Annotated in this window: 56 protein-coding genes and 1 pseudogene (1 of these 57 cut by a window edge); 37 read left to right on the forward strand and 20 right to left on the reverse strand. The window is 66.6% G+C overall.

Translation table 11 applies throughout. The annotated features are described in order from the left end of the window. Positions 1-137: 137 nt before the first annotated feature. From G369_RS36410 to G369_RS0127225, 10 genes are all read left to right on the forward strand, one after another. Positions 138-809 carry a MarR family winged helix-turn-helix transcriptional regulator gene (locus G369_RS36410; protein ID WP_019657220.1) on the forward strand — a complete coding sequence of 224 codons (672 nt, stop codon included), beginning with the start codon at positions 138-140 and terminating at the stop codon, positions 807-809. A 288-nt stretch (positions 810-1,097) separates the two neighbouring features. Then, positions 1,098-2,243, forward strand: coding sequence for a transporter substrate-binding domain-containing protein (locus tag G369_RS0127185; RefSeq protein WP_026346673.1), 1,146 nt, complete (start codon positions 1,098-1,100; stop codon positions 2,241-2,243). A gap of 15 nt (positions 2,244-2,258) precedes the next feature. Further along, positions 2,259-2,858, forward strand: a complete 600-nt coding sequence (locus G369_RS0127190) for an ANTAR domain-containing response regulator (protein WP_019657222.1) — start codon at positions 2,259-2,261, stop codon at positions 2,856-2,858. 257 nt (positions 2,859-3,115) lie between these two features. After that, positions 3,116-4,363: a transporter substrate-binding domain-containing protein gene (locus G369_RS0127195; RefSeq protein WP_020723290.1), complete on the forward strand. Its 1,248-nt coding sequence runs from the start codon at positions 3,116-3,118 to the stop codon at positions 4,361-4,363. Positions 4,364-4,424: 61 nt separating this feature from the next. Then, on the forward strand, positions 4,425-5,318 hold the full coding sequence (gene urtB / locus G369_RS0127200) for an urea ABC transporter permease subunit UrtB (protein WP_019657224.1): 894 nt from the start codon (positions 4,425-4,427) through the stop codon (positions 5,316-5,318). A 5-nt stretch (positions 5,319-5,323) separates the two neighbouring features. Beyond that, complete coding sequence (urtC, locus tag G369_RS0127205) at positions 5,324-6,448, forward strand: urea ABC transporter permease subunit UrtC (RefSeq protein WP_038115976.1); 1,125 nt, start codon at positions 5,324-5,326, stop codon at positions 6,446-6,448. Then, a complete protein-coding gene (gene urtD / locus G369_RS0127210; protein ID WP_019657226.1) occupies positions 6,445-7,197 on the forward strand; it encodes an urea ABC transporter ATP-binding protein UrtD in 753 nt (250 codons plus the stop codon). Before urtC ends, urtD begins: the two co-directional genes overlap by 4 nt. After that, positions 7,191-7,883, forward strand: coding sequence for an ATP-binding cassette domain-containing protein (locus G369_RS0127215; protein ID WP_019657227.1), 693 nt, complete (start codon positions 7,191-7,193; stop codon positions 7,881-7,883). Before urtD ends, G369_RS0127215 begins: the two co-directional genes overlap by 7 nt. A 66-nt stretch (positions 7,884-7,949) precedes the next feature. After that, a complete protein-coding gene (locus tag G369_RS0127220) occupies positions 7,950-9,491 on the forward strand; it encodes an amidase (RefSeq protein ID WP_019657228.1) in 1,542 nt (513 codons plus the stop codon). Between the two features lie 250 nt (positions 9,492-9,741). After that, complete coding sequence (locus tag G369_RS0127225) at positions 9,742-9,981, forward strand: hypothetical protein (RefSeq protein ID WP_019657229.1); 240 nt, start codon at positions 9,742-9,744, stop codon at positions 9,979-9,981. A gap of 197 nt (positions 9,982-10,178) precedes the next feature. Here G369_RS0127225 and G369_RS0127230 read toward each other — a convergent pair whose 3' ends face one another. Further along, on the reverse strand, positions 10,179-11,057 hold the full coding sequence (locus G369_RS0127230) for a helix-turn-helix transcriptional regulator (RefSeq protein ID WP_208604406.1): 879 nt from the start codon (positions 11,055-11,057) through the stop codon (positions 10,179-10,181). Between G369_RS0127230 and G369_RS0127235 the strand changes: the two genes are divergently transcribed. Continuing rightward, positions 11,056-11,880, forward strand: a complete 825-nt coding sequence (locus G369_RS0127235; protein WP_026346674.1) for an NAD-dependent epimerase/dehydratase family protein — start codon at positions 11,056-11,058, stop codon at positions 11,878-11,880. The genes G369_RS0127230 and G369_RS0127235 overlap by 2 nt on opposite strands. Positions 11,881-12,009: 129 nt before the next feature. Here the strand turns inward: G369_RS0127235 and G369_RS0127240 are convergent, their stop codons facing one another. From G369_RS0127240 to G369_RS0127275, 8 genes and pseudogenes are all read right to left on the reverse strand, one after another. After that, entirely contained in the window at positions 12,010-15,114 is a 3,105-nt protein-coding gene (locus tag G369_RS0127240) for a bifunctional diguanylate cyclase/phosphodiesterase (RefSeq protein ID WP_019657232.1), read from the reverse strand. Further along, complete coding sequence (locus G369_RS0127245) at positions 15,111-16,130, reverse strand: TRAP transporter substrate-binding protein (protein ID WP_019657233.1); 1,020 nt, start codon at positions 16,128-16,130, stop codon at positions 15,111-15,113. The genes G369_RS0127240 and G369_RS0127245 overlap by 4 nt, the downstream gene beginning before the upstream one ends. Positions 16,131-16,552: 422 nt before the next feature. Next, positions 16,553-16,870 (reverse strand): CcdB family protein, encoded by a 318-nt coding sequence (locus tag G369_RS0127250; RefSeq protein ID WP_019657234.1) that lies wholly within the window; start codon positions 16,868-16,870, stop codon positions 16,553-16,555. 7 nt (positions 16,871-16,877) lie between these two features. Further along, entirely contained in the window at positions 16,878-17,147 is a 270-nt protein-coding gene (locus G369_RS0127255) for a type II toxin-antitoxin system prevent-host-death family antitoxin (protein WP_019657235.1), read from the reverse strand. 201 nt (positions 17,148-17,348) lie between these two features. Next, positions 17,349-18,602: a serine hydrolase domain-containing protein gene (locus G369_RS0127260; RefSeq protein WP_208604408.1), complete on the reverse strand. Its 1,254-nt coding sequence runs from the start codon at positions 18,600-18,602 to the stop codon at positions 17,349-17,351. A 349-nt stretch (positions 18,603-18,951) separates the two neighbouring features. Further along, positions 18,952-19,224 (reverse strand): annotated as a pseudogene (gene rbp / locus G369_RS0127265) (RNA-binding regulator); the annotation flags it as partial. Positions 19,225-19,289: 65 nt separating this feature from the next. Next, positions 19,290-19,556, reverse strand: a complete 267-nt coding sequence (gene infA / locus G369_RS0127270; protein ID WP_019657238.1) for a translation initiation factor IF-1 — start codon at positions 19,554-19,556, stop codon at positions 19,290-19,292. A 28-nt stretch (positions 19,557-19,584) separates the two neighbouring features. Further along, a complete protein-coding gene (locus G369_RS0127275; RefSeq protein ID WP_347876447.1) occupies positions 19,585-19,872 on the reverse strand; it encodes a hypothetical protein in 288 nt (95 codons plus the stop codon). A gap of 304 nt (positions 19,873-20,176) precedes the next feature. On the opposite strand from G369_RS0127275, the gene G369_RS0127280 reads away from it, so the two are divergent. The 5 genes from G369_RS0127280 to G369_RS0127305 all read left to right on the forward strand — a co-directional run bounded on the left by G369_RS0127280 (position 20,177) and on the right by G369_RS0127305 (position 23,129). Further along, positions 20,177-20,389, forward strand: a complete 213-nt coding sequence (locus G369_RS0127280; RefSeq protein ID WP_019657240.1) for a hypothetical protein — start codon at positions 20,177-20,179, stop codon at positions 20,387-20,389. A 393-nt stretch (positions 20,390-20,782) separates the two neighbouring features. Further along, positions 20,783-21,358, forward strand: a complete 576-nt coding sequence (locus G369_RS0127290; RefSeq protein WP_019657242.1) for a Dps family protein — start codon at positions 20,783-20,785, stop codon at positions 21,356-21,358. A gap of 121 nt (positions 21,359-21,479) precedes the next feature. Further along, positions 21,480-22,124 (forward strand): hypothetical protein, encoded by a 645-nt coding sequence (locus G369_RS0127295; RefSeq protein WP_019657243.1) that lies wholly within the window; start codon positions 21,480-21,482, stop codon positions 22,122-22,124. Positions 22,125-22,152: 28 nt separating this feature from the next. Continuing rightward, on the forward strand, positions 22,153-22,491 hold the full coding sequence (locus tag G369_RS0127300) for a GNAT family N-acetyltransferase (RefSeq protein WP_019657244.1): 339 nt from the start codon (positions 22,153-22,155) through the stop codon (positions 22,489-22,491). A gap of 23 nt (positions 22,492-22,514) precedes the next feature. Next, a complete protein-coding gene (locus tag G369_RS0127305; protein ID WP_019657245.1) occupies positions 22,515-23,129 on the forward strand; it encodes an antibiotic biosynthesis monooxygenase in 615 nt (204 codons plus the stop codon). Between the two features lie 29 nt (positions 23,130-23,158). On the opposite strand, the gene G369_RS0127310 is transcribed toward G369_RS0127305, so the two are convergent. Beyond that, entirely contained in the window at positions 23,159-23,851 is a 693-nt protein-coding gene (locus tag G369_RS0127310; protein ID WP_019657246.1) for a YoaK family protein, read from the reverse strand. Positions 23,852-24,060: 209 nt separating this feature from the next. Here G369_RS0127310 and G369_RS0127315 point away from each other — a divergent pair, with 209 nt between their 5' ends. Continuing rightward, positions 24,061-25,503, forward strand: a complete 1,443-nt coding sequence (locus G369_RS0127315; protein WP_026346678.1) for a catalase — start codon at positions 24,061-24,063, stop codon at positions 25,501-25,503. Positions 25,504-25,654: 151 nt separating this feature from the next. On the opposite strand, the gene G369_RS0127320 is transcribed toward G369_RS0127315, so the two are convergent. After that, positions 25,655-26,602 carry a helix-turn-helix transcriptional regulator gene (locus tag G369_RS0127320; RefSeq protein ID WP_080647916.1) on the reverse strand — a complete coding sequence of 316 codons (948 nt, stop codon included), beginning with the start codon at positions 26,600-26,602 and terminating at the stop codon, positions 25,655-25,657. 511 nt (positions 26,603-27,113) lie between these two features. Between G369_RS0127320 and G369_RS39735 the strand changes: the two genes are divergently transcribed. Together G369_RS39735 and G369_RS0127330 are read left to right on the forward strand one after the other, a co-directional pair. Next, on the forward strand, positions 27,114-27,245 hold the full coding sequence (locus G369_RS39735; protein ID WP_020723295.1) for a hypothetical protein: 132 nt from the start codon (positions 27,114-27,116) through the stop codon (positions 27,243-27,245). Positions 27,246-27,424: 179 nt separating this feature from the next. Then, the gene (locus G369_RS0127330) at positions 27,425-28,261 is read left to right on the forward strand and encodes an alpha/beta fold hydrolase (protein WP_019657251.1); all 837 of its coding nucleotides are present in this window, start codon (positions 27,425-27,427) and stop codon (positions 28,259-28,261) included. Positions 28,262-28,309: 48 nt separating this feature from the next. Here the strand turns inward: G369_RS0127330 and G369_RS0127335 are convergent, their stop codons facing one another. Further along, on the reverse strand, positions 28,310-29,284 hold the full coding sequence (locus tag G369_RS0127335; protein ID WP_019657252.1) for an alkaline phosphatase D family protein: 975 nt from the start codon (positions 29,282-29,284) through the stop codon (positions 28,310-28,312). Between the two features lie 222 nt (positions 29,285-29,506). Here G369_RS0127335 and G369_RS0127340 point away from each other — a divergent pair, with 222 nt between their 5' ends. Continuing rightward, complete coding sequence (locus G369_RS0127340) at positions 29,507-30,076, forward strand: DUF2272 domain-containing protein (RefSeq protein ID WP_019657253.1); 570 nt, start codon at positions 29,507-29,509, stop codon at positions 30,074-30,076. Between the two features lie 287 nt (positions 30,077-30,363). Here G369_RS0127340 and G369_RS0127345 read toward each other — a convergent pair whose 3' ends face one another. From G369_RS0127345 to G369_RS0127370, 6 genes are all read right to left on the reverse strand, one after another. Next, complete coding sequence (locus tag G369_RS0127345; protein WP_020723296.1) at positions 30,364-31,386, reverse strand: porin; 1,023 nt, start codon at positions 31,384-31,386, stop codon at positions 30,364-30,366. 34 nt (positions 31,387-31,420) lie between these two features. Then, positions 31,421-32,407, reverse strand: coding sequence for a Bug family tripartite tricarboxylate transporter substrate binding protein (locus G369_RS0127350; RefSeq protein WP_026346680.1), 987 nt, complete (start codon positions 32,405-32,407; stop codon positions 31,421-31,423). A gap of 86 nt (positions 32,408-32,493) precedes the next feature. Next, on the reverse strand, positions 32,494-33,483 hold the full coding sequence (locus G369_RS0127355) for a quinone oxidoreductase family protein (protein WP_019657256.1): 990 nt from the start codon (positions 33,481-33,483) through the stop codon (positions 32,494-32,496). A 48-nt stretch (positions 33,484-33,531) separates the two neighbouring features. Further along, a complete protein-coding gene (locus G369_RS0127360) occupies positions 33,532-34,452 on the reverse strand; it encodes a dioxygenase family protein (RefSeq protein ID WP_051127654.1) in 921 nt (306 codons plus the stop codon). Positions 34,453-34,541: 89 nt separating this feature from the next. Then, a complete protein-coding gene (locus G369_RS0127365) occupies positions 34,542-35,576 on the reverse strand; it encodes a tripartite tricarboxylate transporter substrate binding protein (protein WP_020723298.1) in 1,035 nt (344 codons plus the stop codon). Positions 35,577-35,633: 57 nt separating this feature from the next. Beyond that, positions 35,634-36,170, reverse strand: a complete 537-nt coding sequence (locus G369_RS0127370; RefSeq protein ID WP_020723299.1) for a cupin domain-containing protein — start codon at positions 36,168-36,170, stop codon at positions 35,634-35,636. 187 nt (positions 36,171-36,357) lie between these two features. Here G369_RS0127370 and G369_RS0127375 point away from each other — a divergent pair, with 187 nt between their 5' ends. The 8 genes from G369_RS0127375 to G369_RS0127410 all read left to right on the forward strand — a co-directional run bounded on the left by G369_RS0127375 (position 36,358) and on the right by G369_RS0127410 (position 44,731). Continuing rightward, positions 36,358-37,287: a LysR family transcriptional regulator gene (locus G369_RS0127375; protein WP_019657260.1), complete on the forward strand. Its 930-nt coding sequence runs from the start codon at positions 36,358-36,360 to the stop codon at positions 37,285-37,287. Between the two features lie 532 nt (positions 37,288-37,819). Continuing rightward, positions 37,820-39,175, forward strand: coding sequence for a cytochrome c (locus G369_RS0127380; protein WP_020723300.1), 1,356 nt, complete (start codon positions 37,820-37,822; stop codon positions 39,173-39,175). 32 nt (positions 39,176-39,207) lie between these two features. Next, the gene (locus G369_RS0127385) at positions 39,208-39,948 is read left to right on the forward strand and encodes a gluconate 2-dehydrogenase subunit 3 family protein (RefSeq protein WP_019657262.1); all 741 of its coding nucleotides are present in this window, start codon (positions 39,208-39,210) and stop codon (positions 39,946-39,948) included. 1 nt (position 39,949) lies between these two features. Further along, on the forward strand, positions 39,950-41,725 hold the full coding sequence (locus tag G369_RS0127390) for a GMC family oxidoreductase (protein WP_019657263.1): 1,776 nt from the start codon (positions 39,950-39,952) through the stop codon (positions 41,723-41,725). A gap of 343 nt (positions 41,726-42,068) precedes the next feature. After that, the gene (locus G369_RS39585) at positions 42,069-43,088 is read left to right on the forward strand and encodes an acyl-CoA dehydrogenase family protein (protein WP_019657264.1); all 1,020 of its coding nucleotides are present in this window, start codon (positions 42,069-42,071) and stop codon (positions 43,086-43,088) included. Beyond that, positions 43,076-43,843, forward strand: a complete 768-nt coding sequence (locus tag G369_RS39270) for a PIG-L deacetylase family protein (protein ID WP_019657265.1) — start codon at positions 43,076-43,078, stop codon at positions 43,841-43,843. Before G369_RS39585 ends, G369_RS39270 begins: the two co-directional genes overlap by 13 nt. Beyond that, positions 43,840-44,445, forward strand: coding sequence for a class I SAM-dependent DNA methyltransferase (locus G369_RS0127405; RefSeq protein WP_026346682.1), 606 nt, complete (start codon positions 43,840-43,842; stop codon positions 44,443-44,445). The genes G369_RS39270 and G369_RS0127405 overlap by 4 nt, the downstream gene beginning before the upstream one ends. Before the next feature lie 46 nt (positions 44,446-44,491). Beyond that, positions 44,492-44,731 carry a hypothetical protein gene (locus G369_RS0127410; RefSeq protein ID WP_019657267.1) on the forward strand — a complete coding sequence of 80 codons (240 nt, stop codon included), beginning with the start codon at positions 44,492-44,494 and terminating at the stop codon, positions 44,729-44,731. Positions 44,732-44,869: 138 nt separating this feature from the next. On the opposite strand, the gene G369_RS0127415 is transcribed toward G369_RS0127410, so the two are convergent. Continuing rightward, positions 44,870-45,169, reverse strand: a complete 300-nt coding sequence (locus G369_RS0127415; RefSeq protein WP_080647920.1) for a DUF2934 domain-containing protein — start codon at positions 45,167-45,169, stop codon at positions 44,870-44,872. Between the two features lie 22 nt (positions 45,170-45,191). Beyond that, a complete protein-coding gene (locus G369_RS0127420; protein WP_019657269.1) occupies positions 45,192-45,911 on the reverse strand; it encodes a glycosyltransferase family 2 protein in 720 nt (239 codons plus the stop codon). Between the two features lie 304 nt (positions 45,912-46,215). On the opposite strand from G369_RS0127420, the gene G369_RS0127425 reads away from it, so the two are divergent. From G369_RS0127425 to G369_RS0127465, 9 genes are all read left to right on the forward strand, one after another. Then, on the forward strand, positions 46,216-48,681 hold the full coding sequence (locus G369_RS0127425; RefSeq protein ID WP_019657270.1) for a catalase: 2,466 nt from the start codon (positions 46,216-46,218) through the stop codon (positions 48,679-48,681). Between the two features lie 19 nt (positions 48,682-48,700). Continuing rightward, complete coding sequence (locus G369_RS36415) at positions 48,701-49,396, forward strand: alpha/beta fold hydrolase (RefSeq protein WP_208604407.1); 696 nt, start codon at positions 48,701-48,703, stop codon at positions 49,394-49,396. A gap of 457 nt (positions 49,397-49,853) precedes the next feature. Further along, positions 49,854-50,345, forward strand: coding sequence for a helix-turn-helix domain-containing protein (locus G369_RS0127435; protein WP_026346683.1), 492 nt, complete (start codon positions 49,854-49,856; stop codon positions 50,343-50,345). Next, complete coding sequence (locus tag G369_RS0127440) at positions 50,342-50,998, forward strand: nucleotidyl transferase AbiEii/AbiGii toxin family protein (RefSeq protein WP_019657271.1); 657 nt, start codon at positions 50,342-50,344, stop codon at positions 50,996-50,998. The genes G369_RS0127435 and G369_RS0127440 overlap by 4 nt, the downstream gene beginning before the upstream one ends. A 781-nt stretch (positions 50,999-51,779) precedes the next feature. Next, positions 51,780-52,649 carry a prephenate dehydratase gene (locus G369_RS0127445; protein ID WP_038115919.1) on the forward strand — a complete coding sequence of 290 codons (870 nt, stop codon included), beginning with the start codon at positions 51,780-51,782 and terminating at the stop codon, positions 52,647-52,649. Between the two features lie 376 nt (positions 52,650-53,025). Then, the gene (locus G369_RS0127450) at positions 53,026-53,928 is read left to right on the forward strand and encodes a LysR family transcriptional regulator (protein WP_019657273.1); all 903 of its coding nucleotides are present in this window, start codon (positions 53,026-53,028) and stop codon (positions 53,926-53,928) included. A 168-nt stretch (positions 53,929-54,096) separates the two neighbouring features. After that, positions 54,097-55,038, forward strand: coding sequence for a Bug family tripartite tricarboxylate transporter substrate binding protein (locus tag G369_RS0127455; RefSeq protein ID WP_080647922.1), 942 nt, complete (start codon positions 54,097-54,099; stop codon positions 55,036-55,038). 102 nt (positions 55,039-55,140) lie between these two features. Then, positions 55,141-55,827, forward strand: coding sequence for an RraA family protein (locus G369_RS0127460; protein WP_019657275.1), 687 nt, complete (start codon positions 55,141-55,143; stop codon positions 55,825-55,827). After that, positions 55,824-56,035: the 5' portion of a hydroxyacid dehydrogenase gene (locus tag G369_RS0127465; RefSeq protein WP_019657276.1), read on the forward strand. Its footprint extends 715 nt past the window's final position; the window shows 212 of its 927 coding nt (coding positions 1-212); its start codon is at positions 55,824-55,826; its stop codon lies beyond the right edge, outside the window. The genes G369_RS0127460 and G369_RS0127465 overlap by 4 nt, the downstream gene beginning before the upstream one ends.

Genomic DNA, 56,035 nt, shown 5'->3' on the forward strand with positions numbered 1-56,035 from the left:
GACCTGATGGCCGCGTCGGAATTCACTTTATCTTTCGCGAAAGATAAATGCAAGGCATTTAAGATAGGTGCCAACCCGAGCCGTTTCGCTGCACCAGAATGGCGGTGCGATGGCATCAACCAGGAGAGAAAGACGTCATGCCGCACAAGAAGGAAGCATCGATCCGACGTTCGCCCCAAGCCGATGCGCGGCACCAGCGCGGTGCCGTGGGAGCTGCCGAAACTGCCTTCGTGGACCAGGAGTCACAGGCAAATGCAGATGCCGACCTGGTGGAGCGGGGCATACGGCAATGGCAACGCGAGCGTCCTGACATCGACAGCAGCGGCAAGGCCGTGGTTGGCCGCCTGCTCAGGCTGGAGGAAGTGGTGCTGCGCACGCTGAACCAGGTGCTGGAGCCCTTCGGCCTGAAATACCAGGAGTACGCCGTGCTCGCGACGTTGCGCGTTGCCGGTGCCCCCTACAAGCTCTCGCCCTCCCGCTTGCAAAGCACGCTGCTGTTCACTTCGGGCGGCTTGTCGAACCTGCTGAAGCGGCTCGAGAAGGAAGGATGGATCAAGCGCTCCATCGATCCGAACGATGGGCGGGGCGTATTGGTCAAGCTCACGGCCAAGGGAATTCGCTTGGCCGACGAAGCGATGCCACGACATGCGGCCGCAGAATTGCATCTCCTGCGAATGTTCGACGCGTCTCAGCGCGACGCGCTGGCAACCCTGCTGAGCCGGATGATGACCGAGAATGCGCCGGAGACGGGGCCGATCCTCGGAGGGGGCAACCCGGCCGTTTCGACTGGCGGCCTGTTGCGCGACTGAGGCGATTGCACGGAGAAGAGACGAGGCGTTGTTCGATGCCGCCGATCGCGGACCTTCGTCCTTTTCAGCTCCCTGAGCCCGGCCGTGTTGGGTCTCGTGACCGCGTTCCCGCCGATGATCTCCAGGGCAGGAACTGCTTTTCGATTTGTCCGCGGCCCTTCGTGGTTTTCCCACGAGGCTGCTACAGTAGCGCGGACGAGGCCGCGAAGCCTCGACATTGACATGGAGCAGTGAAGCTCCCGGCGGCCGCGATGGCTGCTGGGAGCTTTTTTCTTTTGGAGTTCGGAAATGACCAGATCCACAGCGCAGCCTTGGCGTGTCGGAGTGCTCTTCTCTTCCACGGGCGTCACCGCGGCGGTGGAGCGAACCCAGCAGGCCGCCACCCTGCTGGCGATCGAGGAAGTGAACGCGGCGGGCGGGGTCCTCGGCAGGCCGGTCGAGCCGCTGGTCCACGATCCGGCCTCACGCCCTCCGCGATACCGCGAGCTGGCCAAGCAGCTGTGCGACGAAGCGGGCGTGCCGGTGATATTCGGCTGCTACATGTCGAGCACACGAAAGGCGGTGCTTCCCGTGGTCGAGGCTCACCGCGCGCTGCTGTTCTACCCGACGCTGTATGAAGGCTTCGAGTACTCGCCGAACTGCGTCTACACCGGCGCTGCACCGAATCAGAACTCGGTCCAGCTGGTGCGCTACATGGCTAGCCACTTCGGCAAGAGACTGTTCCTGATCGGTTCGGACTACGTGTATCCCTACGAGTCCAACCGGATCATCGCGGACTTGTTCAGGCAAGCCGGCGGTGAGGTGCTCGACGAGATGTACATCCCGCTGCGGGTGGCGGACATCGATATGGCCAAGGTCATCCGGCGGATCGAGGCTGCGAAGCCCGACGTCGTCTATTCGACGGTCGTGGGCGATGGCATTGCGCGCTTCTACGAGGCCTACCGTGCTGCGGGCTTCGACCCGAATACGCATCCGATCGCCAGTCAGTCGACCCAGGAGGCGGAGATCGCCCAGATGTCGCCACGGGCTGCCGCGGGCAGCATCACGGCGGCGCCGTATTTCTCGACACTGCAGACACCGGAGAACCTTAAGTTCGTCGCGGCCTGGCGCAAGCGCTTTGGCACAGGTTTGCCGATCACCGCGTGCGCCGAGTCGGCCTACTTCCAGGTGATGCTCTACGCGCAGACCCTGGAGCGCGCGGGCAGTGATCGGCTTGAAGCGATGCTGCCCCACCTGCACGAACATGAATTTGATGCGCCTCAGGGGAAGGTGCGGATCGACCAGGAAAACCACCATACCTATCTGTGGCCGCGCGTCGCGCGCGTGGATGCACAAGGGGTGTTCCAGGTCGTTGACGACCCCGGTCTGCGGGTCAAACCCGACCCGTACATGTACGAGAGTCGCTTCGACCCGCTGGCGGGGCGCCCGGCGTGAAGGAGGCAGGGCGCCATGACCATATCGCTGCTGAGAGAGCTGCCCGAACTCAAGATCGTCGTCGTCCATCCGCCTGACGAGGAGGGGGACGCACTGGTAAGCCACTTGCGGCGCGTCGGCTGCATGGTCACCACGGCCTGGCCGATGCCCGCCAGCGTGCCGCCCAATGTCGATGTCCTCTTCCTGCTGGTGGAGGGGGAGGCGCGCCACGCGACCGAGGCGTTGCTCAAGACGCTGCCCCGACCCGAGCCGACGGTGATCGCCATCGTGAACTACGAGGATCCCACGACCTTGCAGCTGGTGCTCGAGAGCGCCGCATTTGCAGTGGTGCAAAAACCCATCAAGCCATTCGGTCTGCTGGCGCACCTCGTGACGGCGCGAAGCCTATGGGCCGAGCGTCAGGCCATGCTCAAGGAAAACCGCAAGCTGCGCCGTAAGATCACCAGCGACCAGGCCATGAGTCGCGCCAAGACGATCCTCATGGCCTCCAAGGGAATCAGCGAGGTGGACGCCTACCAGGCGATCCGGGCACAGGCGATGGCCAAGCGCTTGTCGATGGAACAGATTGCGAGTTCGATCATCAACATGGAAACCCTGTTGCAACCGCCGCCCTAACTCGTTAGCATGAACGCATCGAGTCGGCATGCCGATTCGGTGGTTGCATCCCCTTGATATTCAGGCGCCGATGCGACCGGCTCCGGGAACCATGTGTGTTCTCCGGGCCACCTGGCAATGAAGCCCACACCGCGGTGCAAACCGCGTTGTGGGTTTTTTTTCGCCTGAAACCGACAGTGTTGTCGGCTGGTCCTGTTAGTCGAGCTCATCAACCATCGGCAGCGCATGGTTCGCTGCGTCACGTCCTGAGGTCCCCTATGTTGAAAACCAACCGTCGCCACTTCCTTCTTTCCTCGGCTGCTTCTGCGACCGCGCTCGCATCGCCGGTCCTCATGCGGCCCGCGTACGCAGCCGACGCCATCAGGGTCGGCGCGCTCTATTCGCAGACCGGCGGACTCTCGATCGTCGAGAAGATGCTCGCCAACGGCGTGCGCATGGCCGTCGCCGAGATCAATGCCGCAGGCGGTGTCATGGGGCGCAAGGTCGAAGTGGTGCTCGAGGACGGCGCTTCTGACCCGAAGACTTTCAACGAGAAGGCCTCCAAGCTGATCACGCGTGATCGCATCGAGACCGTGTTCGGCTGCCACACCTCGGCGAGCCGCAAGGCGGTATTGCCCGTCTTCGAGCGGCGCAACGCGATGCTGTTCTATCAGACCCACTACGAAGGCTTCGAGTGCTCGAAGAATGTCGTCTACAGCGGCGCGGTCGCCAACCAGCAGCTGGCCAACTACATTCCCTGGATCGTCGAGAAGCTGGGCAAGAAGAAGTTCTTCATCGTCGGCTCGAACTACGTCTATCCGCGAGAGATGTCCAAGGTCAGCAAGAAGCTGATCGAGCAGGCCGGTGCCAAGTGGGTGGCGGACGAGTACCTCGAGCTCGGTCATTCCGAATGGGCCTCGGTGGTGCGCAAGATCAAGGAGTCGGGCGCCGACGTGGTGCTCTCGCATGTGGTCGGTGACTCGCTGGTGGCCTTCTACCGGGAATACAAGAACCAGGGGATGTCCCAGGCTGCGGTGCCGATCTGCGCCACGGTGATCAGCGAGATCGAGATTGCAGCAATGGGGGGCGAATACGCGGCCGGCAGCTACACCTCGGTGCCCTACTTCATGTCCATCGACACGCCGGCCAACAAGTCCTTCATCGAGCGCTACCGCAAGTTTGTCAACGACCCGAAGGCGGTGACCTATCACTCGCTCGAAGCTGCTTACTTTCAAGTCTTCCTCTGGAAGCAGGCGGTGGAGGCGGGCAAGGCCACGACGGCCGATGCGATCCGCGCCAACATCGGTGGTCAGAGCTACGACGCACCCGGCGGCAAGGTTCGCATCGATCCGGAGAGCCTGCATGCATGGGTCACGCCGCGTATCGGCCAGTGGCAGGCCGACGGCCAGAGCAAGGTGGTCGATGCCAGTCCCCAGCCCGTTCGCCCGCTGCCTTACTTCGCCTACGGCGAGACCGATGCCAACCTGATCTGCAAGCGCACGGGCGCCGCTCCGGTCAAGGCCTGAGACGCCCAAGACCTGCAAGGCGCGCCTTGCAGGTCGAGCCTCTTCGAGAGAAAGACTTCCGATGCTGGATGTAATACTGATCGGGCTCAGCATGGGCTCGATACTTCTGCTGGCCGCGCTGGGGCTGGTCATCATCTATGGCGCGATGGGCGTGGTGAACATGGCCCATGGCGAGATGATCATGGTTGGTGCCTATGCCGCCGTGATGGCGCAGATATGGCTGGGCCTTGGCCTGTTCGCTGCGATCCCGATCGCGTTCGTCGTCTCGGGCGCACTGGGCCTGCTGATTGAGCGATGTGTGGTGAGGCGCCTTTACGGCCGGCTTGGCGACACACTGCTTGCGACCTGGGGGGTTGCCATCCTGATCCAGCAGGCGGTGCGGCTCGAAGGTGGCCTGGCCTTCTTCGGCATCCATATCGAGGGGCTGGGGCCGGGGCTGCAGAACATGCCCATTCCGCAGATGCTGCAAGGCGCGGTGATGATCGGCCAGACGCCGATCAATGCCTATCGCGCGTTCATCGTGGCCAGCACCGTGGTGCTCACCTTCGCGACCTGGCTGCTCCTGTATCGCACGCGCATCGGCATGCAGGTGCGCGCCATCATTCGAAATCCACGCATGGCCGCGGCCTGCGGCATCGATGTGCAACGGGTCAATGCATGGACCTTTGCCTTTGGTGCCGGCCTGGCCGGCATCACCGGCGTGCTCGTGGCGGGCTTCAAGACGGTATCCCCCGACATGGGAACGGCCCTGGTCGTCGACAGCTTCCTGGTGGTGGTGTCGGGCGGTGTCGGCAGCCTGCTTGGCGCGATCGTCACCTCGATCGGGCTCGGAGAAGTCACCGGCGTGGTGGCGGCATTCAGCAACGACATCCTCGCGCGTGCGGTGGTGTTCGGCCTGGTGATTCTTCTGATCATCGTGCGCCCGCAGGGGCTCTTCTCGTTCAAGGGGCGGTGATGGCCATGGGAACCTCTCTGGACAAGCGTCTGACCGTGGCTGCGTATGCACTGTTCCTGGGGCTGATCTTTCTGGCTCCGCTCGTGCTCGACGGCTTCGGACTCAATCGGCTCGCCAAGTATCTGGTGTTCGGTATGCTCGGCATTGCCGTTGCCATGTGCTGGGGCTACGCAGGCATCCTCAACCTCGGGCAAGGCCTTTTCTTCGGCTTGGGCGCCTACATGCTCGCCATGTCGCTGAAGATGGCGAGCCCCACCAGCCTGCAGCATGGGGGCGCGAATCCCGTGCCCGATTTCATGCTGTCCAACGCCGAGCCCGGCGCGACAGTGGATCTGTGCTGCATCAACCAGGGCTCGTTCCTCTGGCTGCCTTTCCAATCCCAGGGCTTCGGCATCTTCATGGGCGTGGTGTTGCCGGTGCTGGTAGCCTTCGTTTTGGGGGGCGTGTTGTTCCGAAAGCGCATCGCGGGGGTGTTCGTCTCGATCGTCACGCTCGCGCTGGTGTTGCTGGTGCGCCTCCTGCTGGTGGACGCGCAGCCGCTGACCAACGGGTTCAACGGGCTGTCCGACCTCGCATGGCTGCGCGTTGGCGCGCACGAGTTCGACCCTTACGGCACATCGACGTACTACCTGGTCGCGCTCACGCTCGCATTCGTGCTGATCGGCGCGCGAGTCTTGCTCGCCACGCGCGCCGGCGTGATCCTGCGCGCGACTTCGGGCGATCCGCAGCGCGCGCGCTACCTGGGATTCGACGTGGCGCACTATCAGACCTTCTTCTTCGCGTTGTCCGCGGCCATCGCCGCCGTGGCCGGCATGCTCTATGTGGTGGTGGCCGAGTTCGCTTCGCCCACTTTCATGGACCTGAGCTTCTCGATCACGATGGTGGTCTGGGCTGCGGTGGGTGGCCGGGGCTCGCTGCTGGGTGCGTGCATCGGCGCGATCCTGATCAACATTCTGGAGGCGACCGCGAGCGAGACGCAGTCGCTGGTCGAAGCCTGGCGTGTCATCGTGGGCTTGACCTTCGTGCTGGTGGTGCTCTACCTGCCCAAAGGCATCGGTGGCTGGGCCCACGACCTGATCGCGCGCTTCGACCACCGCACGCGCGCCCGCGCGGCCGGGGGGAGGTCATGACCGCGCTCGAACTCCAGTCGCTGGGCGTGAGTTTTGGCGGCTTCAAGGCCGTGGATGGCGTCTCGCTGCGCGTGGCCGACGGCGAGTTGCGCGTGCTGCTGGGTGCCAATGGGGCAGGGAAGACCACCTTGATGGATCTGATCTCGGGCAAGACGGCGAGTACGACGGGCCGTGTCCTGCTTTACGGACGCGACCTGACGAATCGGCCCGAATACCGGATCGCCCGCGCGGGCATCGGCCGCAAGTTCCAGATCCCCAGTGTTTTCCGCGAACTCTCGGTGCGACACAACCTGTGCGTGGCTGCGAGCCGGGAGCCTTCCATCCTGCGCAATCTGCGCTGGGGCTTCGGGCACGGGATCGATGCTCGGGTGGATGAGATCCTGAACCTCATCGGCCTGGAAGCCGAGCAGCACCGACTTGGCGGTGACCTCAGCCACGGGCAGACGCAGTGGCTGGAACTGGGGCTGCTGATCGCGCAGGACCCCAAGGTGATCCTGCTCGACGAACCCACCGCCGGCATGACGGCCGCCGAAACGCGCAAGACCGCCCAGATTCTCAAGAGCCTGCGCGGACGCCACACCATCCTGGTGGTCGAGCACGACATGGCCTTCGTACGCGACATTGCCGAGCGCATCACCGTGCTGCATCTGGGGCGCGTGCTGGCCGAAGGCAACGTCGCCGAGATCGAGCGGGATCCCCGCGTGCGGCAGGCCTATCTCGGATCCCACGGAATCGCATCGCCATGTTGACACTCACGAATCTCGACAGCTACTACGGCCGCAGCCATGCGCTGCACGACGTCAGCCTGGTCATTCCCCGAGGAAAGATCACTGCCATTCTCGGGCGCAACGGCATGGGCAAGACGACGCTGCTGCGCGCGCTGATGGGCACCATGGTGAACTCGACCGGCCGCATCGAGCTCGATGGGCAGCGCGTCGACGCGCTGCCCACGCACCTGCGCGCTCGTGCGGGCATTGCCTATGTACCGCAGGGGCGCGAGATCATTCCCGACTTCAGCGTCCGTCAGAACATTCTGATGGGCGCCTTCGCCGGGCGGGGTCCGCGCACGATCCCCGCACTGGCGCTCGAACTGTTTCCGTATCTTGCAGCGAATCTGGAGCGCCCAGGCGGTGTGCTGTCCGGTGGCCAGCAGCAGCAGCTCGCCCTGGCGCGCGCCTTGGCGATCCATCCGAGCGTGATGCTGCTCGACGAGCCCAACGAGGGCATCCAGCCATCGGTCGTGCAGGAGATCGAGGCTGCGATCTCGCGCATGAATCGCGAACTGGGGCTCACGATGGTGCTGGTGGAGCAGAACATCGATTTCGTGCGCCGTGTCGCCAGCAGCTTCGCGATGCTCGAGAAGGGATCGTTCGTCGCGAGCGGTCCCATCGAGATGCTGAGCGACGAGATCGTCGATCTCCACATGACCTTCTGAACGGGGCGCCGCCCCGCCTTTACTTCCATCCATCTTCTTCACGAGATCCAAGCGAGCTTCAACGCCATGAACCAGATCACCCCTGACATCGACCTCACGACCCTGACCATCGACAGCGTCCAGGAGGGTTTCCGAAGCGGCCGTTTCAATGCAGAGTCGCTTGCACGAGCCTGCCTTGCTCAGATCGAGACCTGGAACGCGCGCTACAACGCCGTCATCTTCCTCAACGACGAAGCCGTCGACGACGCGCGTGCCATTGATCGTCGACGCCAGGCCGGCGAAGCGCTGGGCCCGCTCGCAGGCGTGCCCGTCGTGGTCAAGGATCCGATGGACATGGTCGGCTTTCCGACGACCGCCGGCTGGGCGCTGTTGCACAGCAAGACCGGCGGCGTCGACCTGATGCCTGCGACCGATGCTCCTGTCGTGGCGCGCATGCGCGCCGCCGGTGCCATCATCCTCGGCAAGACCAACGTGCCGATCCTGAGCCACACCGGAACGCACGCGGACGACAGCTGGGCGGGTCCCACGCTCAACGTTGTCGTGCCGGATCGCGTGCCTGGAGGAAGCAGCGCCGGTACGGCAACGGCGGTGGGCGCCAGCATGGCGGTATTGGGACTCGCTGAGGAAACGGGAGGCTCCATCCAGAATCCGGCTTCGGCTCAGGATCTGGTGGGCATCAAGCCGACCATCGGCCTGGTGCCCAACGCCGGCGTCATGCCGCTGTCTGGCAACCGGGACGTCGTCGGACCGATCGCACGTACCGTGAAGGATGCGGCGCTCTGCCTGGACGTGCTGGCGGGCTACTCCGCAGAAGACCCGAAGACGCTGGCCGGCGTCGGCAAGAAGCCGGTGGGGGGCTACACCTCGAAGTTCGGCAGCCGCACCCTGGAAGGGGCACGCATCGGCTTGTATGGGCCCGGCTGGCGCACACAGCCGCTCTCTGGCGAGGCGAACGCGCTCTATCTGCGTGCGGCTGATGAACTAAAGGCGCGAGGTGCCGTGCTGATCGATGACCCGTTTGCAGGCACCGGCTTCGCAGACCTGCGCCAGCCGACGCCGCCACTGGCGAACTTCGATGCCCGCGGGATGGAATCCGTACCCTATGACCTGCAGAAGTACCTCGAGCGCCTGGGCCCCGATGCGGCGCTCACGTCCTTCGCCGAGTTCGCCGCAGCGACCCAGAGCGAGTCCGCCTTCGGACCGAAGGGGGTGTTGAGCTATCTGCACAATCTGCCGCAGTTCGCAGCCGCCCTGAAGTCGCCCACCGTGCCACCGGACCTTTCGGATTTCATCGCACTGAAGGAAGCCTATCTGCGAATCGTGGACGAGGTGTTCGGGCGCGAGCGACTCGATGCACTGGTGTTTCCTCAGATGCGCGAGGAGTTGCCTGCCGTGAAGACCGGCACCATTCAGGAAACCACGGTGGGCGAACTCAACATCGCGGGCCTTCCGGCGGTGACCGTGCCGGCAGGCTACTACGCGTCGGGTGCGCCCTTTGGTCTGCTGTTCGTCGGTCCGCTGTGGAGCGAAGCGGTGCTGCTCGCGCTGGCGCACGACTACGAGCAGGCAACCCAGCATCGCAAGCCACCCCGTCTCCGCGGCGCCTGAGCCGGTCTGGAGCCTGTCAATACGCGCCGGGGCACACCGGAACGGGGGGATCAGCGCAACGACGCGACAGAGCGGGTTGCTGCTCGTGACGCACGGGAGATGCACACGACGCCGGAACTCGCCCGAGTGAACCCACCGCTGCCCATGTTTTTGTGTTCCACTGCAGTGCTGTTTTGCAGCGGCTCCTTCATCGGCATCGCGGTCCGGCAGTACCCCGGCGGCAGCGCCTCATGACTTCACGGAGCTCGACATGGAAAAGACGGACGTTCTGGCGGCGACGATCGAGATGGCGCGCGCCGGCCTGGGCTTCACGCCTGCAGCAGGGCTGGACTGCATCTGCGATCTGATTGATGAGGAAGACCCTCAGGACGTGAATCACGACCGGAACGTGGAACGGCTGCTTCGACTCGCTGCCTGTATCTGGAGCCTGAGACATACCCTGCTTGCGCCGGCCTCCGTCGCAGCCCTGCATCCGCAGCCACTCAAGTAACGCGGGGATTGTTCAGCCTGCGGCTCGACGCCGTCGACGGTGGATCGATGTTGGGGCAGGGTCATCACCGCCGCGTTGGGTCCGTCCGACCGGGGCAGTCCGCCGGCGTTGGGTGAGCACCGCGACGAGGTGCCGCCCCAATTCGGCTTCGATGGCCTTGTCCGTTTCGCTGCGTGCGCCTGCGCGGTGGCCCGACTTCAGTCGATCCCCGGCCCCGCACGAAGTTCGTCGACGAGTGCGCGCGGCGTCACGCCGGCAATCGCGCGGAACTCGGCGATGAGGTGCGCCTGGTCGTAGTAACCCGCGGCAGCGGCGATGCCGGCCCAGCCCATGCGGCTGTCATGGCGGGCGTCGCGCAACGCGCGATGGAAGCGCGTGAGCCTGGCGAATGCCTTGGGGCTGATGCCCAGGGCCTCGCGAAACACACGGCGCAGGTGCCGGGCGCTCACGCCAAGGTCTGCGGCGACAACGTCCACGCTCGCGCTCTCCAGCCTCCTGGCGGCTTCGAGCGCGAAACGCGGCTGGACACCGCCTCCCTGCGCGGTGCCGAGGCGCTCGGAGATGGCGCCTTCCAGCGCCGCGGCCGCCTCGGTCATGCTGCGCGCGCCGGCGAGCCGATCGAACAGCTGCGCGCTGTCGTCCCACAGATCCTCGAGTGCGACAGTGTGCCCGGCGATGGCGGAAGCGGGCGCGCCGAGAACCGCTTCGTGCACGCCCAGGCGAAGACGCGCCACCACGATCCGCTGGCCGCCGCGAACCAGCTTGCGATGCACCTGCTGACGCGCCCCGAGCACATGTGCATCGAGTCCGTCCCGTGCCATCGATCCGAAGCGAACGACGATCTGGGTTTCCAGGCGGGGCACCAGGGTGCCCCGCGCATCGCGGTCGATCATGTGCAGGGAGAGAGCGGCCACGGAGGACGCGGCCGAAGTTCCCTGCGCCAGGTGACCTTGGTGAATGTGGTGCGCGCGCATGGCCCCATTATTTAACCGCTTGGCGAGCTCATGGGATTCCGCCCCCTTCATGTCCGTTTCTTCCAATTCGCGTCGCGGGCGCGCCGCTACGCTGCAGGTCATGAAAATCCTGATCACTGGAGCGACCGGAAAGGTCGGAAGCCGACTCGCCAAGCGACTTGCCCTGCGGGGTGACCACGTGCGAGCCCTTGTGCGCGATCCAGCGCGCGCTGCCCCTTTGCAAGACGCGGGTGTCGAGATCATCCAGGGCGACCTGCAGGACGCGGACTCGCTGGCCGCTGCAGTGCACGGCATCGAGGCCGTGGTCCACTGTGCCGCCTTCTTCCGCGGTGCGACGCCCGAGCAGGCGCGCGCGGTCAATGATCTCGGTACGCAGCGCCTGGCGCACGCCGCGCGCGACGCCTCGGTGCGGCGTTTCCTCTTCACCAGTACCGGTCTTGTCTACGGCGCCAACGGTGGACAGCTCGCTCGGGAGGACGACCCCTGTGCGCCGACGGTGGCCTATCCGGTGAGCAAGCTGGCGGCCGAGCGTTTTCTCCTGGAACTCCAGGGCCTGGACGTGCGTGTGCTTCGCCTGCCGTTCGTATACGGTGACGGCGATCCGCACATCGAGGAGGTGGTTCCGGTGATGCGCGGCTTCCCCGCGGCGCAACGCATGTCGATCGCCCACCACGTCGACGTCGCGCAGGCCGTCACTCTGCTGCTCGATGCCCCGTCGCCTGCGCACCGCATCTACAACGTGGTCGGCGACGAAGCCCCCACCCTTGGCGCGCTCTTCGCATCGGTGGGCGCTCCGCCGCCCGATGGCTCCAACGCCGAGTTCGCACGTGCCTTCGATGCGCTCATGGACGGCCGCCGCATCCGCGAGGAACTGGGCTTCATGCCGAGATTCCCAGGCCTCGAAACGGCGAGCGCGCGCGAATGAGCGGGGGGTGACTCCAGCGGGAGTGGCGCTGCAGCTGTCATTGCGAAGGTTGAATGCCGCGCGCCTCGACCACCTCGGCCCAGGTCTGCGGTCTCGGCCCTGTCGCCCTTCATCGTGGAACGTGTGCGCCTATTGCGGCACGAAGGCGAGATTCGAGGCAGGAAGCTCTCCGTCGAGCTCGCGTTCGTAGATTTCCAGCGGCTGCGGCACGCCGAAAAGGTAGCCCTGGCACAGTTCGCAGCCATGGCGCAGCAGGAACTCGCGCTGCGCAGGCGTCTCCACGCCTTCGGCCACGAGTTCCAGTTCCATGCTGCGCGCCATGCCGATGATGGCCTGGATGATCGACTCCACCTTCGGGTCCAGCCCGATGCGGTGCACGAAGAACTTGTCGATCTTCACCTGGCTCAGCGGCAACTGCGTCATGTAGGACAGCGAAGAGAAGCCGGTGCCGAAATCGTCCATGGAGAACTGGATGCCCAGCGCGGCGAGTGCCTCCATCTTGCCGATCGCGTCGGCCACCTTCTCGTGCAGCAGGCTCTCGGTGAGCTCCAGTTCGAGCTTGCCCGGATCGGCACCGGTGCGCGTCAGCACGCGGCTCACCTGATCGACGAAGTCACCCTCGCGGAACTGCCGGGCACTGACGTTGACCGACAGCTTGAGGTGTCGCCGGCGCGGGTCGCCTTGCCACGCCGTGAGCTGCCTGCAGGCCGTCTCCAGCACCCACAGGCCCATCGGGATGATGAGCCCGGTGTCCTCCGCCACATCGATGAACTGGCCCGGCAGCAGCAGCCCGCGCACCGGATGGTGCCAGCGCACCAGCACCTCCGCGCCCACCACGCGGTTTTCGCTGGTCACCTGGCTCTGGTAGTGCAGCACGAACTGCTGTGCCGCGATGGCGGCATGCAGCTCGTTCTCCAGTGCGGCACGCGCGGTGATGCGGGTCTGCATGTCCGACTCGAAGAAGCGCAGCGCGTTGCCGCCGTCCGTCTTGGCGCGGTACATGGCGATGTCGGCCTGCTTGAGGACTTCCTCGATCGAGGCGGTACGGGCATCGAACAGCGAGGCGCCGATGCTGCAGGTGCTGTGATGGTGCTGCGTGCCCAGCGTATAGGGCTGGTTCAGGTGCGCGAGGATGGCTGCGCCGACAGTCTCGGTCTGCGAGACTGCGACCGCGATCTCGTCGTCCAGGTCGTCCAGGATCACCACGAACTCGTCGCCGCCCAGGCGTGCCACGGTGTCGCCGTCGCGCAGGCAGCTCTTGAGCCGTTGCGCCACCTGCTGGAGGAGCACGTCGCCCACGTCGTGGCCGAGCGCGTCGTTCAGCGTCTTGAAGTTGTCCAGATCGAGAAAGAGCAGCGCGCACAGCCCCGGGCGCTGCGCGGCGCTGCCGAGGGTCTGGTGCAGGCGGTCGAGCAGCCGCCGCCGGTTGGGCAGGCCCGTGAGCGTGTCGTAGAAGGCGAGGTGTTCGATCTCGCGCGCGGCGCGCTTGCTCTGCGTGATGTCGCGCAGGATCACGATGAAGCGCGCGCCAGGCGCATCGGTCCTGCTGGCGTCGTCGTCGATCGGTCCATGGACCGTCTCATCGACCGCCTCGTCAACCGCCTTGCGCGACGCCGAGATCTCGAACCAGGTGCGTTCGCCCTTGTCGCGCCGCTCGAACTGGCGCCCCGCCGAGTAGCCGCTGGCGTGGGCCTCGCGCAGCGCCGCCATCACCTGCGAGGCAGCATCGGACGGTAGCAGTTCCTGCAGGGTACGCCCCACGGGGCTTTCGAATCCTGCGACGTGAAATGGCACGCGCGGCGCGTGATGGCCATGACAGCGGCCATCGAGCCCGACCTCGAGCAACAGGTCGGGCAGGGCGTCGAGCGTCGCCTGCAGCTGCGCCTTGCTCTCGATGATGGCGGCGGTGTGGCGACGCTTCTCGGTGATGTCGTGGTAGACGCAGACCAGGCCGCCGTCCGGCGTCCGGCTGCGCGTCGCGCGGATCACCTGGCCGTTCTGCAGCAGCGCCTCCTGTTCGGAGTGCGCCTGTGCGAGCTGCGGCGCATTCAGGGCCGACCAGCCGGCGGGTCCTCGCCCGTGCACCACGTGCTTTGCGGTTTCGTCCATGATGCGCTGAAAGGGCAGCTGTGGCGCGATCATCGATGCCGTCCACGGGAACATCGCGACGAAGCTGTGGTTCCAGTTGAGCACGCGGTGCTCGGCGTCCAGGAGGATGAAGCCCTCGGCCATGGATTCCAGCGCCTGGTCCAGCGTGGCCTTGGAACGCACCAGCTCCATGCGGGAGTGCCATTGACGGCGCAGCTGGACGTGCGCGAAGCGCGCCACGGCCACGCTCATCAGCGCGATGAGCGCACCGGTCCATGCGACCATGTCCCGTTCGCGGCGCCAGTCCTGCAGCGCCGCGCTCAACGGCAAGCTCGCCACGATCAGCAGATTGCGGTGCAGCGTGGGACGAGCCACCACGATGGCCGGTTCGCCGCTCAGGCGCGCGGCCATGCGCTTCGGCTTGCCGTCGCTGGTCTGCTCGTGCATGGCCGGCTCGATGGGCCGGCCGCCGAGGTCGTCGCGCGGCGGCAGGCTCGCCAAGAGCGGACCGGCGTCATGTTCCAGCGTGACCTCCAGACCGCGCAGGCCGGCGCCCTGCGTCATGATCGTCGCGAGCAGCGACAGCTGCACCTCCGCCACAGACAGCATGCGCGAGCCGTCCGCCAGCGTCACGGCACGGGCGAGGTACAGCACCTTCTGCGAGGTCACCATGCTCACGGCCGGCACGCTGATCGCCAGCGTGGACACGGGCTTGGCCAGCACGCTGTCCACGAAGCCTGCGGGCAGGGCGAGCGGCAGGCTGTCGCCGCGGCGGTCCGAGGACGCCACCACCGTGCCGCGCGCATCGACGAAGGCGATGTGGCGCACGAGCAGGTTCTGCCGCACCAGGTTCTCGAGCAGCTGGTGCGGGCCTGGGCTGCTCGCTTCCCCCGCGGCGCTGGCGGCTGTCGAGCCGCGCAGAATCTCGTTGGCGCCTGCGAGCAGCATGTCGACGCTCAGCAGCGCGCGATTGAGTGCCGCTTCGGAACCGGCCACGAAGCGGATCGTCTGGTTCTCGTGATCGACGATGGCCTTCTGCCTGGCCTCCCAGACGATGACGGCGGCCACCGTTCCCGCGGTGGCGAGCAAGGACAGCGCCACGCCATAGATGACGGCGGTGATGCGACGGGGAAATCGCGGCGTCACTGTGTCGTTGTCCTGGCCTGGATGCCGACCACCGGCGCGATCGTCTGGTTCCACACCGTGGCGCACACCGGCCCGCAGCGCTGCACCCAGCCGGGCAGCACGCGGTTCGCGAAGATCTCGCGCCGGCGGGCCTCGTCCTGCGGGGAGGGCCGTACGGCCGTCATGCGTCCCCTGGCCGGCTTGCTGCAACCTGCCGCACCGGTGTTGCAGGCGATGCCTTCCTCGGTCTCGCGCTCCGACTGGGCCCATACCGCGGCTTCCAGCCGCGGCAGCTCCTTGCGCAGCAGCGCCTGCAGATCGGGCGGCAGTGCCTGGAAGCTCTCGCGGTTGGCGGCGAAGACCGCCACCCCCCAGTTCAAGGGCATGGCATAGAGCGCGCTGGTCACCTGGTGCAGGCCGAGTGTGTATCCGGGCATGGTGCCGGTGATGGCGCACTCGGTGTTGCCCGATTTCATGTTCGCCATGATCTGCGAGAACTCGGTGTAAACGGGCGTGCCGCCCAGCGCCGAGACGAAGTCGGCCTGCATGGAGCTGGAGACGCGGGTACGCCGGCCGACGAGGTCGCCGAGCTGTTGCATGGGCTTGTTGCAGAACACCACCTGCGCTGGATAGATGTAGACCGCCAGCAGTTCCACGTCATAGCGCTCGCGCAAGGTCTGCGAAAGATAGGGACGGAATGCGCCGACCACGCGCCGCAGCGTGGCAACGTCCGGGTTCAGCCCGGCCATGTCGGCCGCGCTGAACTCGGGGAACTGGATGGAAATCTGGCTCAGCAGCGCCGTCCCGAAGGGCACGACACCCAGCTGCATCAAGTTCAGCATCTCCTGGCCCGGCACGCCCGCGCGGTCGAAGGGCACGATGCTGGCGGTGTAGCGCCCTCCGGACAGCGCCGCGAGGTCGCGCGTCCAGAACTGCTCCTCCTGCCCCGTGAACTGCGTGACCCCGGCGAGTCCTCCGACGATGCGCAGGCGCTGCACTGGCGCCGTCTGCGCATGGCACAGCGATGCGACGAACATCAGAAGTGCGACAAGGTAGGCCAAGGTGAAGCGGTGCTACAGGGGGCGGGGTCAGCGCCCGAGTATGGGGAGTGGATTTGTTAACTTCATCATGGCACAGGAACGCAGGATGGCGGCATGCCGGCGGTGCCGCGTGTTGCGCGTCGGGGACGCTCGTCAGCCGGGTCTGGACGGCCGTCAAATTGGCACACAGGGTCTTCAAAAGCTGTGTGTGGGTGGGCAGATCCGTTTCCCGCCCGAGCTGGAAGCTTGCTTCTTGCCCTGCAGACGCCTCCGGACTGCGCATCCGTATGGGTCGAGCGTTCACTACCGCAGCCGCGGCGGGCCCAACGCATCGCACATGCCATCTGCGAGGGATTGTTGGATACCTTCGTTCTTTGCAGCCACACCGCCGGTAGGGCGCAACGTACTGAACGCTCGATTCAGATTCCGCTGATCACTGCATCTAGCGCGGCCACGAAATCGCTGGCCTGAGATCGGAGGTTGCCCTGGACAGCCCCCAGATCCTTGACACGAAAGGGTGCGGCCAGATGCGGTAAAGCCACCAGCGTCGCTCCGTTCCAGCCGATGGTCGGACAGAGCGACCGCGGCATGGCCGCCGGCATGTTGGCACGCAGCGCCAATGGCATCACGAGACGAGTCGGGAGCTTATCGAGAATCTCGCTCTGGATGTCCACCATCCAGGGAATCTCGCCGCGCTGGGTCTTGGACGGGTTGGCGTAGACGTCGAACTGGGCCATCCTGCGATCACCAGGGACGGTAGTCCTCGCCGAAAACACCCACGCGCTCGACAAGCCCGTTCTGGGCAGCAATCCACTCTGCATAGGTCTCGTTGAATTCGCGCTTGCGCTGGCCGAGCGTCTTTGTCCGTTCGAGCGCCTCGAGTTCGGCGTAACGGGCAGCCGAGACCATCACGACCGCGACGCGGTCGTTCTTCATGACCTGCACGGGCTCGCGCTCAGCCTGACTTAGGTAGTAGCCGAAGCGGTTCTTGGCATCGGTGGCACTGACTTGCATGACTGGACTCAAGGAAGAGTGATTAGCCATTTTAGCCATTCTTCAGCAAAACGCCCTGGAGTTCTGAGAGAAAGCCCACGCCACGCCATGGTCTGAACGGTGAAAACCCCGAGCAATAGCCCAACGGGTTCTCGGACCAAAAGGACCGGGCCCCGTTGTCACGCTCCACTGATTCCCTTCTGCCGAGTGAGCGGCAGCGAATCACCGCGGTGGAGCCGCGAGGTGGCGCGCCAGCGCGTCGAATGCGGGGAGCGTGGTCGGATCGTTCGACGCGTTGCTCGCCACGGGGTGCGATGCATAGCGCGCAATCACCACGCCCGCGCCGGGATTCACATAGAGCCGCTGGCCGTGCACGCCGCGCGCCATGAACGCGCCATCGGCACCATGCGTGACCCACCACATATTGCGGTAGCTCCAGCCCTGCAGCAGCGTGTAGTCGGCACGAGCAAAGGCCTCGCGGTCGCCGCCGCGGCGAATGTCGTCCACTACCGCGCGGGGCACGATCTGCTGGCCGTTGTGGCGGCCGCCGTTGCGCAGCATCTCCCCGAAGCGAGCGAGGTCACGCAGGCCCGTGTTGAGCCCGCCGCCCGCGAACGGCGTGCCGGTAGAGTCCACCGTCATGTAGGCGTCCTGCTCGGCGCCCAGGCGGCTCCAGATGCGCTCGGACAGCAACGCGGCGACAGAGCGCCCCGTGACCCGCGCGATGATCCAGCCCAGCGCGTCGGAGTTCACGGTCTTGTAGGCGAACGCACCGCCGTGCCGGCCTTCCGGCTGCACGGTCTGCAGGTATTCGTAGTAGCTGCGCGGGCCGGCATAGTCTTGGGGTTTGGGCAGCGGACTGCCCGCCTGGGCATGGGCCCAGACCTCCGCATTGGGATCGGCGTAATCCTCGCTGAACCGCAGGCCCGTGGTCATGTCGAGCACCTGGCGCACGGTCGCGCTGCCGAAGGCCGACGCCGCAAGCTCCGGCACGTAGTCGGCCACGCGCCTGGAGGGGTCGAGCGTGCCCTCGGCCACCAGCATGGCGCCCAGGGTGCCGGTGAACGACTTGGTGATCGACATGGCGCCGTGCTGGCCCTGCTCCGTCAGGGCCCCGAAGTAGCGCTCGTACACCACGCGCCCCCGGTGCAGCACCACGATGCCGTCGGTGTAATTGGCGGCCAGCGATTCGGCCCAGCTCATCGACTCCTTGGCACCCAGCGGCGTGAAGCGCAGATCGTCAATGTCGGCGCGCAGCGCGCGCGGCAGCGGCGCGGGTGCACCCAGGCCGCGCGAGACATTGGCGGTGGGCATGAGTTCGCGGAAATGCGCAACGCTCCAGCGCAAGGCCGGAAAGCGGAAATAGCTGCCGTCGTCGAAGCGCAGACGACGCTCGGGCGGCGGGGGCGTCCCCACCATCCAGCCGAGCCGGGCGGGATCGCTCGCAGCCGCGTCGAGCGGCGGATCGGCCGCCATCGCGCAGGCCGAGAAACTCAGGGCCAGGGCGGCGCACACCTGCTTGGAGAAATGGGGCATGGGAAGCATGGCGATCACTCCTTTGCCCACAGTGTGCACGCTGGCGCGCTTCCGCCGCCTGCAGCCGCCTCACGCTCGCGCTGCAGATGCAGGCTTGGCTCCATGGCAAGGTCGGCCGATACCCTTCGGGAGCAGGGCCAACTCGGGCCTGACGATGGCCAGCGGAAAGATCGCGTGCTCGATGCGCCGGAGCAATGCAACATGCGCAACTGCCGCGGCGTTGTCTGCCCCCGCCGCATGCCGAGCGGAAGAGGGCATCACGATCGATGATGGTTCAGTAGCTGCGGTTGCCGCCGAAGCCACCGGTGCGCGGCTCCATCGGACGCGCGAGGTTGACGGTCAGGGCCCGGCCATCGATCTCCTTGCCGTGGAGCCCCTTGATGGCGGCCTGCGCTTCCGCAGGCGAGCCCATCTCGACGAAACCGAAGCCCTTGGAGCGGCCGGAATCGCGCTCCGTCATGACCTTCGCCGAGGCGACGTGACCAAATGGCGCGAACTGTTGTTGAAGCGCGTCCTCGCGAGTCGTGTATGAGAGATTGCCGACGTAGAGCTTGTTGTCCATGATTGCTTTCTTGAGTGGTCGAAAAACGGGGTTGAGTCCGATGCAGGACGCATCGGCAGGCGAGCCTATCGGGCAGGGCGCCGCACGGGTGGAGAGCCGCTCTGGGAGCGGGGTTCGAGATGGCGGAAAGTGATGCGTCCCTTGTTGAGGTCGTAGGGCGACATCTCCAGCGAGACCTTGTCGCCTGCCAGCACCCGGATGCGGTGCTTGCGCATCTTGCCGCCCGAGTAGCAGATCAGGCTGTGTCCGTTGTCCAGGGTGACGCGAAAACGCGAATCGGGCAGTACTTCCTGTACTCGACCCTGCATTTCAATCAGTTCTTCCTTACCCACGAAGCTCCTTCAATGATCGGCCGGATGCTCAGGCCAGTTGGTTGTTCAGCACGAAGTGGCGGCCCTGCGCCAATGCGTAGTGCGCCGCACGGGCGGCGCTCTCGAAGCGCGGGATGAGCCGGAAGACCCGGTCATGCATGCCGCGGCGGACGGAGACCGAGGCGGCGTACTGCCCGCTCTCGGTGAGCTTGGTCATGGGGGTGACGATGTATCTGCCCACCTCGTGGGCCTGTGGAATCTGCATGTGATGAAGCGGGCGGTTGCCTTCGAGGCGCGCGCCGAGCATGCGTGCCAGCACTGGGCTGGTCAGGCACACGAAGTTGATCTGAGGGGGAAACGGGAGCGGTCCGCAGAATGCGTTGAACGGACCGACGATGGAACTCGCTGAGGAGAATGACGCTCCGAAAGGGCCGACGGGAATGGGTCAGCTTGTCGGGGAGGTGAGGCCTTGGCGGTCAGCGGTTGCCGCGAGGTGTCAATCAAGGACTGAGGCAACGAGCAAGCCGCAGTCGATGCGTCTAGTGTAGGTGGTTTCAGCGCGGTGTGGTTTTTCTTTTCATGTGCGCAGGCGGCCTTCGGGTGTTAGGCTGGTTCGCATGCATCTGCATGAAGGACCTCGCATGACTCCAGCGTTTCTCTCCCTTTCTCGGCGGGAAGCGCTTCGCGCCGATCTGCCCCACGTGGCTGACTTGCTGCATCGCCGGCGTGCAGGCGAGATCGACGAGGCGGTGATCGACGATCTGGTCTCATTGGCTTGGCTCGAATGGCTGGGCGGATCGCTCCAGCTGACGACCGTAGGAACGAACATCTGTCGTCAGCAGCAGCCGAAGTAGGAAGGTGCCTGTGCCATGAACCAGACGGACGTGGCGATATCCGAACCGCGCCATGGAGAGCTTTACTTCCGTGCTGTACGGCGCGCTTCAGCACGAGGAGTCGATGAGCACGGGCTCGATGATCTGGCCGGCGGTGTGCAGATGATGAGCGCCGGCACGTCGCGCGCCACTGCAAGTTCGATTTCGTTGGTCACCCGCGAACGAACGAATTGCCCGCGCCCTGGGCACCGCGACGGCAAATATCCAAACGGCCTCATTAATCGACAAGACGCGCACCTTCGTTGCCACGAGGATGCGCTCCAAGGACCGATCCCCGCTTTTTCGTCTTTGCCATCTGTCTCGCTGACGGCAGACGGCATTTCGCCAACCCACGGCACTTTCCAAGGAAGACCCATGGCCACATCCAAGTCCACCAAGCCTGCAAAGACCGCAAACACCGCCAAAGCCGTCAAGGCCCTGGCCGACAGAACCAAGGCGCGCCGCGTGGCGTCGCTGCACACGCCGAGCGACCTGGGCGCCGACGCCACGCGCGACATTTCCGCCGCACTGAACGTGCTGCTGGCCGACGTGTTCGCGCTGTACTTCAAGACGAAGAACTTCCATTGGCACATGTCGGGTCCGTCGTTTCGCGACTACCACCTGCTGCTGGACGAGCAGGCCGACCAGATCTTCGCCACGGTCGACCCCATTGCCGAGCGCGTACGCAAGGTGGGCGGCACCACGCTGCGTTCCACCGGCCATGCCGTGCGCCTGCAGCGCCTGTCCGACAACGACGCCGACTTCGTGACCCCCATCGGCATGCTGGCCGAACTGCGCGAGGACAACCAGCGCCTGGCCGGCTTCATGCGAGCCGCGCACGCGGTGTGCGACGAGTACGGCGACGTGGCCACGGCCAGCGTGCTGGAGAACTGGATCGATGAGGCCGAGCGCCGCACGTGGTTCCTGTTCGAGTCGGTGCGCCAGGGCTGAGCCCCCCCCCCGTTTTTGCCCCCGCTGGGGCCACTCTTGCCTTGCGTGATGGCAGTGAGCGTTCCTGCAAGGAACGGGACTCGGTGGTGAATGCCGGTCCGCCGGCGTTCACCAAGGGCCGATGCTTTCCGTGACGCGCGAAGGCGCCTACGGCGACCTGCTGGGCCGGTACTTCGAGTTGCCATCCGCGCCCTCGCTCGTCATGCTGCCGGCGCCCAACGCGCCGGCAGCTGGCGCGGAGTCCTTGATGGCGCCCTTCGTCGTCACGCGCATCACCTGCCTGCCCGACCAGTTGGGCATGAAGCGGGAGATCCCTCCCGAAGATGCCTTCCTTGTCACGCTGCACCTGCTCGGCATGCGCCATCACGAAACCTGGGTGCGCGGGCGGCCCTCGGTGGTGCGCGGCTATGAGCCGGGTGCCCTCGGCATCGTCGATCTGCGCGACGAGGTCGCGAGCTACCTGGGCAACCCGCTGGATGCGTTGCAGTTCTACGTGCCGCACGCGCTGGTGCGCGCCGTGGCGCGCGCGTCGGGCATGGTGCATGTGAGCAGCCTGGTGTGTGCCCCCGGCGTGGTCGACCCGGTGATGTGCAGCCTGGGTGCGGCCGTGCTGGCCCTGTTCGAGCGGCCGCAACGCGCCGGCTCGCTCGTGCAGCAACACCTGGCACTGACCATCTGCGCCCACCTGGTGCGCCGGTTCGGGAAGAATGACGGAGTCACCGCCGCAGCGCCACGCCGGCCGTTGCACCTGCGGCACCTGCATTGAATCCAACCGTCCCTGTCGCGAGCTTTCCATGACCACTGCTTCTTCGCCCTCTCCTTCCGCTCCTGCCTCTTCCCTGGTTCAGGACAACACGGCGAAGCACCGCTTCGAATACGTGTCGCAAGGCCATCACGCGGTCGCCGTCTATTCGCTCGAAGGCAACGTCATCACGTTCATTCACACGCTCGTGCCCGAAGCCCTGCAGGGGCAGGGCATCGCGAAGCAGCTCGTGCTCGCCGGCCTCGCCTCGGCACGCGAGCGCGGGCTGCGCGTGGTTCCGCAGTGCCCGGTATTCAATGGCTACATGCGCGCGCACCCCGAAACGCACGACCTGCTGACCGACGAGGGTCGCAAGATGATCGGCCTCTGAGACCTTTGAACAGACCACCGAACATGACCGCCGACGACCGACAACCCGCCTTGCGCACCGCCACGCTGGACGAGATCGCCGGGCGCGCGCCGCCCGGGGCCGAAACCGTCACGGCCGTGATCCAGCAGACCGTTCGGCGCGACAGGGTGGAAGACTATGAGCGGTGGCTGAAGAAGGTGGTGCCCATTGCGTCCCGCTTTCCGGGGCACCGCGGCGTCAATGTGATTCACCCGGCGGCGGGGAGCTTGCAGTACACCATCACCATCCGCTTCGACTCGCTCGCGCATGCCCAGGACTGGTTCGACTCGGAGGCTCGCCGCCGGTTGATCGAAGAGGCGCAGCCGCTACTGGAGATGGAAGAGAAGGTCGAGACACGCAGCGGCCTGGAGTTCTGGTTCCATCCGCCCGCGGGGCAGCCGCCGGCCAAACGCTACAAGCAGTTCCTGCTGACGCTGTCGGTGATCTACCCCCTGACCATGCTCGTGCCCGCGGTGCTGCACTGGTTGCTCGCGCCGGTGCCCGTGCTGTCCTTCCATGCGGTGGAGCACCTGATTGCTTCAGCCGCCGTCGTGGGGCTGATGGTGTACCTGATCATGCCGAGGTATACGCGCCTGATGGCGCGCTGGCTCTACAAGTGACCCCGGCACCGGAGCCAGGGATCGCGGTGCTACCGCGCGACGGCGTCGCCTTCGTGCGTGCTGCCCTGCAGCACCACCGCCAGCGCCGCCAGCACGGGCGGCACGGCAAAGCACCACACGTCCCAGCGCGCGTAGATGAGCGCCGCCGCCGCGCAGCCGGCGGCAAACCACGCCACCGCGGCCGACATGCGCCGTATGCGGGCATGCGCTGCGGCCTTGTCTTGAGGTGCCTGGCCGCCGCGCATCAGGTCGGCCAGGTCGACCATGACCTGCGTGGTCGTGCCTGTCATCAGCGTGGTGGGTGGCGCGCTGCCCAGGTGGATGCGGTGCACCGCGTTCTGGAGGGCCATGGCCGAGACCAGCACCAGGCCCGCGAGCATCGCCGTTGCGCTGTCGCCGTCGGCGAAGGGGCCGAAAAGGATGGCCAGCACGCCACCCGCCAGCAGCAGCACCGCCTTGAGCACCAGCATGGTCCGCATCACCGGCAGGCCCAGGCCGGGCAGGCTGTAGCTCAGCAGGCGGGCAAGCATCACCACCGCGCAGAACACAGGCAGCGCCAGCAGCTTGGTGAGTGCGCCCGAGGTGCCGTGTACCAGTGCCGCGCCGATGGTCACGAAATTGCCCGTCACGTGCGCGGTGAACAGGCCGTGAAGCGCCAGGAAGCCTGCGGTGTCGACGAAGCCGCCGTTGAGGCTCATGAGCTGGGGCAGGGTGGGTTTCATGGCAGGGGCCGGTCGTGGGTGGGGCTCCATGGTGCACCCTGCGCGCGGCGTCGTCTTGTCGGGTTGGGTGCGGCCTTGCAGATTCGGGTGCTGTTGCGTCGCAGCATGGGGGCTTGCAGCCTGCCGTCGTTCAAAACAGACGACTCCTGTTCAAGACACGCGCGTTCCTGCGGCTCACCATGCTGCGAGACTCGATCAGGGACATCGCCATGACGACAAACCCAAGGCCGCCGACCTTGACCACCGCAGGCGGCGCACCCGTGGCGGACAGCCAGCACTCGATCACCGCGGGACCGCGCGGACCGATCCTCCTGCAGGACTACCAGATGGCCGAAAAGCTCGCCTACCTGGCGCGCGAACGTATTCCGGAGCGGGTGCTGCACGCCAAGGGCGCGGCCGCGTTGGGCAAGCTGCGCATCACGGGCGACATTGCACGCCACACCCGCGCGCACTTCCTGCAGCCGGGCCGGGTCACGCCGGTGCTGGTGCGCTTCTCGGGGCTCACGGGCGAACGCGGCTGCGCGGATGCCGAGCGCGACATGCGCGGCTTCGCCGTCAAGGCCTATACGGAAGAAGGCAACTGGGACCTGGTCGGCAGCCACCTGCCGGTGGCGTGCATTCGCGATCCGCAGAAGTTTCCCGACCTGGTGCGCGCGCTCAAGCGCCATCCGGTGAGCCACCTGCGTTCGCCCACCGCCATCTGGGACTTCTGGTCGCTCTCGCCGGAGAGCATTCACCAGATCGTGATGCTGTTCTCCGATCGCGGCCTGCCCAGCAGCTACCGCCACATGCACGGCTACGGCGCACATGGGTTCGGGCTCATCAACGACGCCAACGAGCGCTGCTGGGTCAAGTTCCATTTCAAGACGCGGCAGGGCATTCGCTGCCTCACCGATGCACAGGCCCGCGCCACCATCGCCGAGGACCGCGAGAGCGCTCAGCGCGACCTGTTCGAGGCCATCGAGCGTGGCGAGCACCCGCGCTGGTCGCTGCATGTGCAGCTCATGAGCCAGCAGCAGGCCGAGGCGCTGTCTTTCGATGCCTTCGACCCCACCAAGGTCTGGCCGCAAGACGAATTCCCGCTCGTCGAACTGGGCGAGCTCACGCTCGACGCCAACCCCGACAACTATTTCGCGCAGGTGGAACAGGCGACCTTCAACCCGGCGCACATGGTGCCGGGCCTTTGCATCTCGCCCGACAGGCTGCTGCAAGGACGCCTGCTGGCGTATGCCGACGCGCAGCGCTACCGCGTCGGCACGCACCACGCGGCGCTGCCGGTGAACCGACCGCGCGCGCCGGTGCACACCTACCACGCCGACGGTGCGATGCGGCTGGACGTGCCGCCTCGCACCGACGCCTACTACGAGCCCAACTCCTTCGGCGGACCGCGTCCTGATCGACAGCACGCGGAGCCTGCGCTACCGCTGAGCGGCGACGCGGCGCGCTTCGACGATCGTCAGGGCCTTGGGGACTATGTGCAGGCCACGGCGCTGTACCGCCGGATGGGCAGCGCGGAGCGGGAGCGTCTGGCCGCCAACGTCGCAGCGGCGATGGCAGGCGTGCCCGAGACCATCCAGCGACGGCAGATCGAGCACTTCCGGCTGGTCGACGCTGTGCTGGGGCAGGCGATCGCAGCGCAGCTCGGCATCTAGCCGCAGGCCGCGGCATGCGGCCAGGGTGCGGGCGGTTCTCGCAATGCACGCTCCATGGCGTCACGCAGTCGATCGAGCAGGTGTGGGGGGTGGCGAGCACGAAGGACTTCAGAACTCGGGGTTTCGTATCGGCACCCGCGTTCGGCCATCCTCATTTTTCAAGCTGCATCTTTTTGCGCCAGCCGCCCGGCGGCATGCCGGTGTGCTGGGAGAAGACGCGCGTGAAGTGACTCTGGTCCGCAAAGCCGCAGGCTGCGGCCACGTCCGCCAGAGGCCGCTCGGCGTCCTCCAGCAACGCGCGCGCGCGTTCCAGCCGCTGTGCGGTCAGCCATTGGTGCGGCGTCTGGCCGGTGGTCTCGCGAAAGGCGCGGATGAAGTAGCTGCGCGACAGGTTGCAGGCGTCGGCGATCTCGGCGATCGAAATGCTGCCGTCCATCTTGCTGCGCAACATCTCCTTGACGCGCGCCTCGTGCGAACGCGAAAGCAGCCGGTTTGGCCGCGGCTCGGTGGCAGGCGCGGCGCGACCGTAGTTGTCGACCAGGTAGCTCGTCATCGCGACGCTGAGCTGATCGATGAACAGCAGGCTGACCTCGGCAGGACGTTCGAGCGCAGGGATCAGCGCGCTTGCGAGATGGGCGAGCACCTCGTCCCTGACGCCCGCGACATCGACCAGGCCGCCAACGCGCGGCCCCGGTCTTTCGTCGATGGCGCGCTGCAGGGCAGGGTGGGAGATCTCGAGCAGCACGAAGTCGAAGCCGCTTTGCATGTCCGCGCGATAGCGGTCGCAGAAATCGCGGACATAGATCGAGCCTTTGCCGAAGTCGTGACAAGACGCATGGTGTTCATGAAGGATTCGTCGGCGATGACCGTCGCGCAACGAGATGCCGAGCAGGACGCCGCGCCCGCTGGCGGCTGTCTCGACATGGTGACGCTCATGGGCGTTCACGGTCTTGCGATAGATGCGAACGCCGTCAGCCGAAAGTTCCTGATTTCTCTGCAGATGGTCGACCGTGCACCCGAGCAGGTCTTGTGGCGCGAGCCCTTGCCCTGCGGGGAGCGGTTGACCTCTCCCCTCGTTGAGAGTGATTTCGGCGCGCATGAACTTGGGAGGGCGGGAGTTGAAGTGACGGGGTATCCGACTGGCGGCGCTGCGACGAACGATGGATGGAGATTTTGCGCGCCTCCTTGAAGATGGTCCTCACGCAGTCGATCGAACCCGCTTTTCCTTTTGCACATTGCGTGCCAGCCGTCAGTGTAGATGTGAAGTGCCGCGACGGCCGAGCGGTGGCTGGTCGCGAGCGAGGCGAAGCAGTGCGCGCTCGGCGCCGAGTGTGCGTTCGGCCCCCTTGCCGGAAAACCCCGCCAGCGGCAAAAAACTTGTTCCTGAAAATCAATAGTCGAGCGGGAGGCCAAGGCGGTCGCGGTCGCGAGGTTGTCGCGCAAGCCGATGCGGCGCCTCGGACGCGGAGGAAAAACAAGCGTTCAATCCGGGCGCCGAATGTGCAATACGCGAGGCGCGCTGCGCCTCATAGTGAGGCTCGATGGATCGCCGCTGTCTTCAAACAGCGGCCTTGCGCGATCCGAGCCCGTTGATTTCTTTCAGGAAACCCATGAATATTCCCACCGATCCCATGATCCCCGTCCTGCTGGTTCACTTGGCCTTGGTGTCCGAACAGAAGGTGGAAGCCGATGTCGTTCTCGAGGCAGTCCGTTCAGTCGCTGCCTTTGAAGCGCAAGCCTGAATCTGCCGAGGTCACACATGAAACAGCTCGATCTTCACACCGTTTTCGACAGCGACAGGCGCAAGCTTCTTCTCGCCGGCGCGGGGACCCTGGCGATCGCCGGTCTCCCGATGGCGGGGAATGCAACTCCCTCCACCAAGCACCGCGCAACAGCGCACTCTCAGAAAGGGCATCACCTCATGAACACGATCACCACCAAGGACGGCGTAGAGATCTTCTACAAGGACTGGGGACCCAAGGACGGCCAGCCCATCATGTTCCATCATGGCTGGCCTCTTTCGAGCGACGACTGGGATGCCCAGATGCTCTTCTTCGTGCAGCGCGGCTACCGCGTGATCGCGCATGACCGTCGCGGCCATGGGCGATCGGCGCAGGTCAGCGAGGGCCACGACATGGACCACTATGCTGCCGATGCCTTCGCCGTCGTCGAGGCGCTGAACCTGACCAAGGTCTTCCACGTCGGACACTCGACCGGCGGCGGCGAGGTTGCGCGCTACGTCGCGAAGTTCGGCCAGCCCAGCGGCCGTGCCGCGAAGGCCGTGCTCGTTAGCGCAGTCCCCCCCTTGATGCTCAAGACAGCGAGCAATCCGGAAGGCTTGCCGGTCGAAGTGTTCGACGGCTTCCGCAAGGGTGTCGCCGACAACCGGGCACAGCTGTTCCTCGACGTCGCGACCGGCCCGTTCTACGGCTTCAACCGCGAGGGCGCGAAGGTCTCCCAGGGGGTGATCCAGAACTGGTGGCGGCAGGGCATGATGGGCAGCGCCAAGGCCCACTATGACGGCATCAAGGCCTTCTCGGAGACCGACCAGACGGCGGACCTCCAGGCGATCACCATTCCGACCCTGGTCATGCATGGCGACGACGATCAGATCGTTCCGATCGCCGACGCCGCGCTGAAGTCGATCAAGCTGCTGAAGAACGGCACGCTCAAGGTGTACAAGGGCTATTCCCACGGCATGCTCACCGTCAACGCAGACGTTCTCAATCCGGATCTGCTGGCGTTCTTCAAGAGCTGAGGCGTCGGTCGAAGGGCGCCCTCCCATTCCGTCCGGGAGCGGCGTCGCTCAAGGACCGGGAATGAGTTTCCAGGTCCTTCGATCGATCACGCGTTTGCGCGGCGGCATGTGCAATTGCGAGAGCTCGATCACCACGTTCTCCGGCGTGAGTTCCAAGAGGCCCCAGTTGCATTGGAGCGCTCCGATGGTGACCCCGGTGCGCAGGGCCGCACCCGATGACGTCGCCTCGAACAAGCTCCATTTGCCCGCGGGCTGTGGTACGGCGAAGCGGTTCTCGTGGACGTCGCCGCTCAGGATGAGGATGCGCCGGTTCCGGGCCAGCTCGAGCATCTTGGCGTGTTCGGCCTCGCATGTCATCCAGGTCTCTCCATGGTTTGCCTCGAAGACCAATCCGCTGGCGACGAGGTGCACCGTGTCTTCCGATGAAGTGGCGATGGCCGATGCCAACGCATTCATCTGTGCCTCGCCGAGCACCGCATCCTTGCCGCTGGCGGTCTTGTAGCTCCTGCCGTCGGTGAGGTGCAGCCGTACCGGATTGGCTGCATTCCCGATGTCGATCATTCGGTAGCCCGGCTCCTTGATATCCGAGCGCCACGGATCCGATGGCTGGGGAAAGGTTGCAGGCTCATGGGCGTCCAGAGCATCTCGATACGCCTGGAACGCCGCCCGGGTCGGGGGAATGAGATGCGCGTGCGATCTCTCCTCGAATACCTGTGCGCCGCAGGCGCCATTCCAGAGGAAGTCGTGGTCGTCCCAAATCGGGTGAATGTGCAGACCCTTGCGGCGAACCAGCTTCGCGAACTGTGGCTGGTTCAATTGATCTCGAAGACGCCTCATGGCATGCCTCGCAAAGGGATCGGGGTCCATGGCCTTGACCATGCTGATGCTCGATCCGTCGGCGTCGTAATACGCCGAATCCCCCAGCAGGAGGAGGTGCTCGGGGTTGGCCGCGCCGATCTGATCCCAGACGGGCTGCTGCTTGAAGCTTTGGGCGCTGAAGCAGGAAGTGAAGGCGACTCGCATGGCGCATTGACCTCGTTCGAACGGTGGAACGAATGCTAGGACGCGGTGCTTCTTCCACGCCTCCCTCTTTCATGTGATCCCTCCAGGCAGGTATAGCGCATCGCTGGCGATGCCGCCTCCCATGGACAGAGGACGCGTCGCATGCACCCGAGTACTAGTCTGCGTCCGACGAGTCAGTCCTTCATTCCTTCACTTGCAGCAGACATTGCCAAGGAGATTCCGATGTCCACGCCATTTCAACGCAAGCTCGCCACCATTGCACAGGAGCAGTACGCCTCCTACCGCTTCCTGCGCGAGAACCAATCGCCGCTTCTGGAGCAGATCGAGAGGTACTGGACTGAGACAGGGCATGCCTTCGAGGGCGTCGAGCCTCCCTGGTCGGCCGTGTTCGTCTCGTGGTGCGTGAAGCAGGCGGGTGCAACGTCCGCGCAGTTCAAGTTCTCGGCGCGCCACAGCGCTTTCGTTTATGAAGCCATCAAGAACGCCGATCAGCCGAACGCGGCGTTTCGCGGGCATGCCGTATCGGAGTATCCGCCGAAACTGGGCGACATCCTTCAGAACAACCGTGCCGGCAATCGTTTCGACTTCGCCTACGCGTCGCAGCACTCCGGGTACGTGTCGCATTCAGCCATCGTGATGGAGGTGGGGACAGACAACCATGGCCGCTATCTGCGCACGATCGGCGGCAACGAATCGGATTCGGTCGGCATGAAGGAAGTGAGGCTGGACAGCGAGGGTCTGGTCGCCAACCTGCAGGGGCTCTACATCAGCGTGCTCGAGTGTGCGCTGTAGATGCCCGTGTGCAGGATCAGGATCACTCCAAGTCGACTGGAGTGATCCATACAGGGATTGTGAGGAGACCTTTCAAGATCACCTCCCGATCGTTTAAGGCGAAGCGTCATGATCCCTCCGAGGTGTTCACTCAGGCCGAGCCACACAGGTCACGCATGAGGCTCATGACCCGCTCAAGCGGAGAACCTTTCTGATTGAGTCCTGTCGCAGGACTGCGCATCCGGCTCCAGGCGGGCGTAGTCTTGCTATCGTTGCCGTCTCTGTATCGGGCGGGCCGTGTGCTTCGTTCAGAAAGTGTGATTCACACCGAGCTGCAGGCCTGAGGAGCTCCGCCCCGCCACAGCGGCCGGCGACGAGTCGGCCACCACGTAGGCGGCATTGCCGCGGTTGCTGATGCGCGAGTAGGCGCTGTACAGCGTGGTACGTCTGCTCAGGTTGTGTGCGTAGCCGATGGCGAACTGGCGGGCGGTGCCGTCGGTACCGAGGTCTGGGCCGGAGCGGTTGGAGCCCGCAAGCGATATCCGGATCTGCCCCGCGCCGACGGGAACCGACGCACCGATCAGCACGTTCGTCTGCCGCTCGCGTCCCAGTCGATGGCGCAGGTAGTTGAGGTAGGCCTTGACCACGCCGAAGTCATAACTACCGCCGATGGTCACGGTGCGGTAGTCTTGGGCGCCCACGGCGGTCTGCCCATAGGCGGCCGCTACGTTGAGCGAGCCCGATTCGTAGCCCAGCCGGCCGCCGCGGTAGCCGGCGCCCTGCGTGCCTTCGGCCGCCGCGAGCATGAACTGCCCGTAAAAGCCGCCGAGGCCGCGCGGCAGGAAGTAGCCGGCCGAGTTGCTCGCGCGGGCCTGTGTGCGTGCACGGCCCAGGCCGAGCGGCCAGCCTTCGACGATGTTGCTGCTGCCGCCCACGCCGACCGTGCCGAAGGGCGAAAAGCTCGACACGTTCCAAAATGTGGGGGTGTAGTCGCGGCCCAGCCGCAGCTCGCCGAGGTCTCTGGCCATCAAGCTCATGGTGGAGCGCCGGCCGAAGCCGCCTTGCGCCATGCCGGTGTCGGGCAGCACGGCGCTCTCGAGCCAGAAGCCGGCCGCGAGTCCGCCGCCAAGGTCTTCCACGCCGCGAAAGCCAAGCCGGCTGGGCAGCAGGTAGCCGCCCTGGTCCATGGCCCTGGTCGAGGCGCTGCCCGCCTTCGAGTAGGTGAAGTTCAGGTCGATGCTGCCGAACACCGTGACGGACGATTGGCCGTGGGCGGCGCCGAGCGCGCCCGCGGCCGCAAGGGCGAGCAGAAGTTTGTGTTGTTGTCTCATGTTTTTCATTCGAAGCGCATTGGTCGAGGGGTGATTAGCTGTCGATGCGGATGCCGGCGTGCCGGATGAGCGCAGTGGTCGACAGGACCTCTTCGCGCACCTGTTGCGCAAAGACCTGCTGCGGCATCGGTGCGGCGTCGGCGCCGAGCTTGTCCAGACGCGCGCGCACCTCGCCGCTCCCCAAAGCGCGCACGGTCTCGGCATGCAGCTGCGCCACGGTGCGCTCCGGTGTCCTTGCGGCCACGAACATGCCGACCCAGAACAGGTGGTCCGCATTTCCGAATCCACCTTCCACCGTGGTCGGCACCTGCGGCAGCAGTGGCGAACGCCGCGGCGCGCCGATGGCCAGCGCGGCGAGCTTGCCGCCTTGCACCAGCGGGGCGGCGAGCGCCAGCGGCGCCAGGAACCAGTCAAGCCGCCCGCCCATGAGGTCGGTGAGCGCCTGCGGCGTGCCCCGGTAGGGGATGTGCGCGGCCTCGATGCCGGTGGCGATGCGGAACTTCTCGCCCGCGATGTGCGAGGCGCTGCCGTTGCCCGACGAGCCGTAGACGAACTTCTGCGGACCTGCCTTCACCTTGTGCACGAAGTCCTTCAGCGAAGTGAAGCCGCGGTCGGGCGGCACCACCAGCACATTGGGCATTGACGCCAGCATGGTGACTGGCGTGAAGTCGTTCAGGGTGTCGTACTTGAGCCCGGGGTAGAGCGCGGCGTTGGCGACGTGGCCGGTCGAGTGGATCAGCACCGTGTGACCGTCGGCCGGGGCGTTGACCACCGCGCTGGCGCCAAGCGTGCCGCCCGCGCCGGGCCGGTTGTCGACTACGCAAGGCTGGCCGAGATGCTGTTGCAGGCGTTCGCCGACGATGCGGCCTACCACGTCGGTGGTCGATCCGGCGGTGAAGGGAATGACCAGCTTCACCGGCTGACTGGGGTAGGCGGGCTGGGCGAAGAGCATGGTAGGAAGGCTGGCGATGCCGCCTGCGGCTGCCGTGAGGCGAAGCAATGTCCTGCGATGGGTGTCCATCGTTGTCTCCTTGTGATGCGTGGGGAAGGGCCGGCCCGGCGGGCAGGCCCAGGGGGGATGCGCGGGGCAGAGTGCCCCGGGAACGCTCAGGGCGCCAAAACCAGCCGCTCCATCGAGCCTTCAAGCACCTTCAGGTAGGCCTGGCGCGCGCGGTCCAGCGGCAGCACCGAGCCGTCGTTCACGTCGAAGCCCTGCAGGCTGCCGTCCTCGAAGCCCGGCAGCAGCGTGCGGAACACGTCCGCGCACTGGCTGGCCGTGAGCTTCAGGCTGTCCACGCCAAGCATGCGCAGGTCGCGGCGGTAGAAGGCCATGATGTCGAAGGGCACGTTGCGCTCGGGCGTGGAGATCAGGATCTGCGTGCCGCCCACCTTGAGCGATGCGAGCGCAGCGGCGAAGTACGGCGAGCCGACGGTGTTGTAGGCGACGTCCACGCCCCTACCATCGGTCATCGACAGAACTGCCTGTGCGATGTCGTCGCGCGTGCCGTCGATCACCTCGACCTGTGCGCTCGCGTGGCCCGTGTACCGGGTGGCGCCGCGTTCGACGCCGATCACGCGCGCGCGGGCACGCGTGGCCAACTGCACGGCGGCCTGCCCGACCTTGCCGTTCGAGCCGAGCACCAGCACGGTCTGCCCGGGCCCCGCGAGGTCGGCGCGGCGCAGTCCTTCATAGGCTGTCACGAAGGGCACGCCCACCGTGGCGGCCGAAGCCATCGCGATGCGTTCGGGCTTGGGGACGAGCGCCGCCACGGGCAGCACGAGGTAACGCGCATGCGTGCCGTCGCGCGTGATGCCGAGGTCGCCGCCGGTGCCCCACACGGCGCGGCCGATCCATTCCGACGGCCCGGCGACGACGCGTCCGGCGTAGTCGCGGCCCGGCGTACGAGGCCAGATGGCATACGGCATCAGGCCCAGCGCCGCCTTGACGTCACTGGGGTTGATCGCCGCGGCGAGGACTTCGACGATGGCGCATCCGGCCGGTATCTCGGGCCGTGCCATGTCGACCAGGTCGGGGTTCAGTGCATCGGCGCTCGGGGCCTTGGCGCTGAGGCGAAGGGCGCGCGGTGGTGTGCTCATGGGGCTGTGTCTCGCGGTGCAAAGTGAAGGAAATGTGTGGGTGTGCGTTCAGGGCAGCGGCGGCGTGGGCAGGTGCGTTTCGCCGGGCTCCAGCCGCAATTCGAAGTCGAGCTGGAAGTGGCCTGCGCTGTCGGGTTCGAAGTCGCGCAGCAACGAGCCCACCGCGCCGAAGGCCGCGTCGCTGTAGGCGTACGGATCTCGCGCATCGAAGATCTGCGTTGTCAGCACCTTGTGGCCGGGCGCGATGGCGATGAAGTGCAGGTGCGCCGGGCGCATGTGGCCGCGGTTCTGCAGCGCCAGCAACTCGCCACAAGGTCCGTCGGTGGGCACGCCGTAGCCCGAGGGCCGCACGCTGTCGAACCAGAAGCGGCCGTCGGCATCGGTCTCGAAGACGGCGCGCAAGTTCATGTCTGCCTGCTCAGGGTCCTGGTTCTCGTACAGCCCGCTGGGCGCGGCCTGCCAGGTTTCGATGCGGGCACCGGCCAAAGGCGTGCCGTCCAGCGACAGCACGCGGCCGCGCACATGCAGCGTCTCGCCGGCGGTGTCGTCGGTCGCAATGCGCACGCCGTTGGGCCGCACTGGCTGGTTCGCGCGCCAGAAGGGGCCGATGAGCGCCGGCTCGGTGCCGCCGGCCGCGAGCACGGCCTTTGCGTCCATGAGCAGCACCAGCGTAGCGAGGCCGAGGATGTCGGCAAGCAGGATGCCTTCGTGCTTGCGCGGGCCGGTGGCCTGGCCGATGCGCACCATGAAGTCCAGGCCCTTGAAGAGCTCTTCGTAGGTCAGCGTCACTTCCGAAGCGAAGGCGTGCAGGTGGCGGATCATCGCGTCGAGCACGGTGCGGGTGCGCGCGTCCCCCGTGCCCTGATTGGCGTCCAGCACGGCCTGCAGCAGTGCCTGGGGGGTGGCGGGAATCGAGCGCCGGGCGGGCAGCGGCCTGGTATCCATAGAGGTGTCGGCATCAGAAATCATGGGAAGTCCTGGAGAGTGAAGAAAACGAAATCGCCACGGCGGGGCCCGGCGCGCATGGCGCACCGTGGGGGTTGAAGGGCGAGGGGCCGCTAGTCGGCGCGGATGCGCGCGCGGGCGGCCACGGCGGTCCAGCGCGGCACGTCTTCGGCGACGCGCGCAGCGAGGTCGGCGGGCAGGCTCGCGACCGTCTCGAAGCCAAGCTCGCGCGTCTGGCGCCGCACGTCGTCGAGCGCCAGGATGCGCCGCACTTCGGTGTGCAGCCGCTCGATGGCGGCGATGGGCGTACCCGCCGGAGCGAACAGCGCCTGCATCGTCTCGGAGCGGTAGCCGGCAAAGCCGGACTCCGCCACCGTCGGCACCTGCGGCAGATCGGTCCAGCGCGCGCGGCTGCCGACGGCCAGCACCCGCAACGTGCCCGCCGCGATGTGCGCCTTGGCAGCCGGCAGTGCGGTCAGCGCGCAGTCGACCTGTCCGCCGAGCACCGCCTGCACCGCCGGGGCTGCGCCGTTGTAGGGCACGTGCAGCAGTTCGATCCCGGCGCGCTGCCAGAGCAACTCGCCGCCCAGGTGCACGCTGTTGCCCTTGCCGGGGGTCGAGTAGGTGGGTGCGCCTGGTCGGCGTTTGGCAGAGGCAATCAAGACCGGGAGGCTGGTGAACGGGCTCGTCGCCGGCACCACGATCACGTCGGGCGAGCTGACGGCGAGCGACACCGGCGCGAACTGGCGCAGCGGGTCGTAAGGGGGCTTGTCCGCGAACAGGGCGGGGTTGGTCACGAAGGCGGACGAGACCAGCAGCAGCGTCCGGCCATCGGGCGCGGCGCGCGCCACCGCGGCGATCCCGATGTTGCCGCCGGCGCCCACGCGGTTGTCGACGATCACCGGCTGGCCCAGTGCTTCAGCGAGCCGCACGGCCACGATGCGCGCGACGATGTCCGAGGTGCCGCCAGCTGCGAAAGGGACGACGATGCGCACAGGGCCTCTGGCGCTCCAGGCCGGCTGCGCGCGGACAAGGCCGGCGCTAAGCGCCGCGAGCGTCGCGGAGAGGGCGTGTCGCCGGTTGATGCCGTGTGCCACGCCGCGTGTCGGCATGCGGCGGGCGGCCTGGAAGTCGTGGGCAGTCGTCATTTCTTGTCTCCTCGGGGGCCTGTGGGCCTTGGGCTGCTCGGGCGGTCGGCGCTGCGGCTACCTTCCTGCTGGTGCCGTCTCCTTGATGTAGCCGTCGGTTCCGTAGACCAAGCCGGTGGCTTCCGCAGCCCTGACGACATCCTCGTGCCAGGCGATGCGCCCGCATTCTTCGTCGGTTCCACCGACGATCGAATACACCACCAGCGCGTGATCGTTCGGATTGCGGAAGCCGCGCATCACGCCGATGGGGCATGAGATCACGTCCCACTGGTTGAGCATCACGGAGTACTGGCCCTTCTCGCCCCAGATGACCTCCATCTGGCCGTTCAGCGGACAGAAGACTTCCTCGGTCTTGTGTGCGTGGAGGCTGGCACCCTGGCCGACCGGGATCTCGATGAAGGTCACGCCGAAGCGGTGGTTGCCTGGAATTGCCGGCTGGACGCCTTTGTTCTCCAGGACGCCGCGGTTCATGATCTTGTAGATGTTCTTCTTCATGCCCGGCAGCCGGCTCTCGATGAAGGTCTCGCCGTAGGGCTTGACCTTGCCCCAGCGGGCGATGCGGGTGGATTCCATTTCCTGGAGGGTGGGGTCCATGTCTATTCCTTGATGCGATGAGGTTCGGATTCGTCGAAAAAGCAGCGGTTTACGTTCTGCGAGGTTCACTGTAGGCAACAGCCATTCATGCGTCCATTACCATTTTTCGAGCGATTCGATAACATTTCGGTATGAAGAGTGCGGTGCCCATCGCCCGCTCTTGGCGCAACGATCCGGACCCCCCTGCATGGACCTCAGACAGCTTCGGTACTTCGTGGTGCTCGCCACGCAGCAGCACTACGGCCGCGCCTCCGCCGTGCTGCACGTCGCGCAGCCGGCCGTGAGCCGGCAGATCCGCCTGCTCGAGGAAGAACTGGGCGTGCGCCTCTTCGAACGGCATGCGCGCGGCGCGACACCGACCGAAGAGGCCGTGTTCCTCATGGAACGCGCATCGTTCCTGCTGCGCTATGCCGAGCAGATGAAGCAGGACATGACGGCGCGTCAGCGCGATCCGAGCGGCCCGGCGGCCATCGGCTTGTCGCCCGCTCTCGCGTTGCTGCTCGCGGTGCCTTTGGCACGAGCGGTGCGCGAGCAGTTTCCGGATGTGCGGCTGCGCATCGTCGAAGGCTTCTCGCAATCACTGCTGGGCATGCTGGAGCAGGGGGCGGTCGACATCGCGATCCTCAATGGCCCGATGCAGTTGACCAACGTGCTGGCCACGCCCCTTATGACCGAAGCGCTCTGCCTCATCGGCCGTACCGATGACGCGCGGCTGATGCAGATGAGGAAGATCAAACTGCCCCGACTGGCAGGCCTGCCGTTGGTGATGACGGGCGTGTCCAAGTCGGGCGTGCGGCTTGAGTTGGAAGCGGCGGCGGCGCGCGCTGGCGTGTTGCTGAACCCGGTGGTCGAGGTCGAAACCTTGAGCGTGGCGGCCCGCCTGGTGGAAGAAGGCCTGGGCCTCACGGTTCACTTCGCCGCGGTCGTGCAGGACCAGATCGAGGCCGGGCGCCTGGTCGCGGTTCCCATCGAGGGTTTGCGGCTGCGGCGCGTGCTGGCTCGCGCCTCCGACCGGCCGCCATCGCGCGCGACCGAAGTGCTCATCGACATCTTGCGCGCCGTGGTGCAGGAGCGCGTGGATGCGGGGTCCTGGCCGCATGCGATGCTGGACCACTGAGTGCCGCCGCGCCGGTTGGACGATGCAGGCACTCGAGACGGCTCTTCTGATTGAGCTACGCAACGGGGAAGTCGCCCTCAAGTCGGCGGAGGTCTCACCCGAGCAAGACGGTGGCCCATTGACGTGGTCGGCTGGCCGCGATTGACGTGTGGCGGGGCGCTCTTCGCGCCGCATCCGCGAAGGATCCAGTCTGTGAAATGCTGGCCCCCTGCCTTGGTACGTCTTCTAAGGAGGCCGGCCCCCGACTCTTGGCCACAGCAGGCGGGGGTGTGAGCGGGACCGACGTCGGTCCGCGCTATGGACTGGTATCCCGCAGCTGCGAATACTGCGTCACGGTCATGCCTTCGCCAGCGCGAAGGGGCCGGCAGCGCTTCTTCGAGCGCAGCGGCGCCGACGACGTCGATGCAAGAAATCCGGCCTTGCTGCAAACTGTTCGAAGCGCGGTCTTTGTTCGGCCTCGGCTGCTGGTGCCGGAAATGCTCGTCGACATCTCTCCCACCTTGAACGGACCGCCCCCGAGAGGAGCGCATCGATGCTGAAAAAGTACCTATGGGCTGTGCTCGGCCTTGCGGCACTCGTCCTCGTTGTCCTGTTGGCGCTGGCGCTGTGGCCGACGTCCACGAGGACCATCGCCGCTGGCGCGGGCAGCGGTTCGCCGGGCCTGGTGGCCAAGGGCAAGTACCTCGCACAGGCAGGCGACTGCATCGCCTGCCACACCGCGCCAGGCGGCGCGCCCTTCGCGGGCGGGCTGCCGCTGGCCTCGCCGATCGGCGCGATCTACAGCACCAACATCACGCCCGATCGCGACAGCGGCATCGGCAGTTACTCGCTGGACGACTTCGATCGCGCGGTGCGCCATGGCATCCGGGCCGATGGCGACTCGCTGTATCCGGCGATGCCCTTTCCCTCCTATGCGCGCATGACGGACGACGACGTGCGCGCGCTGTACGCCTTCTTCATGCATGGCGTGGCGCCGGCAGCTGCGACACCGCATCCGCGCGGCCTGGTCTGGCCCTTGTCGATCCGCTGGCCGCTGGCGCTGTGGCGCAAGGCCTTTGCGCCACAGCCCGATGCCATCGCCTTCGATGCCCACCGCTATGCGGACATGTCGGTGGCGCGCGGCGCGTACCTCGTGCAGGGCCTGGGTCATTGCGGCAGCTGTCATACGCCGCGGTCGCTGACGATGCAGGAGAAGGCGCTGGACGAGTCGGGGCCGGCCTACCTGGCGGGCGGTCCCGTCATCGACGGATGGGTCGCGGTGAACCTGCGCGGCAATCCTGCGGACGGCCTGGGCGCCTGGTCGGCGGCCGACATCGTCGCCACCCTGCGCGCGGCACGCAACGCGTCCCACGCGGTGGTCGGCGGTCCGATGAACGACGCCATCGTGCACAGCACGCAGCACCTGAGCGACGAGGACCTGAACGCCGTGGCCGCCTATCTGAAGACGCTGGGGCCGAGCGCCGATTCGGTGTCGACATTCAAGGCTGATCCCGCCACGGCCACGGCCCTGGGGCAGGGCGTCAACGCGACACGCGGCGCCGAGCTCTACGCGGACAACTGCGCAGGCTGCCATCGCAGCGACGGCAAGGGCTACGCGCAGGTCTTTCCCGGCATCGCCGGCAACTCGACCGTGTTGAGCGCCGATCCGAGCTCGGTCATCCGGCTGATCCTGCATGGCAGCAAGTTGCCCGCCACGGGCACGGCGCCTTCCGAGCTGGCAATGCCCGGCTTCGGCTGGCGCCTGTCGGACGATGAGGTCGCGCAGCTCGCGAGCTTCGTGCGCCAGAGCTGGGGCAACCAGGCGCCGGCGGTGGACGCGGCGCGCGTGGGCCCCATTCGCAAGGCTGTCGAGAAGGAAATGGCCGCGCAGGCGCCTGCCGCCCGATAGGCCTTGGACGCCACACACACAGGAGCATCCCCGTGACCGCACCGAACTCACCCGATTCTTCCCCCGATTCCTCTTCCAGGCGCAGGCTCTTCAAGGGCCTGGGCGCAGCGACCTTCGCCGCCGTGGCGCTGCCCGCTTGCGACAGCCGGCCGGCGGCGGCAACGCCCGGCAGCGCGGGTGCGGCCCCGGAAACGCAGCCCTATACGCCACGCTTTTTCACGGCGGACGAATGGGCCTTCGTCCGCGCCGCCAGCGGGCGGCTGATTCCGAGCGACGCGCTGGGGCCTGGGGCGATCGAGGCAGGCGTGCCGGAGTTCATCGACCGGCAGATGGACACGCCCTGGGCCGCGGGGGCGCTGTGGTACATGCAGGGCCCGTTCCAGGCCGACGCGCCGGCCACGCTGGGCTACCAGTCGCAGCTCACGCCGCAGCAGATCTATCGGCTGGGCCTCGCCGCCGCCGATGGCCATGTGCGAAAGGCGCACGGCAAGCCCTTTGCCCAGCTCGCGGCGGATGCGCAGGACGCGGTCTTGCATGCCATCGAAGCAGGGCAGGCGCAGTTCGACACCGTGCCGGCCGGGCTTTTCTTTTCGCTGCTGCTGCAGAACGTGCGCGAAGGCTTCTTTGCCGATCCCGTGCATGGCGGCAACCGCGGCCGGGCCGGATGGAAGCTGATCGGCTTTCCCGGCGTGCGCGCCGACTTCATGGACTGGGTCGAGCGCGACGTTCCGTACCCCTTGCCGCCGGTGGACCTGAGCGGGAGGCGAGGCTGAGATGGCGGCGCGCACGATGAAGAAGGCCGACGTGGTGATCGTCGGCTTCGGCTGGACCGGGGCGATCATGGCCAAGGAGCTGACCGAGGCCGGCCTGAACGTGGTCGCGCTCGAGCGCGGACCGATGCGCGACACCGCCACCGACGGCATCTATCCCAAGGTGCTGGACGAGCTGGCCTACAGCATCCGCCGCAAGCTCTTCCAGGACGTCTCGCGTGAAACAGTCACCGTGCGACACGGTGTGAACGACACGGCGCTGCCCTATCGCCAGCTGGGCGCCTTCTTGCCGGGCACCGGCGTGGGCGGGGCGGGGCTGCACTGGTCGGGCGTGCACTTCCGGGTGGACCCCGTCGAGCTGCGGCTGCGCAGCCACTACGAGGAACGCTATGGCCGCAAGTTCATTCCCGAGGGCATGACCATCCAGGACTTCGGCGTCAGCTACGAGGAGCTGGAGCCGCATTTCGACTTCGCGGAGAAGGTCTTCGGCACTTCGGGCGCGGCATGGACGGTGGCGGGCAAGCGGGTGGGCGAGGGTGGCAACCCGTTCGCACCGGACCGCTCGAGCGACTTCCCGCTGCCGCCGCAGAAGCGCACGGTGTCGGCGCAGCGCTTCGGCGAGGCGGCGCGAAAGCTCGGCCACCATCCCTACGACCTGCCCTCGGCCAACGCCTCCGGACCCTACACCAACCCCTACGGCTGCCAGATGGGGCCGTGCAACTTCTGCGGCTACTGCAGCGGCTACGTCTGCTACAACTATTCGAAGGCCTCGCCCAACGTCAACGTGCTGCCGGCACTGCGGCTGGCGCCGAACTTCGAACTGCGCACCAACGCCCACGTGCTCAGGGTGAACCTCTCGGGCGACCGCCGCAGCGCGACCGGCGTGACCTATCTCGACGCGCAGGGCAGCGAGGTCGAGCAGCCGGCCGACATCGTCGTCATCGCGGCCTTCCAGCTCCACAACGTGCGGCTGATGCTGCTGTCCGGCATTGGCACGCCATACGACCCGGCCACCGGCCAGGGCACGGTGGGGCGCAACTTCGCCTACCAGAACATGGCGACCATCAAGGCCTACTTCGACAAGGACGTGCACGCCAATCCCTTCATCGGCGCGGGTGGCAACGGCGTCGCGATCGACGACTTCAACGCCGACAACTTCGATCACGGCCCGGCCGGCTTCGTCGGCGGCTCGCCGATGTGGGTCAACCAGGCCGGCGCCAAGCCCATCAGCGGCATCTCGCTGCCCGACGGCGCGCCGGCCTGGGGCAGCGGCTGGAAGAAGGCCGTGGCCGACAACTACAACCACACCATCTCGATGGATGCGCACGGCGCGCACATGAGCTACCGCGACAACTACCTGAGCCTGGACCCGACCTACAAGGACGCGTGGGGCCTGCCGCTGCTTCGCATGACCTTCGACTGGAAGGACAACGACATCCGCATGACGCGCTTCATGGCGCAGAAGATGCAGCGCATCGCCGAGGCCATGGGCCCGAAGTCCCTGCGTGTTCTCGTCAAGAACTTCGGCGAGCACTTCGACGTCGTGGGCTACCAGACGACCCACCTCAACGGCGGCGCGATCATGGGCGTCGACCCGGGCACCAGCGCGGTCAACCGCTACCTGCAGAGCTGGGACGTGCACAACGTCTTTGTGCCGGGCGCCTCGGCCTTCCCGCAAGGCCTGGGCTACAACCCGACCGGGCTGGTGGCGGCGCTGACCTACTGGTCGGCGAAGGCGATTCGCGAGCGCTATCTCAAGGCCCCCGGGCCGATGGCCTGAGAGGCGCGAGCGCACACCGAAGACCGCGAGCTGCAACGCGGGGCAAATGCCTGCGCTGCATAACCATCGCGTCCAGGTGGTTGGAGCAAAAAAGCCCGGCCTGAACAGCGCGGGCTTGAGCGGCGTGTCTCCTGGTCGAAGGGTCCCGGCAACGGACTGCGGCCGGCGTTTGCCTCGGAGCTGCCAGCAGACCCGGCGGCCCGACATGCCGCTGATCTACCGTGGAGAGACGGGCCCGGGCCTCGCGGTTCTTCCTACAAAGGCGAGGGCGGCCCGCCGACGGGTGGCGGCGCGGCGCCTGTCTACCTTGTCCCGAAGTTCTTCCCGTCTCCATCGATCATCCATGTACGACCACTCCAGCGACACCGACCTGCGGCACTTGCAGCCCCGGCTCGGCGGCGATCTGGCGCTGCGGCATCTCGTGGAGGCGGGACTGGACGTCCTGCCCATGCCGGGCGGCGGCCGCACCCTGGCGCGGTGGCGCGTGCTGGCGGAAGTGGCGGCCCATGATCTTTCGCTGGTCAAGCTCTTCGAGGGGCACGCGGACGCGCTCGCGATCCAGGCCGAACTGGGTGGCGCCTCTATCGCCCCTGCAGGCGCGCGCTGGGCGACATGGTGCGCCGAGCCGCCGGATGCCCGCGTGATGGCCGAAGACGAGGAGGGTGGCGGTGAAGACATCCGGCTGAGCGGCACCAAGGCGTGGTGCTCCGGCGCCGCCGCCGTCACGCACGCGGTCGTGAGTTGCTGGAACCGGGACGGCAAGCCTTGCCTTGCCATGGTTGAGATGGATCAGCCCGGTGTTCTGGTGACGGGCGAGGGATGGCACGCCGTGGGCATGGCTGCCTCGGCCAGCGTGAATGTCCGGTTCGACCGCGCACGGGCCCGCTGGCTCGGACAGCCCGGCGACTACACGCAGCGCCCCGGGTTCTGGCAAGGCGGTGCGGGCATCGCCGCGTGCTGGTTCGGCGGCGCATGGGGCATCGCGCGAAAGGTCCGCGGCCTCATGGGCAGGGCCCCCGATGCCCATCGGCTGGCACACCTCGGCGCCATCGACGCGGCATTGACGCCTGCGGCCGCACTGCTGCGGGAGACGGCCGCGTGGATCGACTGCCATCCGCGCGACGATGCGAGCCAGGTGGCTTTGCGCGCGCGCCTGGCCGTGGAGCAGGCGGCCAACGAGGTCATGAGCCATGCGGGCAGGGCGCTGGGTGCGGGGCCGCTGTGTCGCGACCCCACCTTCGCACGGGCCATGGCCGACCTGCCCGTGTTCCTGCGGCAAAGCCACGCAGAGCGCGATCTTGCCGCACTCGGCTCGCTCGCTGCGCCAGACGACGGGGAGGGGCCGGATTCGTGGAAGCTCTAGCCCGTCCGCGCATTCGAGGAGAAGGCACCACCGAAGCCGAGTGGAACGGCTGGCCTGGCCTGGCGCAGCTGCCCCGTATCGACGCGCGCACGCTGGTGCCGCGCGGTGCGCGCGCCGTCGTGGTGGCCCCGCACCCCGACGACGAGGTGCTCTCGGTCGGTGGCCTGCTCGCGCAATTGAACGATGAGGGCGATGGCGACGCGCGGGTCGCGGTGATTGCCGTGACCGACGGCACGGCCAGTCATCCTGGATCGACCGAGTGGCCCGTCGAGCGGCTCGCCATGCAGCGTCCACGCGAAAGCCGGCTGGCGCTGCGGCGTCTGGGCCTGTCGATCGAACCCGTGCGGCTGGGCTTGCCCGACGGTGGCCTGGCCCCCTTGCGCGGCACGTTGGCGGCGCGCCTCGTCTCGTTGCTTCGGCCGCGCGACGTGGTGTTCACGACCTGGCGAGGCGATGGCCATCCGGACCATGAAGCGACAGGGCAGGCCTGCGCGCTGGCCGCCGCGAGCGCGGGCGCGCGGCTGGTGGAAGTGCCCGTGTGGGGATGGCACTGGGCGCGTCCTGGCGATGCGCGCATGCCATGGCAGCACGCCGTTCGCCTCGACCTGGATGAAGACGCGGTGCGGCGCAAGCGCGCCGCGGTGCAGGCGTTTGCCAGCCAGATGTGGAGTGATGCCTCGACGGGTGCCGGACCTGTGCTGAGGGCCACTACCATTGCCCGCGCGCAGCGCGCCTACGAGGTGATGTTCGTGTGAGCGGCGTGTTGCGGCCTTATTTCGACGGCATGTATGCGGCCAGCGAGGATCCCTACGCGGTGCGACAGCGCTGGTACGAGATCCGCAAGCGCGCGCTGCTGCTGGCGGCCTTGCCGCAGCCCCGGTATCGGCGTGCCTACGAGCCCGGCTGCGGCACCGGCGAGCTGACGCAGGCGCTTTCGCAGCGCTGCGATCACCTGCTCTCGAGCGATTTCTCGCCGCAGGCGGTGGAGATCGCATGCAGGAGCACCCGTGCACTGACCAACGTGCAGGTGGTGCAGCACATCCTTCCGGCGCAATGGCCGCGCGACGCGGGTCGCTTCGACCTGATCGTCCTGAGCGAGGTGGGGTACTTCCTCGATCGGGAGGAGATGCGTCGCGTGGCCGAGTGCTGCCAAGCCTCGCTCGAAGCCGATGGCACGCTGGTGGCCTGTGACTGGCGCCCGGATTTCGACGAACGGCGCCTTTCCACGGACGAAGTCCACGCGGCACTGGCCGCGCTCGGTCTGCCGCGCCTGGTGTTCCACGAGGAGGACGACTTCGTGCTGCAGGTCTGGGGACGCGACGGTCGCTCGGTGGCCGAGCGCGAGGGCATCCGATGACCGGCGTCGTTGGCGTTCGAACCGGATTCGCGACGAGAACAAGCTCATGGACGACATGCTCGATCTGATTCAGTGGCCGGCCTTTCTGGCATCACTTGCTGCGGCCTGGCTGGTCGCATCCGAGACGCGGCGGCGCCGGAACTGGGGGTTCTGGGTGTTCCTGCTGAGCAACGTGCTGTGGACGGCGTGGGGCTGGCACAGCTCCGCCTTTGCGCTGATTGCGCTGCAGGTCTGCCTGGCCGCGCTCAACATCAGGGGCCTGCTCAAGACGGAGCCTTCGAAGTAGGCGCTCTCCGATCTTTCACGCGGCGGCTCGTCGACATGCCGCGCGAGCACTCTGCAAGTGACGCGACAACGGCGACTCCGGATCTGCCGCGCGCGTCGCCGGATGGTCAATGCCGGAACCGACGACTCGCCCGTCGCGCTACTGTTTGCTGCGCTGCCTGTCCACCTGCGCTTCGGCTTCGAGCCAGTCGTCGGTTGCGCTGCCAGGGGCGTCGCCTCGTCGCAGGTAGGCCTCGTAGGCCGCCTTGCGGATGGCTTCTTCGCGGCCGGTGTCCGTTGCATCGGTCCGCTCGGACGGGTCGTCCTGTCCAGGAGCGCCTTGCGTCTTGTGCGCTTCCTTGCCCATGTGGCTGCCTTCGGTGGGGCTGTCCTGGCCGATGGCTCTGTTCTGATCGATGTTGACAGGCGACATGGGCCTGGATTTCGGGTCTTGCTTCATGCGGGCTCCTTGAAAGGGTGTTCTACGGGGTCGCGGGAACGCGCATCGAGACGCCCAGGGGCTGCGAGACCGCCTCCAGGTGCTGGACGACGGCGTGGATCAGCGCATCCGCGAAGCCGCCGGCAGCCCGCGCCTCCCTGCGTGCGCTCGTGACCACGCGCGGCTTCGCGCTGCGCGCGACGTGAGCGCCCGATGCGATGAGCGCATCCACCAACGCGACGTCTTCGCTGCACGCCAGGTGCCTGAAGCCGCCCGCTCGCCGGTAGGCGGCCGCGGACACGCCCATGTTGGCCCCGTGCACGTGCGGATGGTCTTCGTCGTCCGTGTAGGTCCGCCGGAAGTGCTCGGCCAGGAGCGGCGCGTTCTCGCCGTGGGGCGTCCAGTCGGCCACGCCCACGGTGCCGCACACCGCATCGCAGCGCAGGGAGAGTTGGTCGACGAGCCACGAGGCTGACACCATCGTGTCGGCATCGGTGAAGGCGAGCCAGCGGGCCCCGCGCTCCAGGAGCGCCTGGGCCCCCACCGCGCGGGCCATGCCGACGTTGCGCGCCCGGATGCTCACGGTGCTGGCTCCGAACGCGTGGGCATGGATGCCCGTGGCATCGCTGCATTCATCGAGGACCACGACGATCTCGACGGCTTCGCCGTTCAGCCCAGGATGCCGGGCCGCATCGCCCAGGGCGCGCAGGCAGGCACGGATGCAGGCTTCTTCGTTGTGCGCAGGGACGGCGATTCCGATCATTCGTGTTTCTCTTTCCGGTTGCATGCGCTGGGCGGGATGGATGCTTCCGAGACTGAATGGGCAGCAACCCGGGCCGCGTCAGCACGCACGCGGTGCATTTGTAGGCTGGGGTGCAGGTGGCCCATCGCACCGCAACGGCGCCGGTGTTCGTTCGCACTGGGAGGCGGGCACTCTTGCTGGAGGCCCTGCCGCCCCGGGGCCGAACGCGTCGCGGCCCGTTTATCAGCGGCCTGCGCGCGGTGCGTTCCTACAGCGCCGTGCCTGCAGGGCTCCTAGCGTCGCGCTCCCACTTCACGAGAGCGACATGGCCAAGAAAAACCCCACCTCCCTTTCTCCAGCTTCTTCTCCCGCGGCCAGGTCGGCCGCAAGCCCTGCCGAGATCGATGCGGCCCGCGCCGCCGCGCGCAATACCGACAGCGGCCCTGCCAGCCCCCCTCCCGAAGCGGCAGGCCGAGGCGATGCACCCACGCAGAAGGCCATCGACACGCAGGCGCTGGCCGCTGGAATGCCTTCCAACCCCAACAAGCCGCTCGAGCACGGCGAAGCCAACGCCCAGGCCACGCCGGCCGGCGCCACCGTCGCGCCGCCGTCACGCCTGCCGGGTGCGAGCACCCTGTCAGAACAAAACGATTCCGACAAGACGGGCACTGTGGCGCCCGAGGGCGTCAACGCGACGATCGGCACGCTTGACCGCGTGCGCGTCGATTCGAGTGGGCAGGTGCTCACGACGAACCAGGGCGTGGCCATTGCGGACAACCAGAATTCGCTCAAGGCCGGCGCCCGCGGTCCGGTGCTGCTCGAAGACTTCATCCTGCGCGAGAAGATCACCCACTTCGATCACGAGCGCATCCCGGAACGCATCGTGCACGCGCGCGGCTCGGGGGCGCACGGCTTCTTCGAGTGCTACGAGCCGCTCACCGAGTTCACCAAGGCGGCGCCCTTCAAGGAGGCCGGCAAGGTGACGCCGGTGTTCGTTCGCTTCTCGACCGTGGCGGGCGAGCGCGGCTCGAAGGACACTGCTCGCGATGTGCGCGGCTTCGCCGTCAAGTTCTACACGGACGAAGGCAACTGGGACCTGGTGGGCAACAACATGCCCGTGTTCTTCATCCAGGATGCGATGAAGTTTCCGGACCTGGTGCATGCGGTGAAGCCCGAGCCGCACCACCAGATGCCGCAGGCGGCCAGCGCGCACGACACGTTCTGGGACTTCGTATCGCTCATGCCCGAATCCACCCACATGCTGATGTGGCAGATGTCGGATCGCGCCATTCCGCGCAGCTATCGCATGATGCAGGGCTTCGGCGTGCACACTTTCCGGCTCGTCAACGAGGAGGGTGAGGCCTTTCTCGTGAAGTTCCACTGGCAACCGAAGCTGGGCACGCATTCGCTCGTGTGGGAAGAGGCGGTGAAGATCTCCGGCGCCGATCCCGACTTCCACCGCCGCGACCTGTGGGAAGCCATCGATGCCGGTGAGTATCCCGAGTGGGAGCTGGGGCTGCAGATCTTCACCGAGGAGCAGGCCGAGAAATTCAGCTTCGACATCCTCGACGCCACCAAGATCGTTCCGGAAGAGCTGGTGCCGGTGCGCATCGTCGGGCGCATGGTGCTCAACCGCAATCCCGACAACTTCTTCGCGGAGACGGAGCAGGTGGCCTTCTGCACGGCCCACGTCGTGCCGGGCATCGACTTCACGAACGATCCGCTGCTGGCCGGCCGCATTCACTCCTACGTCGACACCCAGATCAGCCGCCTGGGCGGACCCAACTTCCACGAGCTGCCGATCAATGCGCCGATCGCGCAGGTGCACAACAACCAGCGCGACGGCATGCATCGACAGGCGATCCATCGCGGGCGCGTCGCCTACGAGCCCAACTCGCTGGCCGGCGGTTGTCCGTTCCAGGCAGGCGCGGCGCAAGGATTCACGAGCATCGCGCGCCGCCTCGATGCCAAGGAAAGCGCGGACAAGGTGCGCATCAAGCCCGAGAAGTTCGCCGACCACTACACCCAGGCCCGCCTCTTCTTCGAAAGCCAGACGCCCGTCGAACAGGCGCACATCGGCAACGCCTTCCGCTTCGAGCTCTCCAAGGTCACGGTGCCGGCCGTTCGTGAGCGTGTCGTGGCCAGCCTGCTGAACGCGGCGCCCGAGCTCGCGCAGCGCCTTGCGCAGGACCTGGGCATGGAACTGCCGGCGCCGCTGCCCAAGGCCCTGGAGACGCCTGCGACGCCCGAGGTCGATCAGTCGCCTGCGCTGTCGCTGATGGCGAGGCCGGGTGACGGCGGCATTCGCACGCGCAAGGTGGCGGTCCTGGTCGCCAACGGCGTCGAGGGTGCATCGCTGGGCAAGGTGGTCTCGTCGCTCGTGGCGGCCGGCGCGGTGCCACGGCTCGTCGGAGCGCGGCTCGGAACCTGCATCGGTGCGGCAGGAGAACGGTTCGCCGTCGATGCGACGCTGGAGAACTCGCCCGGTTTCCTGTTCGACGCCCTGGTGCTGCCCGACGGTGCAGCCGCTGTGGAGGCGCTGGACGCCGACGCCCACACGCTCGAGTTCCTGCGCGACCAGTACTGGCACTGCAAGACCATCCTGGCGCTGGGCGCCTCCGACGCGCTGGTGGCGCAAGCGCAGATCCCGATGACCTTGCCCGATGGTGCGGAAGATCCCGGTCTCATCCTGGCCGATGCCGTCGACGCCGAGGAGGCTATCGAGGCGTTCATTGCGGCCATGGGGCAGCACAGGCATTTCGGACGCGAGAACGACCCGCCGGCTGCCTGAGGGGCCCCAGCCTGGAACCATGTTCGAGGGATTCGCTGAAGCCGATCTGGCACTGAAAGACGCGACGCTGCATGTGCGCCACGGCGGCAGCGGTCCGCCCGTGCTGTTGCTGCATGGGCATCCGCGCACGCACGCCACCTGGGCGCAGGTGGCGCCGCTGCTGGCGAGGCACTTCACCGTGGTCTATCCCGACCTGCGCGGTTTCGGCAGATCGTCCAAGCCGGTGGACACCTTGGACCACGGGGGGGCGTCCAAGCGCGCGAAGGCGGCCGACTGTGTCCAGCTGATGCAGCGGCTCGGGCATTCGCGCTTCGCGATGGTGGGCCACGATCGCGGTGCCTATGTGGCCTTCCGGGCTGCCATGGACCATCCGGAAGCGGTCAGCCGCCTCGTGGTGCTGGACGCGGTCCCCATCGTCGAGGCGCTGGAGCGCTGCAACGCCCGCTTTGCGCAGTGGTGGTGGCACTGGTTCTTCTATGCGCAGTCCGACAAGCCCGAGCGCGCGATCCTTGCCGACCCCGAGGCCTGGTATGGCGGATCGCCGAAGCACATGGGCGCCGAAGCGTTCGAAGACTTTCGGCAAGCCATCCATGACCTGGACTCCGTGCATGCGATTGTCGAAGACTACCGTGCGGGCCTGGGCATCGATCGCATGCACGACGAAGAAGACCGCCGGCACGGCCGGAAGGTCCGGTGTCCGATGCTGTGCATGTGATCGAAGCAGGACGACCTGGAAGCGCTGTACGGCGATGTGCTCGGCGTGTGGGCGCGCTGGGCGGGCGACCTGCAAGGCGGCGCGCTCGACTGCGGACATCACATGGCTGAGGAGAAGCCTGTGGAACTCGCGGCGCGGCTGCTGGATTTTCTTCGGCGCTGAAACCTATACACCGATGGTTCCTCAGCATTGAGGGGCTTCGGCTTCCCCACACCGCGATGGGCCAGCGATGTGGAACAAATCGGCTTGCGCACCGGAATTGATTTCCCGACGGAGAGGGATCTTCTTTGCGTTTCCTTTGCCCTGCGGCGCTCTCTCTGGTCGCGTGGCCATAGAAGCGTGGAGATTGAAGCGGGATGTCCCCATCCATCCCTCGGTCGGATTGCCCATCTTTGCATGCAGGAAGATAAAGGCGTAATATGTCCAATATTTTAGACATATCTGATCGCGGGCTGCCATGAACCTCCACGACATCGGTGATGCTGTACGAGCGCGTCGCGTTGAACTGGGTATGTCGCAGGCGCAGTTGGCGCACTTGAGCGGCCTGTCTCGTCAGACCCTCGTCGGCTTGGAGAACGGCACGCTGAGCGATCTGGGCGTCAACCGTGTGGGGCAGGTGATGGCCGTGCTGGGCCTGGACACTCCCAAGCCCGATACGCTGGTGCGGCGCAAGAAGCGCGGGCTGTGGATGGCGGCCAAGACGGCCAGCGTCAGCTATGCGCGTGAACTGGGGCCCGAGGCGCTCGAAGAGGTTCTCGCAAGCGGCGAAGTCACGGCCCCCTTTGTCCCGCATCTGATCCACCTGCTCGACGAAGCGCCGGTGCCCATCGTGGTGATGGCTGTGGAGGAAACGGCCTCGCGTGCGCACCTGCCACCGAGGCGGATCTGGCGGAACGTGGCAAAGCTGGCCGACGCGTTGTCTGTGCATCGGCGAGCGTTGTGGGCATGAAGCCAGGACCGCTGCCCGCCGGTGCTTGGGAGAAGCTCCTTCCGCGCGCGCTGGCGTTGATTGATGAGATCACCCGTTATGGCGGGGTCGCCGATCCATTCTGGACCTTTGGCGGCGGGACCGTGCTGATGTTCCGTTACCGCCACCGCCTGAGCAAGGACATCGATATCTTCGTTCCCGATCCCCAGTACCTCGGTTTCGTTACGCCGCGATTGAGCGACACGGCGGCGGACCTGACGCAGGACTACACCGAGCAGCCCGGCGCGTTCGTCAAACTGCAGTTCGAGGACGGCGAGGTCGATTTCGTGGCATCCCCGAACCTGCTGGCCGATGCCTGGGAGACCTGGGACATCGGCGGTCGCACGGTGAGAGTGGAGACGGCAGTCGAAATTATCGCCAAGAAGATGTACCACCGCGGCGACCGTGCCACGGCGCGCGATCTGTTCGATCTGGCGCTCGTGGTCGAGCGCGAGCCTCAACAGCTCCTGGCGGCGACGCCGTTCCTGTTGCGTCACCGAGAGGCGTTCCTGTCCCAGATCCGGCAGCCGCATCCCGGGTTGCTCGTCGCGTTCGACGCCATCGCTGCACTGGACTACACGCCGGCCTTCGAACACTGCGTAACTGTGGTCGGCCGATTCCTGGACAGCCTGTAGCCATCAAGCGAACGCGAAAGCGCTCGTGACCTTACAGCCCCGGGGCTAAAGCCCTGTCCGTTCTGAAAGGAGGGCAGCTTCTGCACTGGCAAAAAGGCGCCCGATGCGGGAGCGTGGACATGTTCCTGTTCGGTGATGGATCTGTGTTGCAAGGAGGGCAAGCGCCGCGCGGCGGCCAGTCGAACCGTGCACCGGTGCGCCGGCGATCATGTGGACGTTTGGGGAGAAGGGCTTGCTTGTGAGCCCAGAGGCTCACCTCCTCGCTCTCGCATTCAAGGCTCTGCGCGCGCTTCGCGTGCTAGGCGCGTGCCGCGCGCCTTCGGCGTCCCTGCGCGCTGTGTTATGAGGGGGCGGACGAAAACTTGAATTACTGACCTGCCCCTCCGAACCGTACCAGCGTAATGGCAGCGAAGTCCGTCAACTAACCATGTACCCGAGTGCCGCTCGGAAGCAGGAGCGGTGACCAGGTGCCCAGAACGGGTGCTCAGATCCACTGGAATACGCAGCAGTGGCGACGGTTGCCGGCGACGCGGGTGGGAGCTGGTTGTTGCGGTGCCGGGAGCCGTGTGATACGCATCGCGAGCGCTCGACCCCCGCATCGGCGCGCGCATCGGACCGGGCTGGCCGTCGATTGCGCGTCGTGCAACGCCAGCGGGCCTTGCGCTCGGCGCGACGGGCCCACGGTGCTGCGCTGCGGTGCCTGAGATGCAAGCGTTGCAGGTGGCGCCGCGCGCCCGGATCATCGCGCCGTCCCGTCCTCGCTTTTCTCGCCCCTTCGACCATGAAGATTCCTCCCCGCTGCGCCGCCGTCATTACCATGCTGTCCATGAGCATCTGCACCGCGGCCGCTGCCCGCACGGGCTACCTGGGACCGGCCGGCAGCTGGACCCATCAGGCGTGCCTGGAACTCTTCGCGGAGGAGGAACTCGTCGCGCTCGAGCGCGAGACGCTCTTCGAGGCCTTGCGCGCCGGGACCATCGAGCGCGCATGCGTGCCCGTGACGACCTCGGTGGTCGGCGCCACGCCGTATCTCGACGACGTGCTCGCGCTCGATGCGATCGCGGGTGTGCAGGTGGTGGCGGAGTACCCGAAGGTGCTCGGGTACAGCCTGCTCGCGAAACCCGGCACCCGCCGCGAGGACATCAGCACGATCGTCGCGCACCCCGTGGCACTCGAGGAGGTCAAGCCCTGGCTGGACCGGGAGATGCCGCACGTCGAGCGCCGGCCCGCGGCCAGCGCGGGAGCGGCCGCAAAGCTGGTGGCCCAGGCGAGCCGCTCGGACATGGCGGCGATGGGGCCACCGAGCGCGGCACGCATCCACGCGCTGGCGTCGGTCGCGGACGGGATCGAGCAGGGGCCGCATAACACCACGCGCTGGTGGGTACTGGGCCGCGCGATGCCAGCGCCCAGCGGTCGCGACAAGACCAGCTTGCTGCTGAGCGTCGACGAGGCTGGGTTCCAGCGTTCGCTGCAGGCGCTCACGGGTGCGGCCCGTGTGCTCGCCATCTACGAGCGCCCGGGGCGGAAGTCGCTCGACGGCCACCGGTATGTCATCGACATCGTAGGCCATGCGTCGCAGCCGGCCATCGCCGGGCTGCTGGCGCAGCACAGGGAATTCCGGCTGCTCGGCTCCTATCCCCGCCGGTATTGAGCGTGGGACGCTGCGCTCGCTCCAGGGACGCCGATCCAGAGCGAGCATGTGGCGAGTGCAAAACGCGGAGGCCGCGAAATCTGTCCCTTCGGCGGAATTTCGAGGCGGCCGAGGAAGCCCGCGGCATCCTGCGGGAGAAATTTCGGAATGCTCGGCCGCGTGCCGATCCGACTTGAAGCGGCCATGAGCGGATCTTGCGCCGGCTCGGCGTGGCGCTCGAACACAGGCGCCGGACCGCAAGAAGCGGCGCCGGGAAATGCCGCGTCGCGGCTAGACTTTCGCGCGGTGCAGGCGGCCGGCCGCCTGGCGCATGGCCATCGTGCGCGCCTCGAGTGCGGCTTGCCCTCGGATGTCAAAGCCAACTGAAAGGGAACCCGTGGACCTGCGGGATTTGAGGTACTTCGAAGTCATCGCCGAGCTCGAGCACATGGGGCGTGCGGCCGAGCGCCTGCACAAGACCCAACCGGCCCTCACGAGCTGCGTGCGTCGGCTGGAGGAGGCGTATGGCGCGACGCTGTTCGAAAAGACCGGACGCGGCATCCGGTTGACCACGGCGGGACGAGCGCTGCTGAGGTGGGCCCAGCGCACCCGATTCGACGTCGAAAGTGCTCGCCGCGAGATCGGCGACATCGGTCAGGGGCTCTCCGGCCAGGTCAAGCTCGGCATCGTGCCCACCGCAGCGCAGTTCCTGTTGCCTCCTGCTGCGCGGGACCTGCTGAAGGAGGCGCCTGGCGTGACCGTGCGAACGACGGTGGCGCTGGGCGACGTCCTTGCCCCGCTTCTGCGCAGCGGCGACATCGACCTCCTCGTCGGCACGGAAGGCCCGAGCGAACCGGGCTTCACCACGCACCTGCTGGCCGAGGACCAGCTCGTCGTGGCCGCGATCGCGAACCACGAGTTGTTCTCGAAGACCAAGGTCACGCTGCGCGACCTCGCGAACTACAAGTGGGTATTGCAACCGCAGGGGGCGCCGATCCGTGACTGGCTCGACCAGACCTTCGACCGGCATCACCTGCCGCGTCCCGTCGTCCAGGTGGAAAGCACCATGCTCCTGATGCTGCCCGCGTTGATCGGCGAGACGGGCCTGCTGAGCTTCATCTCTCGCCTGCATCTGCAGGAGGGCAGTTCGGGGGCGAGGTTGCGCGAGGTGAAGCTGCGCGGCACCACGATGCGGCGTCGAATGGTGGTGACCTTCCGGGAAAGCGGCTACGTCTCGCCGGCTGCCCAGCGGCTGATTGCACTGCTGGCCAGGCACGCCCGGCTGCCTGCCGCCGAATAGGCAAAGTCAGATTTATCGATTCCAAGAAAAGTTCGATTGGACCGAATGAAGGGGGCGGCGAATACTCCAGTTCCATAGAGGTGCGCCTGACGCACACAACACTGGAGACATCAAGTGAACTCGTTGCACAACGTCCGCGCTCTTCGCGCATTCGCCTTCACCGCCGGCATGCTGGCCCTTGCGTGCGCTTCTGGCGCCATCGCGGCAGAGACGTATCCTGCCCGTCCCATCAAGCTCATCGTGCCGTTTCCTCCTGGCGGAGGTCCCGACCTGATTGCGCGGGAAGTCGCAACGACGGTCACAACGCAGCAGGGCTGGACCATCATCATCGACAACAAGCCCGGCTCGGGCGGGAACATCGGCATGGACGCAGCCGCCAAGGCGGCACCCGACGGCTACACGCTCGTGATGGGGCAGACGTCCAACATGGCCATCAATCCATCGCTGTATGCCAAGCTGCCCTACAACCCGCAGAAGGACCTGACCCCGGTGGGGCTGGTCGCCAGCGCCCCCTTGGTCATCGCGGTGGCCAGCAACTCGCCCTACAAGACGCTCGCGGACCTCATGAATGCCGCCAAGGCGAACCCGGATGGCATCAACTACGCGAGCTCGGGAAGCGGCACGGTCGCTCACCTGGCGACGGAACAACTCCAGCGCATCGCCAACGTCAAGCTGACGCACGTCCCCTACAAGGGCGCGGCGCAGGGCGTCACGGACCTGATCGGAGGCCAGATCCAGATGTACATCTCGTCGGTGGTCACGCTGAGCGGCCACATCAGGAACGGGAAGATGCGCGCCCTCGCCGTGACCTCTGCCAAGCGTTCTGTCGACCTGCCGAACGTCCCGACGGTCGCGGAGGCTGGGTACAAGGGCTTCGAGGCTGTGACCTGGTTCGGCATCGCCGCGCCTGCCGGCGTGTCCAAGGACGCTGTCGCCAAGCTCAACGCCGCCTTCAACAAGGCACTCGAGACTCCCGACGTCAGGAAGAAGCTCACCGAGCAAGGTGCCGACGTACTGGGCGGTCCCTCCGAACAGTTTGCCGCCCTGGTGCGGGACGAGACGGTCCGCTGGGCCAAGGTCGTCAAGGAATCCGGCGCGAAGGTCGACTGACCTTCTTCTCTCTTCCTTTCCCTTTTCATCTTTTCTCCGGAGACGGCTCTGCGCGTGCAGGGTCGGGGCCAATCTCACCCTTCTTTTTTTGGAATCCGAACCATGAGCAACGTACCCGACATCATCCGTGACTTCGACCGCGTGCCCGCGAACGTCGTGAAGGAGGCATCGACCTTTCAGCCCGCCATCCTGGCGGACGTCGCCGGACGGCGCGGCGCGATGCATGGACGCATCAAGGCCTTGCGTCCGAACATGAAAGTCGCCGGCACCGCCTTCACGGTGGAGGTTCGTCCCGGCGACAACCTCATGATTCATGCAGCCATGGCCATGGCAAAGCCGGGTGACGTGCTCGTCATCGACGGCAAGGGAGACCAGACGGCGGCGCTGATGGGAACCATCATGATGACCGCCTGCAAGAAGCTCGGCATTGCCGGCGTGGTCATCGATGGCGCCGCCCGCGACAGCCTGGAAATCGAGGAAATGGACTTCCCCGTCTTCTCCGTGGGAACCAACCCCAACGGTCCGACCAAGATGGTGCCCGGCCGTATCGGCCACCCCGTGTCGGTCGGCGGCGTCATCGTGAACCCCGGAGACTTCGTCATCGGCGACGCCGACGGGGTGGTGGTCGTGGAGCGCGAGAAGATTGAAGGGCTGCTGCCCAGCGCTGCCAAGAAAGTCAAGGACGAGGCGGCTCGCATCGAGGCCATCAAGGGCGGCGACACGAACGCCAAGTGGTTGGTGTCCGCACTGCGCGCCGCGGGTGTGCTCAAGGAAGGGGAAGTGCTGTGAGCACCATCGTCATCACGGCCGAAGCGATTGCGCCCAGCGCCGTCGCACTGCTGCAAGGCCATGAGCTCGTCTACACCGGCAAGACGCCCACGCCGGAAGACATCGTCGCCCTGTGCAGGCAGCACAACCCGGCGGCGATGATCGTGCGATACGGCAAGGTCGGCGCGGCTGCGATGGATGCGGCTCCCGCTCTGCGCGTCATTTCCAA

Source organism: Variovorax atrisoli 110B (assembly GCF_000382045.1).
Lineage (GTDB): Bacteria > Pseudomonadota > Gammaproteobacteria > Burkholderiales > Burkholderiaceae_C > Variovorax > Variovorax atrisoli.

Bases quoted from the DNA above. Each gene is read 5' to 3' on its own strand.
- G369_RS36410 (WP_019657220.1), top strand. From the start codon at position 138: ATGCCGCACAAGAAGGAAGCATCGATCCGACGTTCGCCCCAAGCCGAT.
- G369_RS0127185 (WP_026346673.1), top strand. From the start codon at position 1,098: ATGACCAGATCCACAGCGCAGCCTTGGCGTGTCGGAGTGCTCTTCTCT.
- G369_RS0127190 (WP_019657222.1), top strand. From the start codon at position 2,259: ATGACCATATCGCTGCTGAGAGAGCTGCCCGAACTCAAGATCGTCGTC.
- G369_RS0127195 (WP_020723290.1), top strand. From the start codon at position 3,116: ATGTTGAAAACCAACCGTCGCCACTTCCTTCTTTCCTCGGCTGCTTCT.
- urtB (WP_019657224.1), top strand. From the start codon at position 4,425: ATGCTGGATGTAATACTGATCGGGCTCAGCATGGGCTCGATACTTCTG.
- urtC (WP_038115976.1), top strand. From the start codon at position 5,324: ATGGGAACCTCTCTGGACAAGCGTCTGACCGTGGCTGCGTATGCACTG.
- urtD (WP_019657226.1), top strand. From the start codon at position 6,445: ATGACCGCGCTCGAACTCCAGTCGCTGGGCGTGAGTTTTGGCGGCTTC.
- G369_RS0127215 (WP_019657227.1), top strand. From the start codon at position 7,191: ATGTTGACACTCACGAATCTCGACAGCTACTACGGCCGCAGCCATGCG.
- G369_RS0127220 (WP_019657228.1), top strand. From the start codon at position 7,950: ATGAACCAGATCACCCCTGACATCGACCTCACGACCCTGACCATCGAC.
- G369_RS0127225 (WP_019657229.1), top strand. From the start codon at position 9,742: ATGGAAAAGACGGACGTTCTGGCGGCGACGATCGAGATGGCGCGCGCC.
- G369_RS0127235 (WP_026346674.1), top strand. From the start codon at position 11,056: ATGAAAATCCTGATCACTGGAGCGACCGGAAAGGTCGGAAGCCGACTC.
- G369_RS0127230 (WP_208604406.1), bottom strand. From the start codon at position 11,057: ATGACCTGCAGCGTAGCGGCGCGCCCGCGACGCGAATTGGAAGAAACG.
- G369_RS0127245 (WP_019657233.1), bottom strand. From the start codon at position 16,130: ATGTTCGTCGCATCGCTGTGCCATGCGCAGACGGCGCCAGTGCAGCGC.
- G369_RS0127250 (WP_019657234.1), bottom strand. From the start codon at position 16,870: ATGGCCCAGTTCGACGTCTACGCCAACCCGTCCAAGACCCAGCGCGGC.
- G369_RS0127255 (WP_019657235.1), bottom strand. From the start codon at position 17,147: ATGCAAGTCAGTGCCACCGATGCCAAGAACCGCTTCGGCTACTACCTA.
- G369_RS0127260 (WP_208604408.1), bottom strand. From the start codon at position 18,602: ATGGCGGCCGATCCGCCGCTCGACGCGGCTGCGAGCGATCCCGCCCGG.
- G369_RS0127280 (WP_019657240.1), top strand. From the start codon at position 20,177: ATGACTCCAGCGTTTCTCTCCCTTTCTCGGCGGGAAGCGCTTCGCGCC.
- G369_RS0127290 (WP_019657242.1), top strand. From the start codon at position 20,783: ATGGCCACATCCAAGTCCACCAAGCCTGCAAAGACCGCAAACACCGCC.
- G369_RS0127295 (WP_019657243.1), top strand. From the start codon at position 21,480: ATGCTTTCCGTGACGCGCGAAGGCGCCTACGGCGACCTGCTGGGCCGG.
- G369_RS0127300 (WP_019657244.1), top strand. From the start codon at position 22,153: ATGACCACTGCTTCTTCGCCCTCTCCTTCCGCTCCTGCCTCTTCCCTG.
- G369_RS0127305 (WP_019657245.1), top strand. From the start codon at position 22,515: ATGACCGCCGACGACCGACAACCCGCCTTGCGCACCGCCACGCTGGAC.
- G369_RS0127310 (WP_019657246.1), bottom strand. From the start codon at position 23,851: ATGAAACCCACCCTGCCCCAGCTCATGAGCCTCAACGGCGGCTTCGTC.
- G369_RS0127315 (WP_026346678.1), top strand. From the start codon at position 24,061: ATGACGACAAACCCAAGGCCGCCGACCTTGACCACCGCAGGCGGCGCA.
- G369_RS0127320 (WP_080647916.1), bottom strand. From the start codon at position 26,602: ATGCGCGCCGAAATCACTCTCAACGAGGGGAGAGGTCAACCGCTCCCC.
- G369_RS39735 (WP_020723295.1), top strand. From the start codon at position 27,114: ATGAATATTCCCACCGATCCCATGATCCCCGTCCTGCTGGTTCACTTG.
- G369_RS0127330 (WP_019657251.1), top strand. From the start codon at position 27,425: ATGAACACGATCACCACCAAGGACGGCGTAGAGATCTTCTACAAGGAC.
- G369_RS0127335 (WP_019657252.1), bottom strand. From the start codon at position 29,284: ATGCGAGTCGCCTTCACTTCCTGCTTCAGCGCCCAAAGCTTCAAGCAG.
- G369_RS0127340 (WP_019657253.1), top strand. From the start codon at position 29,507: ATGTCCACGCCATTTCAACGCAAGCTCGCCACCATTGCACAGGAGCAG.
- G369_RS0127345 (WP_020723296.1), bottom strand. From the start codon at position 31,386: ATGAGACAACAACACAAACTTCTGCTCGCCCTTGCGGCCGCGGGCGCG.
- G369_RS0127350 (WP_026346680.1), bottom strand. From the start codon at position 32,407: ATGGACACCCATCGCAGGACATTGCTTCGCCTCACGGCAGCCGCAGGC.
- G369_RS0127355 (WP_019657256.1), bottom strand. From the start codon at position 33,483: ATGAGCACACCACCGCGCGCCCTTCGCCTCAGCGCCAAGGCCCCGAGC.
- G369_RS0127360 (WP_051127654.1), bottom strand. From the start codon at position 34,452: ATGATTTCTGATGCCGACACCTCTATGGATACCAGGCCGCTGCCCGCC.
- G369_RS0127365 (WP_020723298.1), bottom strand. From the start codon at position 35,576: ATGACGACTGCCCACGACTTCCAGGCCGCCCGCCGCATGCCGACACGC.
- G369_RS0127370 (WP_020723299.1), bottom strand. From the start codon at position 36,170: ATGGACCCCACCCTCCAGGAAATGGAATCCACCCGCATCGCCCGCTGG.
- G369_RS0127375 (WP_019657260.1), top strand. From the start codon at position 36,358: ATGGACCTCAGACAGCTTCGGTACTTCGTGGTGCTCGCCACGCAGCAG.
- G369_RS0127380 (WP_020723300.1), top strand. From the start codon at position 37,820: ATGCTGAAAAAGTACCTATGGGCTGTGCTCGGCCTTGCGGCACTCGTC.
- G369_RS0127390 (WP_019657263.1), top strand. From the start codon at position 39,950: ATGGCGGCGCGCACGATGAAGAAGGCCGACGTGGTGATCGTCGGCTTC.
- G369_RS39585 (WP_019657264.1), top strand. From the start codon at position 42,069: ATGTACGACCACTCCAGCGACACCGACCTGCGGCACTTGCAGCCCCGG.
- G369_RS0127410 (WP_019657267.1), top strand. From the start codon at position 44,492: ATGGACGACATGCTCGATCTGATTCAGTGGCCGGCCTTTCTGGCATCA.
- G369_RS0127415 (WP_080647920.1), bottom strand. From the start codon at position 45,169: ATGAAGCAAGACCCGAAATCCAGGCCCATGTCGCCTGTCAACATCGAT.
- G369_RS0127420 (WP_019657269.1), bottom strand. From the start codon at position 45,911: ATGATCGGAATCGCCGTCCCTGCGCACAACGAAGAAGCCTGCATCCGT.
- G369_RS0127425 (WP_019657270.1), top strand. From the start codon at position 46,216: ATGGCCAAGAAAAACCCCACCTCCCTTTCTCCAGCTTCTTCTCCCGCG.
- G369_RS36415 (WP_208604407.1), top strand. From the start codon at position 48,701: ATGTTCGAGGGATTCGCTGAAGCCGATCTGGCACTGAAAGACGCGACG.
- G369_RS0127435 (WP_026346683.1), top strand. From the start codon at position 49,854: ATGAACCTCCACGACATCGGTGATGCTGTACGAGCGCGTCGCGTTGAA.
- G369_RS0127440 (WP_019657271.1), top strand. From the start codon at position 50,342: ATGAAGCCAGGACCGCTGCCCGCCGGTGCTTGGGAGAAGCTCCTTCCG.
- G369_RS0127445 (WP_038115919.1), top strand. From the start codon at position 51,780: ATGAAGATTCCTCCCCGCTGCGCCGCCGTCATTACCATGCTGTCCATG.
- G369_RS0127455 (WP_080647922.1), top strand. From the start codon at position 54,097: ATGCTGGCCCTTGCGTGCGCTTCTGGCGCCATCGCGGCAGAGACGTAT.
- G369_RS0127460 (WP_019657275.1), top strand. From the start codon at position 55,141: ATGAGCAACGTACCCGACATCATCCGTGACTTCGACCGCGTGCCCGCG.